The 57671-nt window shown below is 55.4% G+C and carries 51 protein-coding genes (2 of these 51 cut by a window edge); 23 read left to right on the top strand and 28 right to left on the bottom strand.

Annotated features, from left to right (window positions below):
• The 3 genes in view from CSC3H3_RS13430 to CSC3H3_RS13440 are tightly spaced (at most 17 nt apart) and all read left to right on the top strand, a layout consistent with a single transcriptional unit that may run on beyond the window.
• A protein-coding gene (locus CSC3H3_RS13430; protein ID WP_101285154.1) for a hotdog family protein crosses the window boundary here: on the top strand, positions 1-445 show its 3' portion. 158 nt of this gene lie to the left of the window's left edge; 445 of the gene's 603 nt are visible here — the last part of the coding sequence; its start codon lies off the left edge, out of view; it ends in the stop codon at positions 443-445.
• A 17-nt stretch (positions 446-462) separates the two neighbouring features.
• Entirely contained in the window at positions 463-1188 is a 726-nt protein-coding gene (fabG, locus tag CSC3H3_RS13435; RefSeq protein ID WP_101285155.1) for a 3-oxoacyl-ACP reductase FabG, read from the top strand.
• Complete coding sequence (locus CSC3H3_RS13440; RefSeq protein WP_101285156.1) at positions 1185-2438, top strand: beta-ketoacyl-ACP synthase; 1254 nt, start codon at positions 1185-1187, stop codon at positions 2436-2438. The genes fabG and CSC3H3_RS13440 overlap by 4 nt, the downstream gene beginning before the upstream one ends.
• A 70-nt stretch (positions 2439-2508) precedes the next feature.
• On the opposite strand, the gene CSC3H3_RS13445 is transcribed toward CSC3H3_RS13440, so the two are convergent.
• Together CSC3H3_RS13445 and CSC3H3_RS24845 are read right to left on the bottom strand one after the other, a co-directional pair.
• A complete protein-coding gene (locus CSC3H3_RS13445) occupies positions 2509-3432 on the bottom strand; it encodes a MipA/OmpV family protein (protein WP_101285157.1) in 924 nt (307 codons plus the stop codon).
• Positions 3433-3585: 153 nt separating this feature from the next.
• Complete coding sequence (locus tag CSC3H3_RS24845) at positions 3586-5328, bottom strand: helix-turn-helix domain-containing protein (protein ID WP_245881122.1); 1743 nt, start codon at positions 5326-5328, stop codon at positions 3586-3588.
• Between the two features lie 320 nt (positions 5329-5648).
• Here CSC3H3_RS24845 and CSC3H3_RS13455 point away from each other — a divergent pair, with 320 nt between their 5' ends.
• The 4 genes from CSC3H3_RS13455 to CSC3H3_RS13470 all read left to right on the top strand — a co-directional run bounded on the left by CSC3H3_RS13455 (position 5649) and on the right by CSC3H3_RS13470 (position 11804).
• Complete coding sequence (locus CSC3H3_RS13455) at positions 5649-6257, top strand: PadR family transcriptional regulator (RefSeq protein ID WP_101285158.1); 609 nt, start codon at positions 5649-5651, stop codon at positions 6255-6257.
• A gap of 74 nt (positions 6258-6331) precedes the next feature.
• Complete coding sequence (locus CSC3H3_RS13460; RefSeq protein ID WP_101285159.1) at positions 6332-7516, top strand: efflux RND transporter periplasmic adaptor subunit; 1185 nt, start codon at positions 6332-6334, stop codon at positions 7514-7516.
• A gap of 26 nt (positions 7517-7542) precedes the next feature.
• Positions 7543-10737 (top strand): efflux RND transporter permease subunit, encoded by a 3195-nt coding sequence (locus CSC3H3_RS13465; RefSeq protein ID WP_101285160.1) that lies wholly within the window; start codon positions 7543-7545, stop codon positions 10735-10737.
• Between the two features lie 170 nt (positions 10738-10907).
• Positions 10908-11804 (top strand): TIGR02285 family protein, encoded by an 897-nt coding sequence (locus tag CSC3H3_RS13470; protein WP_101285161.1) that lies wholly within the window; start codon positions 10908-10910, stop codon positions 11802-11804.
• Between the two features lie 204 nt (positions 11805-12008).
• On the opposite strand, the gene pssA is transcribed toward CSC3H3_RS13470, so the two are convergent.
• The 4 genes from pssA to CSC3H3_RS13500 all read right to left on the bottom strand — a co-directional run bounded on the left by pssA (position 12009) and on the right by CSC3H3_RS13500 (position 16476).
• Entirely contained in the window at positions 12009-12866 is an 858-nt protein-coding gene (gene pssA / locus CSC3H3_RS13475) for a CDP-diacylglycerol--serine O-phosphatidyltransferase (RefSeq protein WP_101268280.1), read from the bottom strand.
• Entirely contained in the window at positions 12866-13555 is a 690-nt protein-coding gene (locus CSC3H3_RS13480) for a phosphatidylserine decarboxylase (RefSeq protein WP_101268282.1), read from the bottom strand. The genes pssA and CSC3H3_RS13480 overlap by 1 nt, the downstream gene beginning before the upstream one ends.
• 404 nt (positions 13556-13959) lie before the next feature.
• Positions 13960-15123 carry an Ig-like domain-containing protein gene (locus CSC3H3_RS13490; RefSeq protein ID WP_101285164.1) on the bottom strand — a complete coding sequence of 388 codons (1164 nt, stop codon included), beginning with the start codon at positions 15121-15123 and terminating at the stop codon, positions 13960-13962.
• Positions 15124-15441: 318 nt separating this feature from the next.
• Positions 15442-16476, bottom strand: a complete 1035-nt coding sequence (locus CSC3H3_RS13500) for a hypothetical protein (RefSeq protein WP_101285166.1) — start codon at positions 16474-16476, stop codon at positions 15442-15444.
• 300 nt (positions 16477-16776) lie between these two features.
• Here CSC3H3_RS13500 and CSC3H3_RS13505 point away from each other — a divergent pair, with 300 nt between their 5' ends.
• Together CSC3H3_RS13505 and CSC3H3_RS13510 are read left to right on the top strand one after the other, a co-directional pair.
• Positions 16777-17361 (top strand): LOG family protein, encoded by a 585-nt coding sequence (locus CSC3H3_RS13505; protein ID WP_101268290.1) that lies wholly within the window; start codon positions 16777-16779, stop codon positions 17359-17361.
• A gap of 483 nt (positions 17362-17844) precedes the next feature.
• Complete coding sequence (locus CSC3H3_RS13510) at positions 17845-18927, top strand: cytochrome-c peroxidase (protein ID WP_101268292.1); 1083 nt, start codon at positions 17845-17847, stop codon at positions 18925-18927.
• Between the two features lie 96 nt (positions 18928-19023).
• Here CSC3H3_RS13510 and CSC3H3_RS13515 read toward each other — a convergent pair whose 3' ends face one another.
• From CSC3H3_RS13515 to CSC3H3_RS13535, 5 genes are all read right to left on the bottom strand, one after another.
• Positions 19024-19782, bottom strand: a complete 759-nt coding sequence (locus tag CSC3H3_RS13515; protein ID WP_101285167.1) for a molybdopterin-dependent oxidoreductase — start codon at positions 19780-19782, stop codon at positions 19024-19026.
• Complete coding sequence (locus tag CSC3H3_RS13520; protein WP_101268296.1) at positions 19775-20410, bottom strand: cytochrome b/b6 domain-containing protein; 636 nt, start codon at positions 20408-20410, stop codon at positions 19775-19777. The genes CSC3H3_RS13515 and CSC3H3_RS13520 overlap by 8 nt, the downstream gene beginning before the upstream one ends.
• A 95-nt stretch (positions 20411-20505) precedes the next feature.
• Positions 20506-21201, bottom strand: coding sequence for a hypothetical protein (locus tag CSC3H3_RS13525; protein ID WP_101268298.1), 696 nt, complete (start codon positions 21199-21201; stop codon positions 20506-20508).
• Positions 21202-21511: 310 nt separating this feature from the next.
• Positions 21512-22114, bottom strand: coding sequence for a TetR/AcrR family transcriptional regulator (locus tag CSC3H3_RS13530; RefSeq protein WP_101285168.1), 603 nt, complete (start codon positions 22112-22114; stop codon positions 21512-21514).
• A 296-nt stretch (positions 22115-22410) separates the two neighbouring features.
• On the bottom strand, positions 22411-23301 hold the full coding sequence (locus tag CSC3H3_RS13535; RefSeq protein WP_101285169.1) for a LysR substrate-binding domain-containing protein: 891 nt from the start codon (positions 23299-23301) through the stop codon (positions 22411-22413).
• Between the two features lie 109 nt (positions 23302-23410).
• Here CSC3H3_RS13535 and CSC3H3_RS13540 point away from each other — a divergent pair, with 109 nt between their 5' ends.
• Positions 23411-24358, top strand: coding sequence for an amidohydrolase family protein (locus tag CSC3H3_RS13540; protein WP_101285170.1), 948 nt, complete (start codon positions 23411-23413; stop codon positions 24356-24358).
• Positions 24359-24433: 75 nt separating this feature from the next.
• Here the strand turns inward: CSC3H3_RS13540 and CSC3H3_RS13545 are convergent, their stop codons facing one another.
• The gene (locus tag CSC3H3_RS13545; RefSeq protein ID WP_101285171.1) at positions 24434-25363 is read right to left on the bottom strand and encodes a LysR family transcriptional regulator; all 930 of its coding nucleotides are present in this window, start codon (positions 25361-25363) and stop codon (positions 24434-24436) included.
• Between the two features lie 233 nt (positions 25364-25596).
• Here CSC3H3_RS13545 and CSC3H3_RS13550 point away from each other — a divergent pair, with 233 nt between their 5' ends.
• The gene (locus tag CSC3H3_RS13550; RefSeq protein ID WP_101268308.1) at positions 25597-26583 is read left to right on the top strand and encodes an EamA family transporter; all 987 of its coding nucleotides are present in this window, start codon (positions 25597-25599) and stop codon (positions 26581-26583) included.
• Positions 26584-26918: 335 nt separating this feature from the next.
• Here CSC3H3_RS13550 and CSC3H3_RS13555 read toward each other — a convergent pair whose 3' ends face one another.
• Positions 26919-28874, bottom strand: coding sequence for a DHA2 family efflux MFS transporter permease subunit (locus CSC3H3_RS13555; protein WP_342751340.1), 1956 nt, complete (start codon positions 28872-28874; stop codon positions 26919-26921).
• Positions 28874-29977: an HlyD family secretion protein gene (locus tag CSC3H3_RS13560; protein WP_101268310.1), complete on the bottom strand. Its 1104-nt coding sequence runs from the start codon at positions 29975-29977 to the stop codon at positions 28874-28876. The genes CSC3H3_RS13555 and CSC3H3_RS13560 overlap by 1 nt, the downstream gene beginning before the upstream one ends.
• Positions 29978-30084: 107 nt before the next feature.
• Here CSC3H3_RS13560 and CSC3H3_RS13565 point away from each other — a divergent pair, with 107 nt between their 5' ends.
• Together CSC3H3_RS13565 and CSC3H3_RS13570 are read left to right on the top strand one after the other, a co-directional pair.
• Positions 30085-30762: a TetR/AcrR family transcriptional regulator gene (locus tag CSC3H3_RS13565; protein ID WP_101285172.1), complete on the top strand. Its 678-nt coding sequence runs from the start codon at positions 30085-30087 to the stop codon at positions 30760-30762.
• 314 nt (positions 30763-31076) lie between these two features.
• Positions 31077-32294 carry an NADP-dependent isocitrate dehydrogenase gene (locus tag CSC3H3_RS13570; protein ID WP_101268313.1) on the top strand — a complete coding sequence of 406 codons (1218 nt, stop codon included), beginning with the start codon at positions 31077-31079 and terminating at the stop codon, positions 32292-32294.
• A gap of 137 nt (positions 32295-32431) precedes the next feature.
• Here the strand turns inward: CSC3H3_RS13570 and CSC3H3_RS13575 are convergent, their stop codons facing one another.
• Entirely contained in the window at positions 32432-33172 is a 741-nt protein-coding gene (locus tag CSC3H3_RS13575) for an SDR family oxidoreductase (protein WP_101285173.1), read from the bottom strand.
• Positions 33173-33284: 112 nt separating this feature from the next.
• Here CSC3H3_RS13575 and CSC3H3_RS13580 point away from each other — a divergent pair, with 112 nt between their 5' ends.
• The gene (locus tag CSC3H3_RS13580; protein WP_215907504.1) at positions 33285-34265 is read left to right on the top strand and encodes an AraC family transcriptional regulator; all 981 of its coding nucleotides are present in this window, start codon (positions 33285-33287) and stop codon (positions 34263-34265) included.
• 174 nt (positions 34266-34439) lie between these two features.
• Here the strand turns inward: CSC3H3_RS13580 and CSC3H3_RS13585 are convergent, their stop codons facing one another.
• Complete coding sequence (locus CSC3H3_RS13585; protein WP_157831896.1) at positions 34440-35096, bottom strand: hypothetical protein; 657 nt, start codon at positions 35094-35096, stop codon at positions 34440-34442.
• A 151-nt stretch (positions 35097-35247) separates the two neighbouring features.
• Between CSC3H3_RS13585 and CSC3H3_RS13590 the strand changes: the two genes are divergently transcribed.
• Positions 35248-35784 (top strand): RNA polymerase sigma factor, encoded by a 537-nt coding sequence (locus CSC3H3_RS13590; RefSeq protein ID WP_101268319.1) that lies wholly within the window; start codon positions 35248-35250, stop codon positions 35782-35784.
• Entirely contained in the window at positions 35781-36863 is a 1083-nt protein-coding gene (locus CSC3H3_RS13595; RefSeq protein WP_101285175.1) for an anti-sigma factor, read from the top strand. Before CSC3H3_RS13590 ends, CSC3H3_RS13595 begins: the two co-directional genes overlap by 4 nt.
• Positions 36864-37022: 159 nt before the next feature.
• Here CSC3H3_RS13595 and CSC3H3_RS13600 read toward each other — a convergent pair whose 3' ends face one another.
• The 5 genes from CSC3H3_RS13600 to CSC3H3_RS13620 all read right to left on the bottom strand — a co-directional run bounded on the left by CSC3H3_RS13600 (position 37023) and on the right by CSC3H3_RS13620 (position 43460).
• Positions 37023-37889: a pirin family protein gene (locus CSC3H3_RS13600; RefSeq protein WP_101268322.1), complete on the bottom strand. Its 867-nt coding sequence runs from the start codon at positions 37887-37889 to the stop codon at positions 37023-37025.
• A gap of 138 nt (positions 37890-38027) precedes the next feature.
• Positions 38028-39245: a peptide antibiotic transporter SbmA gene (sbmA, locus tag CSC3H3_RS13605; RefSeq protein ID WP_101286238.1), complete on the bottom strand. Its 1218-nt coding sequence runs from the start codon at positions 39243-39245 to the stop codon at positions 38028-38030.
• Between the two features lie 215 nt (positions 39246-39460).
• Entirely contained in the window at positions 39461-40063 is a 603-nt protein-coding gene (gene wrbA, locus CSC3H3_RS13610; protein ID WP_101285176.1) for an NAD(P)H:quinone oxidoreductase, read from the bottom strand.
• Between the two features lie 256 nt (positions 40064-40319).
• Positions 40320-41549: a glycerophosphodiester phosphodiesterase gene (gene glpQ / locus CSC3H3_RS13615; RefSeq protein ID WP_245881123.1), complete on the bottom strand. Its 1230-nt coding sequence runs from the start codon at positions 41547-41549 to the stop codon at positions 40320-40322.
• A 237-nt stretch (positions 41550-41786) separates the two neighbouring features.
• The gene (locus CSC3H3_RS13620; protein WP_101285177.1) at positions 41787-43460 is read right to left on the bottom strand and encodes a M20/M25/M40 family metallo-hydrolase; all 1674 of its coding nucleotides are present in this window, start codon (positions 43458-43460) and stop codon (positions 41787-41789) included.
• Positions 43461-43607: 147 nt separating this feature from the next.
• Here CSC3H3_RS13620 and CSC3H3_RS13625 point away from each other — a divergent pair, with 147 nt between their 5' ends.
• Positions 43608-44024: an Lrp/AsnC family transcriptional regulator gene (locus CSC3H3_RS13625; RefSeq protein WP_101285178.1), complete on the top strand. Its 417-nt coding sequence runs from the start codon at positions 43608-43610 to the stop codon at positions 44022-44024.
• A gap of 20 nt (positions 44025-44044) precedes the next feature.
• Here the strand turns inward: CSC3H3_RS13625 and CSC3H3_RS13630 are convergent, their stop codons facing one another.
• The 4 genes from CSC3H3_RS13630 to CSC3H3_RS13645 form a co-directional block, all read right to left on the bottom strand.
• On the bottom strand, positions 44045-45001 hold the full coding sequence (locus CSC3H3_RS13630; RefSeq protein ID WP_172963426.1) for a bifunctional helix-turn-helix transcriptional regulator/GNAT family N-acetyltransferase: 957 nt from the start codon (positions 44999-45001) through the stop codon (positions 44045-44047).
• A gap of 165 nt (positions 45002-45166) precedes the next feature.
• Entirely contained in the window at positions 45167-46351 is a 1185-nt protein-coding gene (locus tag CSC3H3_RS13635; RefSeq protein ID WP_101285179.1) for a vWA domain-containing protein, read from the bottom strand.
• Positions 46352-46353: 2 nt separating this feature from the next.
• Complete coding sequence (locus CSC3H3_RS13640; RefSeq protein ID WP_101285180.1) at positions 46354-47199, bottom strand: AAA family ATPase; 846 nt, start codon at positions 47197-47199, stop codon at positions 46354-46356.
• Positions 47200-47320: 121 nt separating this feature from the next.
• Complete coding sequence (locus tag CSC3H3_RS13645) at positions 47321-48214, bottom strand: LysR family transcriptional regulator (protein ID WP_101268335.1); 894 nt, start codon at positions 48212-48214, stop codon at positions 47321-47323.
• A 120-nt stretch (positions 48215-48334) separates the two neighbouring features.
• Between CSC3H3_RS13645 and CSC3H3_RS13650 the strand changes: the two genes are divergently transcribed.
• Positions 48335-49069: an SDR family oxidoreductase gene (locus CSC3H3_RS13650; RefSeq protein ID WP_101286241.1), complete on the top strand. Its 735-nt coding sequence runs from the start codon at positions 48335-48337 to the stop codon at positions 49067-49069.
• 153 nt (positions 49070-49222) lie between these two features.
• The gene (locus CSC3H3_RS13655; protein WP_101285181.1) at positions 49223-50017 is read left to right on the top strand and encodes an SDR family NAD(P)-dependent oxidoreductase; all 795 of its coding nucleotides are present in this window, start codon (positions 49223-49225) and stop codon (positions 50015-50017) included.
• Positions 50018-50147: 130 nt separating this feature from the next.
• Here the strand turns inward: CSC3H3_RS13655 and CSC3H3_RS13660 are convergent, their stop codons facing one another.
• Positions 50148-51872, bottom strand: a complete 1725-nt coding sequence (locus tag CSC3H3_RS13660; RefSeq protein WP_101285182.1) for a Rieske (2Fe-2S) protein — start codon at positions 51870-51872, stop codon at positions 50148-50150.
• Positions 51873-51962: 90 nt separating this feature from the next.
• Here CSC3H3_RS13660 and CSC3H3_RS13665 point away from each other — a divergent pair, with 90 nt between their 5' ends.
• Positions 51963-52619 carry a helix-turn-helix transcriptional regulator gene (locus tag CSC3H3_RS13665; RefSeq protein WP_101268342.1) on the top strand — a complete coding sequence of 219 codons (657 nt, stop codon included), beginning with the start codon at positions 51963-51965 and terminating at the stop codon, positions 52617-52619.
• Positions 52620-52690: 71 nt separating this feature from the next.
• The gene (locus tag CSC3H3_RS13670) at positions 52691-53569 is read left to right on the top strand and encodes a tetratricopeptide repeat protein (protein WP_101285183.1); all 879 of its coding nucleotides are present in this window, start codon (positions 52691-52693) and stop codon (positions 53567-53569) included.
• Between the two features lie 135 nt (positions 53570-53704).
• Here CSC3H3_RS13670 and CSC3H3_RS13675 read toward each other — a convergent pair whose 3' ends face one another.
• Positions 53705-55114 (bottom strand): MFS transporter, encoded by a 1410-nt coding sequence (locus CSC3H3_RS13675; RefSeq protein WP_157831897.1) that lies wholly within the window; start codon positions 55112-55114, stop codon positions 53705-53707.
• Between the two features lie 76 nt (positions 55115-55190).
• Positions 55191-55895 carry a TetR/AcrR family transcriptional regulator gene (locus CSC3H3_RS13680; protein WP_157831898.1) on the bottom strand — a complete coding sequence of 235 codons (705 nt, stop codon included), beginning with the start codon at positions 55893-55895 and terminating at the stop codon, positions 55191-55193.
• Between the two features lie 232 nt (positions 55896-56127).
• Between CSC3H3_RS13680 and CSC3H3_RS13685 the strand changes: the two genes are divergently transcribed.
• Positions 56128-57051 carry an AraC family transcriptional regulator gene (locus CSC3H3_RS13685; protein ID WP_215907505.1) on the top strand — a complete coding sequence of 308 codons (924 nt, stop codon included), beginning with the start codon at positions 56128-56130 and terminating at the stop codon, positions 57049-57051.
• A 134-nt stretch (positions 57052-57185) separates the two neighbouring features.
• Positions 57186-57671, top strand: partial view of a DUF2254 domain-containing protein gene (locus CSC3H3_RS13690; protein ID WP_101285186.1) — the 5' end (the start) only. The gene runs 903 nt beyond the window's last position; 486 of the gene's 1389 nt are visible here — the first part of the coding sequence; it begins with the start codon at positions 57186-57188; the stop codon falls past the right edge of the window.

The raw sequence follows: 57671 nt of genomic DNA on the forward strand, positions 1-57671 counted from the left end.
TCCCCCCGTCGAAACGCTCGTCCCCCATGCCCGGCCCATGTTGCTGATTGACCGCATCATTGCCGCAGATGATTTGAGCATGCAGGCTGATGTCACCATTCATGGGCAAAGCCTGTTTTGCAGCGATGATTATGGTGTGCCTGCCTATGTCGGGATTGAATATATCGCCCAGACCGTTTCCGCCTATAGCGGCTGGCGTGCGCTTCAGGCCAGCAAAACCGGCAACAGCCAGCCCAGGATCGGCTATTTGCTGGGAACGCGCAAAATGACCATGGCGAAATCCGGTTTCAAACCGGGTGACCATTTGATCATTAGCGTGGAAAACATCTTTGAAGACGGGGAAATGGGCGTGTTTGAAGGAACCGTGCGCCGCAACCAAGAGGTGATTGTCAGCGCGCGCGTAAACGTGTATCAGCCAGAAATACAAAACACGCCAAAATCGTAACGTAAAATCATGGTCCGATGACAGACACCATTCTGGTAACAGGTGCCAGCAAAGGCATTGGCGCCGCAACGGCCCGCCGTCTGGCCCGCGATGGCTTTGACATTATCGTGCATTATCATTCCGACCAAGCCGGGGCCGATGCGGTTTGCGCCGATATTGCCGCCCTTGGCCGAAATGCCCGTACCCTCCAGTTCGACATTGCCCATCGCGACCAGACCCGCACCGCGATCGAAACCGACATTGCCGCACATGGCGCGCCCTATGGCGTGGTTTTAAATGCCGGACTAACCCGCGACGGTGCCTTTCCCGCATTGGAAGATGATGAATGGGATACGGTGATCAACACCAATCTGGGCGGGTTTTACAATGTGGTCAAACCGCTGGTGATGCCCATGGTTCAGCGCCGCAAACCGGGGCGTATTGTTGCCCTGACATCGATTGCCGGGATTGCCGGTAATCGCGGGCAGGTAAATTATGCGGCCTCCAAGGCCGGTATTATTGGCGCAGTCAAATCGCTGGCGCTGGAACTGGCGAAACGCAATATCACGGTTAATGCCGTGGCACCGGGCATTATCGAAACCCAAATGACGGCTGACCTGCCCGAAACCGAATTGCGCGCCATGATCCCGCTGCGCCGGTTTGGCAAAACCGACGAAATCGCCGCTACCATTGCCTTTTTATGCAGCACGGATGCTGCCTATATCACCCGTCAGGTCATTAGCGTAAATGGCGGCATGTTATGAGCCTGCATTACCCCCGCCGCGTGGTGGTTACCGGCATGTCGGGTGTTACCGCCCTTGGCAATGACTGGCACAGCATCCGCACCCGGATGGAAAACGGCGAAACCGGCATTTGCCGCATGGATGACTGGGACGGTAAATATGACCTTCGCACCCGCCTGGCAGCCCCGGTGCAGAATTTTTCGCTGGCGGGGAAGTTTGGCCGCAAACAGCTGCGCAGCATGGGCCGGGTTGCGCAAATGGCCCTTGCCGCCACCGAAAACGCCCTGATTGATGCGGGCCTGCGCGATGATACCGCCATTTTGCGGGGTGGTCGGCTGGGTATTTCCTATGGGTCGTCCTTTGGCAGCACGCCACCGGTTCTGGGTTTTACCCAGCTTTTTGAAACCGGGTCATCAAACGGCATTACCGCAACCAGCTATATCCAGATGATGAGCCATACTGCGGCGGTTAATATTGGTGTGCTGTATGGCATTTGCGGGCGGGTTATTCCCACATCAACGGCCTGCACATCGGGCAGCATGGGCATTGGTTATGCCTATGAAGCCATCAAATATGGCATGCAGGATGTGATGATTGCTGGCGGGGCCGAGGAACTGTGCCCGACCATGGTGGCGGTGTTTGACACCCTGTTTGCCACCAGCACCACGAATGACGATGCCAGCCACACCCCGCGCCCCTATGACGCACGGCGCGACGGGCTGGTGATTGGCGAAGGGGCTGGCACCCTGATTTTGGAAGAATATGAACATGCGCGCGCCCGCGGGGCGACGATTTATGCCGAAATCGCCGGTTTTGCTACCAATTCGGACGGGGCGCACGTTACCCAGCCCGCTGCCGACAAAATGCAAATCGCCCTGCAGGGTGCCCTTGATGATGCCGGGTTAAGGGCGGCCGATATCGACCTTGTCAATGGACATGGCACCGCAACCGACCATGGCGATCTGGCGGAAACCCTGGCGACACGGGCGGTTTTCAACCGCGATATACCGCTTCATACCCTAAAGGGGCATTTTGGCCATTCGCTGGGCGCGTGCGGTGCGATTGAGGCCTGGCTCGGCATTGAAATGATGCGTGAAAACCGCTTTGTCGCCACTGCCAACCTTGAACAGGTGGACCCGCAATGTGCGGAGCTTGACTATATCAGTGGGGATGCGCGGCACATTAATGCCACCCATTTCATGTCCAACAATTTTGCCTTTGGCGGCATCAATACATCGCTGATTTTCAGGAATGCCAACGCCATTGCCTGATGGCACGCTCATAAAAAAACGGGCAGCGCATTTTCATCCGCTGCCCGTTTTGCGTTTTATGAAACGCCGATCAGAACTGGTAAACCAGCCCCAGACCGACGCCATAAATCACATCATCCTCGATGATCGAGCTGTCCTTGTATTCATCGGGCAGGAAGGTTGCGCTGGCATTGGCGCGCACGATCATTTGCTGGGTCAGTTGATAGGCCACCGACGCATCAAGATGCGGCAAAAAGGCGCTGTCGGCTGAATAGGCCGCACGATCAGCACGGGCTTCGCCCGGTTCCACCCCGACATAATAATTGTTCAGGCCGGAATCACGCCACATCACACCGCCGCCAACATCATAGTGGAACCGCCCGGTCTGGAACGGGATTTTGTAGGTGGCATCGGCCTGCTGGCCTTCATGCTCACCACTGACATCGTGCAGATATTCGATATGCGCCTCGCCGGGGCCGATTTCCCGGTCATAGGCCACACCGGTTTCAAAGGCCCAGTCACGATCATGCAAACCGCGAAGATACGGGCTGTCATCATCGTCAAACGGCTTCATGCGCACATTACCCAGGATGGAAACGCTGCCCCAGTTGCCCTGAACAATTTTCGCCTTGATACCATCAATGCCGACATGCAGGCGTTCGCTGTCAAAGGCGATCCATGGCAGGCCGCCAAGGTCATAATTATCCGCGCCGCGATAGGGCGAAGATTCCACATTGCCAACGGCCCCCAGCTGAAAGCGGCCTTTCAGCCACTGGTCACGATAGGAAGCATTGCTGGCCGTGCCGCTGTTATCTGCCGACATGCCCATGTCATTGCTGTTGCCCGCCGTGCCATTCTGGTGCGACATGGTGTTGGTCGCGTCATTATGGTCAACCGAAACAGGATCGGGGCCGGGCTGGTAAACAGGCGCATCGTCTGCCTGTGCAACAGCAGGCAGGGTCACCGTTGCCAGGCAAACGGGCAACAGGCAATAACGTAAATGATGCAGTCTCATGTCCTAACGAAATCTCCGTCATTGGTTTGAAATGATCGGCCTTAAAAGGTGTTCTTTTTGTTAGTGCCTCAATCATCAAACCAATTTGCCTGTTTTATGGCAGTCTGGCGTCCTTCGGGGCAAGTTCGGACGACCAAAACGTCCTATTGCGCATTAGGACGTCCCATTTTCCTTTCGTCTCAGACTGCTAGGCGTTTCTCCGGTGATTTTTTTAAATGCCAGATTGAATGTCGATTTCGAATTGAAACCAACCTCCAGCGCCACATCAAGGATGGGCCGGTCCGGTTCGCGCAGCAAAAGCCGCCGTGCTTCGGCCACGCGCGCACTGTTTACGAAATCAAAAAAGTTCTGCCCGACATGGTGGTTCAACACATAGGAAAGCTGGTTGGGCGATATGCCCACCGCACGCGCCAGCTTGGGCAATGATATCATCGGGTCATGGAGCAATTCGCCCTGACTGTGAATAACCTGCAAACGGCGGGTGGCACGTTCAACATCATCATCATCGAGCAATGGCCGGGGCAACGCATCGCCCGCCATGCTGGCAACACCCGGTGCGCCGGGGCCTTTGACAGCCGCCATCATGGCGGCATCGGATGATGAACCAGACGCAGTACCGGTAACACCAGCAGTCACAGCACCTGCCCCAACAGGCGTACCAACACCATTGGCACCCGGTCCCGCCCCCAGAGGTAAAACCTGCTCAGCACCCGGTCGGCCCAAAACGCCCGGTGCGCCAGATGCGCCCAAAGCACCCGAAACAGACGGTGCCATTGGCCCCTGCCCGGTGTTCGCGGCATTCACCGAAGCATTGCCGGTGCCCGACATAGTAGCCGAACCCGTCGGTTGCCCGTGCAGACCATTTGCAGGCGACGCCGATGACCCAGACACATCATGCCCCCCCCCGGCCCGTGCCGCCGAACTGCCATCATTGGCAGGAAAAGCCGAGTCGTTTTTGTCCAGAAAGTGACGAATCGGGGGTGCTACACCCCGCGGATTTCCGCCATTTGAATTTTCACCCGCACCTTTATCATATAAACGGACATTTTGGGACATCCCCCTATCCGCGCCAATTGGCGGGGCGGGTGGCATGTCGGCATCGTTCAAATCATCATCGCCAGCCGTGTCATCCCAGTCCGGCAGGACAAACACCACCTGGTGGGTGGCAAGGGTGTAGCTTAGCCAGAAAAACACCAGCAGGAAGGCAACATTCAAAAACTGGAAGGACCACAGTTGGCCATCGTGGCGCAAATCGCCCATCAATTCCTGGGCGACAAACACCAGAAAGATGAACAAAACACTGCCCAGCACATTGCGCATCCAGCGCACCATATCGTCCCGCTGGGCACCAAGCTGCATTTGCACCTGCCGGAAGTAACGCCGTGCCACCCGCCACAACAGTACAACATATATAACGGCCTGCACGTATAGCCCGAAATGGACGATATTGATCAAGACTGCCATCAGCGGGCTGGCGGTGATGCTCATGGCAAGCTCGTAGGACAGATCGCCATTTTCCGGCACTTTGCCAATACCAATCACCAGCCAGAAAGCGAGATTGGCCATGATCGGCACGATGGCAAAATGGCGCGCACGGTTGATTTTGACACCACCCGAGACTTCGCAAAAATACAGATAGATCGCCGGGGTGATGACAAAATTGAAGGGCAGGAAAACCACCTCGCCATAGAAATTAAGCGAGGTCGACCCCAGAACATCGACCACGTCCTCAATCAGATTGGCGCTGACCGCGGCAATAAACAGAATCATCCAGCGATTGGCACGATAGGCAAGCCGCCCTTCGGACAGCAGGACAACGCAAAAGAAGCCCGCCTGTAACAGCCCGAGCACCGAGATGAACAGTTCGACGCCTTCATAGAAATTAACTGTATTCAAAATAATGCCATCCTGCACATCCGGCATACCCGTTTGCCCGTCCTGACAGGCACCAAGGGTAAATCATGCTGATTAGATTGTATTGCTTCTATATGTCCGAATAGATTTTCGCGCGTCCGATCCTGCATAAACGGACGCTTATCGCGCATTTTTCGGTCAGTTTCCCGGTGATCATAAAATCGGAAAACCCTGCGCACAACCTCCGCGGAAATTTCCGACGCGTTTAAAAACCCAAGTTGACTATATCGGACCGATATACTACAAGCCAACCTATATCGAACTGATATACTAAATTTGTTATAAAGGCAGCAGTAACCCCGATGGATATCCGATCCCTTTGTCTGGGCGCGCTTATGGCCGGCGATGCCAGCGGTTATGAAATCCGCAAAATGTTTGAAGAAGGCGTTTTCAGCTTTTTTCAAATGGCATCCCTTGGGTCGATCTACCCGGCGCTGACAAAGCTTAGCCAGGAAGGGCTGGTCACCTTTACCGAACAGGAACAGGAAAACCGCCCTGATAAAAAGGTTTACCGCCTGACGCCCGAGGGCCGGCGCACCTTTTTGCGCACCCTGTTTCAAACCCGCCCCGGCGAGGATCGCTATCGGTCCGATATCCTGTTTCTGTTATCTTTTGCCCATGAACTGCCGGTTGAACTTTGCGAAGCACTGATTGACGAATATGCTGCCCGGCAGGAAGTCATGCTGGACCGCATTACCGAGGCTGACGGGCAGTTCAACAAAGATACCGATACGAATACCGACACCGACACCAAAACCGATCCCGATACGTCCAAATCCGCCTGCCAGGCAGGCTGCGATTTTATTGGTGGATTGGGGGAAGCCGTATGCCGCGCGACCCTTGATTTCATCAGCAAAAACAAAAAGCCGTTTTTGGCTGAATTACGCAAGCGCCGTTCGCGCCAGCCCTGATTACGGGCAACAGGCGCGCCCTTAACACCGGCGAAAATAAAATTAGGCACAGGTCTTTTAGGAACGCGAAACCAATGAATGCTTCACGTTTGATCGCAATCGCGCTGATTGTTGGCGCTGTATTATGGATTGGTTCAAGCATGCTTCCGGGTGCTGAACCGGCCCCGGCAGAAGAAACATCCGAAACAACCGCCAATGGCGCTGATACTGGCAGCTCACAGGCGCAGGAACCCATGCCATCGGTTCGGGCAATGGCATCCCGTGCGGAAGACCATGTTGAACAACTGATCCAGACCGGCAGCACCGAAGCCGCCGTCAAATCCGACATTCGCGCGCAGACATCATCGCGCATTGTTGAAATTGCCGTTGAAAAAGGCGCCCGGGTTAAAAAAGGCGATGTTCTGGTGCGCCTTGCCGCGGATGACCGCCCCGCCCGCCTGGAAAAGGCGCGTGCCCTGGTTGACCAGCGCGATCTGGAATATGACGCGGCCAAAAGCCTGGCCAAAAAAGATTACCGGTCAAAAACCGGTGTGGCGGAATCCAAGGCCGCCCTTGAAGAAGCCCGTGCCGATTTAAAGGCCATCGAAGTTGAACTGGCCCACACCACCATTCGCGCACCTTTTGATGGTGTCGTCGAAACCCGCCCGGTTGAAATGGGCGATCTGGTTTCGATTGGCGATGCCATTGCCACCGTCATCCAGCCGGACCCGATGCTGGTGGTTGCCCATGTACCGGAACATTCGATTGGCCTGTTGCATGTTGGGCAGATGGCGCATGTGCGCCTGTTTGACGGCCGCATTCGCCAGGGTGTTGTGCGCTATACCGCCATTGCCAGCAACAACGAAACCCGCACCTACCGGGTTGAAGTTGAACTCGACAATGCCGACTTTTCCATCCCCGATGGCATGACGGCCGAACTGGTTATTCCGGTTGGCACGCAAAAGGCCCACAAGATTTCGTCATCTTCGCTGACGCTGAATGACGATGGCGAACTGGGTGTGCGCGGGGTCGAGGGTGAGACGGTGGTATTTTACCCCGTCACCCTGCAGGGCGGTGATCGCGACAATGTCTGGATCACGGGCCTGCCAGACCAGGCCGATCTGATTGTTGTGGGGCAGGATTGGGTCAAGGAAGGCACAAAGGTCACGATTGATCGCATTGATCATGTACCGACCAGTGCGAAATCCGCCAATGCCGATACAGCCGCCCAAGCGCAGGCACCCGAAGGTGCCACAAGCCAGCAAAATGCCGGCAACTGATTTGCCCGCGCAAAGGAAATCAAACCATGTCTCTTATTGATCTTGCGCTGAACCGATCGCGCACCGTCATAATGACACTGATCCTGTTGCTGGTTGCGGGCTGGGTTGGCTATAACGCCATCCCCAAAGAAGCCGACCCGGACATTCAGATCCCGATCCTTTATGTTTTGATGCATCACGAGGGGATTTCCCCCGAAGATGCCGAACGCCTGTTGCTGCGCCCGATGGAACAGCAGTTGCGCACCATTGAAGGTGTGAAGGAAATGCGTTCGCAGGCCTATCAGGGTGGTGCATCGGTAACGCTGGAATTTTACAGCGACATCAATATCGATGATGCCTTGGCCGATGTGCGCGAACGTGTTGATATTGCCAAATCCGACCTGCCCGATGATACCGACGACCCCGAAGTTCACGAGGTTAACCTGTCGCTGTTTCCGGTGTTGGTTGTGACCCTGTCGGGCGAGGTGCCTGAACGCACTTTGCTGCGTCTTGCGCGTAACCTGAAAGACGATATCGAAGGCATCCCGGCCGTTCTCGAAGCCAAACTGGCGGGCGACCGCGAAGAACTGGTGGAATTTGTCATCGATCCGATGAAGATCGAAAGCTACCGGTTAAAGGGTGTTGATATCGTATCGCTGGTGCGCAATTCAAACTCGCTTGTGGCGGCAGGTGCCCTTGATACCGGTGCGGGGCGTTTTAACATCAAGGTTCCCGGCCTGTTTGAGGATGTTGAAGACATTTTGAACATGCCACTGATCGTTGATGGTGATTCCGTCATCCGTTTCCGCGACATTGGCGAAGTGCATCGTACCTTCAAGGATGCCACCAGCTTTGCCCGCCTGAATGGCCGCCCGGCCATTGCGATTGAAGTTTCCAAACGTGTTGGCGAAAACATCATTGATGTGATCGATGCGGTTAAAGCCGTAACTGCCGAGGCAGCAGCAGCCTACCCCGATACGGTGAAGGTTACCTATTCGCAGGACAAGTCATCAGACATCCGCACCATGCTGACCGACCTTCAAAACAGCGTCATTCTGGCAATTCTGCTGGTGATGGTGGTTGTAATCTGGTCGCTGGGCTGGCGGTCGGGCCTGCTGGTAGGGCTTGCCATTCCCGGTTCGTTCCTGACTGCGATCCTGATTTTGTGGGCGCTGGGCATGACGGTGAATATCGTTGTGCTGTTCTCGCTGATCCTGGCGGTCGGGATGCTGGTGGATGGTGCCATCGTTGTTACCGAATATGCGGATCGCAAGATGCTTGATGGGCTGCATCGCAAGCAGGCCTATCCGCTGGCGGCAAAACGCATGGCGATGCCCATCATTGCTTCGACGGCAACCACACTGGCAGCCTTTTTGCCCCTGGCATTCTGGCCTGACGTGGTTGGCGATTTCATGAAATTCCTGCCCATCACGGTGCTGTTTACCCTGACGGCATCGCTGGCAATGGCACTTATTTTCGTGCCAACGGTGGGTGCATGGTTTGGCAAACCCGGTGTTGCTGCCAATGATGCCCTTGATGCCGTGGCCGCCGGTGAAACCGACAAACTTGAAAAACTGACGGGCGGAACGGGTTTTTACATCCGGGTTTTGCGTGGTTCGCTTCGGATTTACTGGCTGATCATTCCGCTTGCCTTTGTAATCCTGATTGCGGTCTGGATGGCATTTGGCATGTTTGGCAAGGGGTTTGAATTTTTCCCGTCTGTCGAACCGGAAAATGCCGCAGTACAGATCCGTGCACGTGGCAATATGTCCTATTACGAACAGGACGCGCTGGTGCACGAAGTGGAAAACCGCATTCTTACCCTTGATGACCAGTCCGAAACCGGCCATCACTGGTTTGATACGGTTTATAGCCGCAGCGGTGATGCCGGACAGGGCAGCGATGACACGCCTGAAGACGTTATCGGTGTGATCCAGCTTGAATATGCCGACTGGCAGGTACGCCCGAAGGCCAAGGAAATTGAACATAAAATCCTTGATGCCACGCGTGATCTTGCCGGTATCCAGGTTGAAATCCGTGCAGCCGAAGCAGGCCCGCCCCAGGGCAAGGATGTGCAAATCCAGTTGCGGTCCCATTACCCGGAACTGCTGGATAAAACATCAGCCCAAATCATGGATGGCCTGCATAAAATCGGTGGTCTTTACAATTTTGAAGACGGCAAATCCCCCCCGGGCATTGACTGGGAATACAAGGTGGACCGTGCCCAGGCACTTAAATTCGGGGCTGATATTGCAACGATTGGCAATACGGTAAAGCTGGTCACAAACGGCATTCTGTTTTCGACCTATCGCCCCGATGATTCGACCGAGGAAATCGACATTGTGGGACGTTTCCCGCAAGATCGCCGCACCCTTGAAGAATTGCAGCGCCTTAATATTGTGACCGACAAGGGGCTGGTGCCGGTTTCCAACTTCATCACGCGCACTGCCGAACCCAAAACCGGCACCCTGCACCGTGTTGACAGCCGTCGTGCCCTGACCGTCAAGGCCGACGTCACCGAAGGCATCCTGGTTGATACCAAGGTGCAGGAGGTCAAACAGTGGTTAAAAACCCTTGATATCGACCCGCGTGTGAATGTCGAGTTCAAGGGCCAGGACGAAGAACAGCAGAAATCGGCAGACTTCCTTAAAAATGCCTTCTCGGTTGCGCTGTTTATCATGTTCATCATTCTGGTGACGCAGTTTAACTCGATCACCAGTTCGCTTCTGATCATGGTTGCGATCATTATGTCGACAGCCGGGGTTCTGGGCGGGTTGCTGTTAACGGGGCAGGCCTTTTCCATCGTCATGAACGGGATTGGCATTGTCGCGCTGGCCGGGATCGTGGTGAACAACAATATCGTTCTGATCGATACCTATGACCGGCTGAAATTAACGGCGGACAATATTGAAGATGCCATCCTGCAAACCTGTGCGCAGCGCCTGCGCCCAGTGATGCTGACAACCGTGACCACCATTCTTGGTCTGGTGCCGATGGTCTTTCAGATCAATATCGACTTTGTCACCCGTGAATTTTCCATCGGTGCACCGTCAACCCAGTGGTGGGTACAATTGGCAACCTCGATTGCCTTTGGCCTGACCTTTGCGACGGTTCTGACGCTGGTCTTTACGCCCTGCGCCCTCCTGATGGTGGCCCGAATGGGCAAAGCCTGGCGGCGCTGGCGCGGCAAGGATGAAAAGCCAGCCGAAACCAGCGGGAATGCGCCAGTCAGCATTGATTAACCTGGCCCCACCCACTGCTACGTAAAAACCACAAAGTGAAAGCTGCCCTACCTTGGGGCAGCTTTTTTTACTATCACTAGGTGGTGGGATTGGCTATACTAAGGAATAGATCACTCAAGGATAATAGGACCAGATTTAACACTGGCGCGGTCGACAAGGAACTTCGACATATGCGGATACGGCGCTTTGCCATAGCAGCCTGCCACATTGCCTTACTGGCCGGATTTTCCGGCAAAGCAGCCGCGCAACAGGAGCTGACCTGGGCGATTCCGCCCTTTCCCCCCGCCTATATCGAAGAACATGGCGAAATAACCGGCTATGCCGCACAGACCCAGCAATGGCTGATGGACCGTTTGCCGCAATATCACCATGTTGCCAAACGCGTACCACTGGCGCGCCTGCTTGCGGAAATGCGCAGCGATGAATTGCGCTGTTCGCTGACACTGATCCCGACGGAAGAACGCAAGGAATATATCTATTTCGCCAAGCCGATCATGATCAGCCTGGCACCGTCAGTCATTGTACTTAAACGTCAGCTTCCGGCGTTTCGCCCTTACCTGAATGCACGCAACGAGGTCGAACTGGACCGCCTGCTGGACGATATTTCCATGAATGTTGCCCTGCGCCATGGCCGATCCTATGGCGAGTTCATCGACAAAATTGTCGCGCGCCATCGCAGCCAGACCAACATCATCACCGTTGGCAGCGACGAAAAATTCATTCAGCTTCTGGAAATGGGCCGCCTGGACTGGGCAATGTATTTACCAACCGAAGCCGAATATCACCACCGCAAGGCCAACACCCCGGGTGAAATCCTTTCCCTGCCCATTGCGAACGCCAAGCCTTATATCGAGGCGACAATGGGATGTTCGAAAACCAGGGCAGGCAAGCAAGCGATCGAGGATGTCAATGCCATACTCGATGCCTATCCACAGCGCCCGTGGCTACGTTTTTACCAGGCTTGGGTTCCCCCCGGCGACCGCGTGCGCTATCGCCAGATGCTTGAAACCGTTACCACCACCCGCCTGACCCAGGCCGACCCGGCGGAAGAACCTGCATCACAATAAAGCGCTTTGCTTTTAATCAGGTTCATTTTGCTGCCGCCCCGTACAAACGACATGGCAAAGCCTGCCGGAAAACTATTTTGAGGTGGTGGGGAAACAGGCAGCGGACACAATCAGTTTCCACGAAAAAACAAAGGCCAGCCACATAACCGGGCTGGCCTTTGACATTTACAATTTTCATTCAACCCGACCGGGCTAAGTTCGAACCTAGTTCTGGTGAACGCGGTTCAGGCCATCTTCGGGGTCATCGTCAGACTGGCCAAGGTCTTCTTCTTCGTCGGGTTGATCTTCAAGCTGCTGCTGTTCAACGCCCATGCGGCGATAGGAACGGTAGCTGAAAAAGAAGGTCGCGAAATAGACACCGGCAATCACCGACAGGGTCAGCCAGGGCGAGGACACCAGGAACGCAACCGACGCGCCAAAAGCCAGCATCAGCGGCAGGACCCATGCCCGGGGAATTTTGACCTTTTTGAAGCTGAAGGTCGGCATGCGCGACACCATCAGCACCGCGATCAGAACGATATAGGGTGCCGTGATGAAGGGGGTATCGAAAATGCCTTCGCCAAACTGGAAGCTAAGCACAATCGGCCACATTGAAAGGGCGGCTGCCGCCGGGGCCGGAACCCCGGTAAAAAAGCGATAGGCCCAGGTTGGCATTTCGGGTTCACCCAGCATCTGGGTATTGAAGCGTGCCAGTCGCAGGGACATGCACACAGCAAAAAGCAGACAAAGCGCCCAGCCGATCGGCCCCAATTGATGAAGCGACCAGAAATACATCAGCAATGCCGGTGCAACACCAAAACAGACAAAGTCGGAAAGCGAATCAAGTTCGGCCCCGAACCGGCTGGAGGCATTGAGCATGCGGGCAAGGCGGCCATCAAGGCCGTCAATGATCCCGGCAATCAGGATAGCGGTAACCGCGGCTTCCCAATGGTCCTGCATGGCAAACCGGATCGAGGTCAAACCCGCGCACATCCCCATAAGGGTTGCGACATTTGGGGCCAGACGGGACAGGGACAAAGCCTTGAACCGCCGCGGCCGGTTGCTATTGGGACCATAGGGCATTAACGGATCTCCCCGGTTGCGGGCGCAGCGGCTGATTCGGACACATCGGCCAGAACCGTTTCGCCTGCGATGGTAAGCTGACCCACGCAAACCTTTGGTTCAACACCGGCGGGCAGATACACATCCACGCGCGAGCCAAAACGGATCAGGCCGAAACGTTCACCGGCCTTGAGGATCGAACCACGGCCAACATCACACAGGATGCGGCGTGCCACCAGACCGGCAATCTGGACAACACCAAATTCCCGACCCGCGCTGTCGCGGACCAGCAGGATCTGGCGTTCGTTATGTTCGGATGCCTTGTCAAGTTCGGCGTTGACGAACTTGCCCGGAACATAGGCCTCACCAACGATTTCACCATTGATCGGCGAGCGATTGACGTGAACGTTAAACACATTCATGAAAATCGAAATACGGGTGCGCGGCGACTGGTCCTGCAGTTCCAGTTCCTTGGGCAGCGGGGCCTGCGAAATCATGCAGATGCGGCCATCGGCCGGTGCGATCACCAGGTTTTCATCAACCGGGGTAACACGGTCGGGATCGCGGAAGAAATAGGCGCACCACAACGTCAGGATCACGCCAATCCAGCCCAGCGGCTGGGCGATCAGAAACAGGATCACGGTCACGGCGGCGAAAATCGCAATAAATTTCCAGCCTTCGGAATTGATCGGCACAAGAACGGATTTCAAAGTTGTATTCCCTGGTTGCAATGCGACGCGCCGGTCAGTGGCACGCCTGGCATGTTCTTATCACTGGCAATCCGTCCCCTTCAACAAGGGGGATCACCCAGCGGCGCTTTTTTCGGTCCAGATCGTTTCAACATCATTCACTTTGCCATGTTTTCAGGGATTTGCCGGTAGGCTGTGCAAATTCACCGCATCAGCCTGCCTGCGTGCCTTCCCGTCAAACCCGGCATTTTTACCAGAATGGCAAAGCCCTGTCGAACGCATCGGGCAAAATCGCCCACCAGCCTGTGGACCGGGGCACAATTGCCCCGGACATGCGCATGGATATAGGGCCGAAAATCGCAAAGTCGATGGCATATAAAAACAGCAATAGCGCGCAAGGCCCTATTGCTGCTTTTTAGACGTAATCAGTTAGACGAACCCTGTTCGGGCAGAGAGAAAATCTGGCCCGGATAGATCAGGTCGGGATCGCGGATCTGGTCTTCGTTGCGATGGTAAATCACCCAGTACTGGATACCATCACCATAAGCGCGACGGGCGATACGCCACAGGCTGTTGCCCGGCTGCACGACATAGCGTTTGCCCGGTTCCATCGCCTTTTTGGCATCGGCCCGCTCAAAGGGCAGTTCAACACGGGCAACGACCTTGCCGTTTTTATCAACTTCGTCCGCGCGCAGTTTGTACTGGCCCGGGTCGATATCGGATTCAAGGGTTACAGCCCAGTCACCCTTGTTATTGGACAGGGCATCACCGACAAATTTGTTATCCAGATACACCCGGATATTATGATCAGGGTCCGCATCGCCGGACATGGCAACCTGGCCCTTTTCATTATAATCAACCACACCAACACTCAGACGCGGCATGGAAGATGCAATTTCAGGCTGGCCGGCTTCGCGGGCGGCTTCGTTTGCGGCCTTGGCGATTTCCTTGTTTTCAGGAACGGCACCAGGGCCTTGCAAAACGGTGGCCGGGCCTTCGCCTTCGGATGGGACACGCAATGCAATGATCGGCTGTTTGCTATCGTCGGTTTTGGCAGCGCCTTCGTCGCTTTTCTGGGCGACCATCGGGGCTGTGGTTTCCTTGGCCGGGCTATCGGGGATCAGCACCACGACATCCTCGTTACCGGACTGAACCTTGCCATCCTTGTCTTCGCTTTCAACCGAAAGCTCACGATCGCCAGGTTCCAGCGGTTTTTCCGGCAGGATCACCCATTCCCCACGGTCATCGGCGGTTGCTTCACCAATCACATCCTCGCCTTCGCGAACACGGACCTTGCTGTTAGGTTCGGCACGACCGGCAATAACGGAATTGCCATCCGGGCTGACACGTACAACGTCAAAGCTGGGATCGGAAACTTCCGGTGCCTTGTTTTCGTCGGAAGAAGCGGCTTCGTCGGTTTTCGGCGCTGCACTATTTGCAGCACTGTCATTGCTGTCCTGCTGCGCCGGTTCCGTGGTTGAAACCGCATCGACATCATCGTCGACAGACCCCGTAAGCGTATAATTCAGCACGATGGCGGCAATGATCAGCAAAACGCCGATAATGACGAGGATATAAGGTCGTTTCACCGGAAAATATCCTTGAACGATGGTTATCTTTTATTCGCCGAAGGTCCGAATGGCAGTGATGCGCGGCATTGCAGCATCAAACGCCCAATTCTGTCCCCACCCCCGACACGGTTATTGCAAACTTGTACTACTTTCATCGCACAGTTTCCATACCGTAACAAAGCCGGAATTGCATCAAGCCGTTGCAAATGTGCAAATTTGCCCGCCGAAATTGCCATTTTTGCACCTGAAAGCGGTTTTTTGCCGATTTCCAGGCATATCCGGGCCATTTCGCACGGCCCGGCCTGCTTTTGCCGGGCACGGAACCAACAGGATTGATCAATAAGGCAGGGACGATCCGATAAAGGCAACCAGAGCCGCCATAATCACCGGCAGGGCCAGTGCCAAAACCCGGACAATGGCCGCACCGGCCCAGGCAATACCCGCCCCGGCACCATTGGCATCACCTTGGGAAAAACGCTCAAGTCGCAGGGCCTTTTGCAACATGGTGGTGCCGGTTCCGGCAAACATCACCAATACAAGCACCGCATGGGCAACCAGGCTGGCCGGGGCGCGCAAAATGGCCGTTGCCCCCGCCACCATAATGGCCCCAACCATCGCCAGCCACACCGCCGCACGGTATTGCGGTGCTGCCTTTTCCGAGATCAGGGCAATCAGCAATGCCACCGCCATCGCCCCATGCAGAATTTTAAGATCCCGCAGGCCAAACTGAACCGCGATAATCCCCATGCCCAGCACCAGGGCAAAAAACACCGAAAGCGCACCCGGCCCGCGATCAGCCATATTGCCAGCATCGGTCACGGTTTTGTTTTTACGTGTTGTCGTTACCTTGGCAGTTTTGGTTTTGGCCTTACCTTTGCCCGCAGGCGCCTTTTCATCTTCGCCATCGGCTGAAAAATCCGGCAGGGTGACAAAGGCAAGAACAAGGGCAATCACCAGATAGGCCGCCCATGCCAGCACGGAAACCGAATGCGCCGTTTGCGGCCCGGTAAAACGCGACAGCAAAGCCGCCGTCCCACCGGTTTCATCCCCCAGCACCAGCCAGCCGCCCCCGACAATGATGACACAGGCCAGCACCGATGCGATACGCGCGGAAAAACGCGCCACATCGATCATGATCCCGGCAAGGCCGCCAATCAGGATAACCGCCAGCACCGCCCCGGCCCCGCCGCGCATGCCTTCCGGCAGGCCAACAGCAGCCGGCACGGCCACCAGAATGGCCGGAATAATGGCAGACAGTACCATGCGCCGGGCAACGGCGCGGTCCAGGCCCAGCCACAACGCCAGCATCAGAACGGCGGCAATCACACCGGAAACAAGAATGGCAAACCAGAAGGGACTGTCGACAAACACGCTTATTTAACCTGCCTTAAGTGCTTTGAATTTTCAGGGCGATGCATGTACCGGCTGGCACCACGCACTGCGGGACCGACACAATACGATATATTACGGCACAAATCGGGCTGCGCTTTTGCACAGGGGAATTGCGCACTGCAATACCGTACTGCAAAAACCTGCCCGGAAATCGGGTTTTGACATCAAGATATCATTGACGGCGCAGGCATATCATACGCTAAGCTGGGCATGAAAGAGACATTGAGAAAGCTCAAGGGTTTCTTTCCTGCAACAAGATAACAAGAAAGGCAGGCCGCCATGACGAAAATAAACTCGATTTGTGTGTTTTGCGGTGCATCGAATGGTGTAAATCCCCAACACAAGGAAAACGCCATCGCCTTTGGCAAAATGATGGCTGAACGCGGCATTACCCTGATTTACGGCGGCGGGCGCATCGGCCTTATGGGCGCGGTTGCTGACGCGGTAATGGAAAATGGCGGCAATGTTGTCGGCATTATTCCGGCCCATCTTGACGATATCGAAGTCGGCCATGCGGGCCTTTCGGAACTGATCGTTTGTAAATCCATGTATGAGCGCAAGGTGGAAATGTTCCGCCGGTCCGATGCTTTTGTAACCCTGGCAGGCGGGCTGGGCAGCCTTGATGAAGCCTTCGAGGCCCTGACCCTGCGCCAGCTTGGCATTCACGACAAGCCGCTGGTGTTTTTCAACGCCCTTGGTTACTGGGACAAATGCCTTGATATGATCGAAGGCATTATCGAGGAAGGCTTTGCCCGCCCCAGCAACCGCCAGCTGTATTCGGTGACCGACAGCCTTGAAGGCGTGTTTGAAAAACTTTCGGCTGAACCGGGACCGAAATTCGACCCGAAGGAAAAGCTGCTGTAAGGCGGATATGCCCAGCTGGGCACCAAGACATCACCGTCACCATCACCATCCCACGGCCCTGCCCTTTGCGGCGGGGCCGTTTTGTTTGGCGTGCATCGTCATTGGCAAAATGACGTGCCTGATCGGCAAAAGCAGAGTGAATCCGCATGATCGCATAGCCGATAGCAGCCAAAACGCGCCGGGCAATGGTGGATCATCCGAACGCAGCAATTTAGCGCATCAATCAGGAAAGTCGTAATCCCCCCCAACGCTACCCGTAAAGATTGCAGAAAACGCCGCAAAACCACGATTTATGCGCGATTTGTGATCTGGGACACATGTATTTTCAGGTGAGTCGGAAAGATGCAGTGTCTGCCTGTTCCGGGCCTGAGGCAACCTTATTTATATTAAATATATTTAAATTAGAATTTTGACATAAATCATGGTTATCAGTGACTTACGGTGATGAGGTGGCATTTCCCGTACAAGAGAGAGGGGAATATCATGAACACCGCCCGCACCTTTATCCGGCTGCTGGGGGCATCTGCCCTGTGTGTCGGATTTATCACCAGCGCCCTTGCCGCAGGACAGGGGGACGATGCTGCCCTGCGCAAGGCCGCCAACGACTATTTCGAGGTTGTTCCTTCTGCCGTTCCTGCGGTTAAAGGCAACCCTGTTACCCATGAAAAAGTCGAACTGGGCAAAATGCTGTTTTTCGAAACCCGCATTTCATCCAGCGCGCTTATTTCGTGCAATACCTGCCACAATCTGGGCATGGGGGGTGACGACAACCTTGAAACATCCATCGGGCATGGCTGGCAGAAAGGCCCGCGTAATGCCCCGACGGTCTTAAACGCTGTCTTTAACATCGCCCAGTTCTGGGATGGCCGCGCAGCCGATTTGAAGGCACAGGCCAAAGGCCCGGTTCAGGCCGGTGTCGAAATGGCCAGCACGCCGGACCGCGTGGTAACCACCCTTAAATCCATGCCGGAATATGTCGATCGCTTTACCAAGGCATTCCCCGGTGAAAAAGACCCCGTCACATTCGATAACATGGCCAAAGCCATCGAAGCCTTTGAAGCAACCCTGATCACGCCGGCATCGCGGTTTGACCAGTTCCTTGAAGGCAATGACGCCATCCTGACCGCCCAGGAAAAAGAAGGCCTGGCACTGTTTATGGATAGCGGTTGTGCATCGTGCCACAACGGCGTGAATGTGGGGGGTAATGGATATTACCCGTTTGGCGTGGTTGAAAAGCCGGGTTCCGACATTCTGCCTGCCAATGACAAGGGCCGATTTGCCGTTACCCATACCGCCGATGATGACTATGTCTTCCGCGCTGGCCCGCTGCGCAATATCGAGCTGACAGCCCCCTATTTCCATACCGGCAAGGTCTGGAACCTGGAACAGGCTGTGGGCATCATGGCCACCAGCCAGCTTGGTACCGAGCTTGACGACAAATCCATTGCCGCCATCGCCGCCTTCCTGCGCACGCTTACCGGTGAAGAACCCCAGATCGTTTATCCGATCCTGCCGGTCAGCACCGAAAGCACCCCGCGCCCCAAGGAAATGATCGCCAATAAATAAGGCATCTTTCCAAGGCTACAGGCCCGCCCGGTTTGCCGGGCGGGCCTTGTTTATGGGCGTTTGGTGCCAATGGAACTTGGGGCAGCAACAGGATGGTCAGACGCCGGCAAACCAGTCATATCCCTGGTCTTCCCAATAACCGCCGGAATAGTCATTGCTGACCTCGATCACGCGGATATGTTTAGCGCTTTTGAAACCCAGTTTGGTGGGAATACGCAACCGTACCGGCGCGCCCCATTCCGGGGTCAACGGTTTTTCAAGGAAATCGAGCGCCAGAATGGTTTGCGGGTGCAGCGCGCTCGCCATATCGATGCTGGTGGTATAATCATCAAAACAGATGAATTTAACGTACCGTGCGCGCAAATCCGCCCCGATCGTTCTTAGGAAAAAATGCAGCGGCACGCCGCTCCATTGGCCGATCTGGCTCCAGCCTTCAATGCAGATATGACGTGTGATCTGGCTTTCCTGCGGCATGTTGCGCAAGGCATCGATGGTCCAGGATGATTTATTGGCAACATCACCCGCGACTTCCAGTTTCCAGTCATCAGGCACCGGGCGCACCTGCCAGTCAGGATAATAGGCGTTAAAGCGAAACGGGTCGGTAATTGCACTGGCAGGATAGGTTTGGGCCAGTCTTTCGGGGTCAAACAGCATCGACTGAATTTTGTCGTCAAATTTCAGCATCGATTTCAGGGCGGCATCGGCACCGCTATCGGTGGACAGATTGCACCCCGTTAACATGGCCAGCCCGCCCAGCGATAATGACCCGCGCAAAAAGGCCCGCCGTCCCAGTTTTTCGACATCGCGGCGGATGTCGTCTTCGGTAATGACCGGTTTTTGCCGAAACTTAATCATTGGCGGCCTCCTGCCGGTCGACCGGCACGGTTTTAAACATGGAAACAAGGGTTTTCGGAACGATGGCAACCAGCACCAGATGCACCACGATAAAACCGACAATCAGCAGCATCATCGCCAGATGAATATTTCGAGCCAGCGGGAAACCGCCAAACAGCGATACCAGCGCATCAAGCTGCACGGGTTTCCAGATGGAAAGGCCGGTTAAAACCTCGACCACGAGGATGCAAATCACACCGACATAAAACAGGCGCTGCACAGCATTGTAATGCCCGATGCGATGACCCAGACGAAACCGAAGGGCCGCCCCCATATCACGCAGAATGGCGCGCGGTGACGGCACCGCCAGATCGCGGCGGAAATGCCCGGTATAGATGCCATATAAAAGATAGGCAGCACCGTTAAAAACCAGCAGCCACATCGCGCTTAGATGCCAGGCCAGCGCCCCACCCAGCCAGCCGCCCAGTGTTGCCCATTGCGGAAAGGTAAAAGGCAGATCGGGCGAGGCATTGTAAATTTCCCAACCGCTGAAAAGCATGCAGCTGACGGCGTAAACATTGATCCAGTGCATGATGCGTATCGGCAGGGGATGTGCGGCCCGCACCCGGGTTCGCGCAGGATTTTTCATCACATTCATCCGTTTGACATTCGGGAGACAGGGTGTTGCGAGAAGCGGGGTGAAGGGTGGCCAAGCGCCCCTTCACCCCAGGCAATGAAGGCGTCTTACATCGGGGGGACGACGCCGTCTTTGCCAACTGCAACCTGTTTGGCGATGGCTTTGTCGCCATCAACAATCGCGACAACAAACACACCGGCACCTTTTTCCACGTCATCCTTGGTGCCCGGGGCAATGGCAACAACCGGTGCCGTCGGCGGGACAAGAACGGTCTGCTCGCCGCCCTTATAGGTGACCTTCAGGGTGGTCACACCGCCCTTGGAGGTACTGGTCGCGACATTGCCATTGGTCATCGCACTTTTGACTTCGGTTTCGCTGGCCTTGGTCACGGTGGAAACATTGCCATTGGTCATGGCGCTGCTGGTGGCGGTGCCATTGGCAAGGGTGGTGTCAGAAATTTTGTCCCACGGATAATGACCTTCGCCCAGGCCGCGCATTTCCGGCGGGAACACGGTAATTTCAAGTGCAATCAGGCGCGAACCGGTTTCCTTGGTTGCCGTGCCGATATAACTGCCTTCGGCAACGTTATCGAGGCTGGATTTAACAACGGCGGCATAGTGGGTTTGATCATCAAGGGTGATGGTCAGATCACGGTTATCGCGGGTGTGAATGACCAGCGACTGGGCACTGATATCGGTAACGGTGCCACGCAGGCGTTCGGGCATCGGCTGCGCCTTAAGCGGGGCGATGGATGCAATTGACAAACCCACAGCAGTCAAAGCAGCAAAAACAAACGGTTTCATTTTGAAAATTCCTGTGTTGGGGGACTTAGGACCGCCTTGCTGCGGCCCGAATGGCCGTAAATTGGCAAGGCAGGGGCGTTTTCCCGTCAATGCATGGGGGCATTGGTGGGAATTTCGGACACAGGGAACAACCCCACCCGTGGCGCGGGCATGGTTGGCCTGTCAGATTTCGGGAAAAAGGCACGGCACCGGGCAAAAGCCCCGGCAGATATCCTTTGATATCTATGTCTGAAGTTACGGTTTTCGGGCCTGGCAGGCCATTTTAGCCCTGCCAGAAGGTTTTAGAACAGATCAGCATCCCAAACCCGGATCAGTGTCGCGTGACCGGCGCCTTTACCAGCAGGCGTTCAAGGGCTGGCATAACGATTTCGCCGTAAAGGTCCGGGTTGCGGGCCGCACGGGCGGAAATCAATGCACCATGTACCACCGTCATCAAAATCCGGGCTTCTTGCAGCGGGGTTGCCTGAAGGGCCAGCAAACCGGCATTGTCACCGCGGGTTACAACCTCTGTCAGCCAGGATGAAAGGTCATCGAAATGGCCCTGTACTTCATCGGCGACATGATCGGGCAGTAACGCCATTTCAGATGCCAGCATCACACAGATGCAAAAGGGCAAAGGCCCTTCGCGCAGGCAACGCTGCCAGTGATCGACAAACATGCGCAGCAGCGCCACCGGGTCGTCATTTTCGGCCAGCACCCTTGCCAGCGTTTCGCGCCCGTTTTCGCGATATTGCAAAACCACCGCCTTTACCAGATCGGCCTTTGCCGAAAAATGGTAATGGATGCTGGCATTGGTGACACCCAGGGTCTTGGAAATATCGGCATAGCTAAAGCCGTTATATCCGCCATTGGCGATCAGCAATCTTGCAAGATCCATGATCTCGAGTGCTTTGGATGATGTTTTCTGGTTCATGTGAAAAACTTACTTACTAGTTAGTAAGATGACAACCATCAAAATGAACAACGTTCTGCCAATCCGCGCATACTGGCCCGTCCACAATGGCAAACCCGTTAAATTTCCATTTTAAAATCAGCATCTTACCTAAAAACAACATTCCAAAATGCCGTCAAACACCATTCCGTGAGCACGACGTGAACTTCCAGTTTAGCCACTTCGCCTGGCAAAAACAGATAGAATCAGCCCCAAAACCATGTCGCACGGCGGCGGCATTACCAACGCCTGCAAAACTGCCATCAGCCCGCACCCGCTTATTTCACCCCTTTGGCCTGAGCAGCGATATCAAGATAGCGTCGGACAATAGGCGACACCTGATGACGTGCCGATAAAATTGCCGCCTGCGAGGTTTGCCGGGCATCGGCCAGCGGCACATAACACATTCCGGCGATTCTGATTTCCGAAAGGGTTTCGGGCACAACGGCAATACCCAGGCCCGCCGATGCCATTGTCAAAACGGTCAGGGTATTGGCAACATGGGTAATATGTTGCGGCATATATCCCAAAATCGCGGCGATATGATGCAAATGATCGCCGTCATCCTCGCCCAGGGCATAAATGACAAAGCGTTCATCGCGCAGCGCATCGGCACGGATTGCTGGTTGGCTGGCAAGGGCATGGTCGGGCGACAGTGCCACGACAAAGGGCCAGGCGCCGGTGGGCTGGCATAAAATATCGGGGTGCCGGGGTGTGTTGAAATCGGGGACATAGCCGATATCAAGGGTGCGATGCATGATCTGGTCGGCCTGTTTGCGGGCGGGCAATTCGCATAATTCAATGCTGACATCCGGGCAGGCCGCACGAAACTGGCGTAAATCCTGCGATAAAAGACCACTGAAAAACGCATTGCCGACAAAGCCGATGCGAATACTGCCCAATTCGCCCTTTGCTGCCCGCCTTGCGGCATCACGGGCCTGATTGGCCTGATCCATGATCTTTTGTGCTTCGGGCAGAAATATCTGCCCCATGGGGGAAAGGGCCACCTGCCGGCTGGTCCGGTCAAACAGGGCACCGCCCAGTTCTTCCTCCAGCGCCTTGATCTGAATGCTAAGGGCGGGTTGGGCAATATTCAGCCGTGCAGCAGCACGGCCAAAATGCATTTCGCTGGCAACCGCAAGAAAATACCGGACATGCCGCAATTCCATGACGCGCAATCCATAAATTTTAGATATCAATAATTATATAAACGGCATTGGAAAATATCAATTAACCGGCAGAGCATGGGCCCATCACCCCAACAGGAAAGTGCACCCCATGCCAAGTTTTGACCGTATTGATGTTCACCAGCATATTATTCCGCCGCATTGGGCCGATGCCCTGCAAAAACATGGCGGCGACCCATCGGGCTGGCATATGCCGGAATGGTCGCCCGCAAAGGCGATTGAATTTATGGATCGCCTGCAAATCAAAACCGGTATTTTATCGCTTACCGCGCCGGGCATTGCCGGATGGCAAGGCGATGCCCGTTGCGATATGGCCCGTGCGGTAAATGATTATAGTGCCGATCTGGTCAGCCGTGACCCGCAGCGGTTTGGCAATTTCATTACCCTGCCCCTGCCCGACATTGAAAATGCCCTGCGCGAGATTGACCGTGGCTTTGACGAGCTGAATGCCGATGGCGTTGTATTGCTTAGCAATTATGACGGGCTTTATCCCGGTGATGCCGCCTTTGAACCGGTTTGGGCGGCGTTGAATGCGCGCAAGGCCGTTGTTTTCATCCATCCGACCAAGCCCTTTGGCCTTGATGTGATTAGGGGCATGCCTGCGCCGACACTCGATTACCCGTTTGATACCACCCGCCTTGCCGTGCAACTGGTATTTAACGGTGTCACCCGGCGCTATCCTGATGTGAAAATCATTCTGTCCCATGCCGGTGGCTTCCTGCCTTATGCAGCGCAACGCTTTGCCGAACTTGCAACCGCGATCTGCGAAGACATTACCGATGCCAATGCCGTGCTGGAAGAATTTCGCCGCTATTATTTCGACACTGCCCTGTCATCGAGCCAGTTTGCCCTGCCCAGCCTGCTAGCCTTTGCCAAACCGGGGCATATCCTGTTTGGCAGCGATTTTCCCTATGCCCCGGCGCGCATTGGTAAATCCTTTGCCGATCAGCTTGATGCGTCACCCCTGATCAGCGCGCCGGAAAAAGCCGCCATTAATCGCCAAAGCGCACTGGCCCTGTTTCCGCGCCTGGCAGGCTAATTTCCCCCCACCAGTAACCACATAAAAAGGGCGGCATTCCCCAACGGATGCCGCCCTTGTGTGTGCAAACCGCCTTTAACCCAGATTGCACTGGTGGCTGGCATGGCCCGCCGCACCGGTTAGTTTTAATTGCCGGGCCTTGAAGCGTTCGGCAACCCAGTCACTGGCCAGCAATATCCCCTCGGCCTTGCGCAAATCACGATGCACAATCAGCCAGATATCGGAATTCAGCGCTGAAATCGGTTGGGACACCCGCACAAGCGCCGGGTCATCATCGCCCAAAAAGCACGGTAAAATGCCCGCACCAATGCCACTGCGCATGGCATGTTGCAACATTGGTGTGGTGCCCGCACGAAAAACCGGTTTGGCATCGCCCAGATGGCCCAATATCCAGCGCTGGCTTTCATAAAGGTCGAATTCTTCGGCAAAGCACGCCCAGGGCGCATCGATAAAAATGCGATCCCGCGTCATGGCCAGCATGCTTGCCGCCAGCGAGGGCGCGGCATAAACCGCACAGGCAATGGAACCCAACCGCCGTGTAACAAAATCGCCGGTCAAAGGCAGGCCGTGGCGAACGGCAAAATCAGCCTCGCGCTTGGTTAAAAGCTGCGTGTCATCGGACTGACGAATTTCCAGAAACAGGCCTTCGGGCCGAGCGCCAATTTCGCCCGATAAAAACAGGGCCGACCACGGGCTGGCGGTCAGGCGTACCTGCCGGTCGCGCACACCGGAAATCGCATCACCCTGGCGGTGAAAGGCAAGGGCTGCGGTTTCCATCGCTTCGGCACGCGGCATCAGATCGCGCCCGGCATCGGTCAGGCGCAATCCTTCGGGCAAGCGGTCAAACAGGGTTACAGCCAGGCTTTCTTCCAATGCCGAAAGATGCCGCCCCACCGTGGGCTGGCTGATCCCCATTTCCATTGATGCGGCGCGCAGGCTACCGGCACGGGCAATGCCCAGAAACATGCGAATATGATCCCAATCCGGTGTCTTAGCGCTTAGCATTTCGTCCTGCCCTGATACTTGAAACAAACATTATCGCCCCCGCCCGCCAATCGCCAATCGCATTGCCATAACAACCGGGCAACAGCCCCGGTATGGCTGGCATTTCGCATCGTAATTTCATCGGCCCAAATGGGTGATACAAAAATGAATAACCACACCCAAAAACAAAGCATAGATATTCATTTCTGAAACAGCAACACTGGGCATGTTCATACAAATTCGAGAATTTTCATATGCCTGTTTTGCTGCTGCTTGTTTTAACCACTGTCACATGGGCCACATTGCTGGTGGCAAACCGTGTTGCCCTGCTGCAATTCCATGCCGATGCCTATGCCATGACCTGCTGGCAACTGGCATTTGGCGGGCTGGCATTGATCATTCTTTCACCGGGCCGGGCGATTCCCTGGCGGCAGTTTTCCATGCCGCTTAACTGGTTTTATGGTTTTCTGCGCGTTTTGACCGGTGTGACCTGGACGGCGGCTTTGATTTATATTTCATCGCCGCAAAGTGGCATTTTGTCGCAAACCGGGATGCCGATGGCCGCCCTTGCCGCGACTTTTATTCTGGGGCGCCCACCGCATAAAAGCGAATGGATGGGCCATATCGTATTGCTGATCGGTGCGGGCTGGATGGCCTGGCACCTGCCCGGCGGTTTTTCCAACCCGGCAGTATGGCTGATGCTGGCAAGCGAGGTTACGGCGATTTCATCCTCGGTCGTGGCGGAAAAACACCCGCATAACCAGGTGACCGATAGCTGGGCGCATTTGCGCTTTACCGGGGTGCTGTTGCTGATCACATCGGTCATGTTCCTGATTTTCCCGCCGCTGATCGGGCTGGTCGCGCCAATTGATCTGCCGTCGCTGTCGCTGGAAAACTTCTTTGGCCTGCCAACACTTTTATCAGGGCTGGTGATTGGCGCGCTGTTGCGCGGCCCGGCAATGGTGCTGACGTTACGGTCCATCAAGCTGGCCGGAATTGAAACATACATCCTTGCCACCAGCTTCCTGCCCTTTGTCCTGTTGGGGATAGAGGCCATTGCCGCGCGCTTCACAACAACGCCCAGCCCCAAACCCGATAGCGTTTTCTGGATCTGTGCGGGGCTGGTCACCACCGGCATTATCATGATCACCCTTAGCAAACGGCAGGGTGCCAAAAACAAAACCGCCCGCCTTGCAACACGGGCAGCCACCCCGGCCACCGCCGCAGCCCAGCAACAATAAACACCCCTCCCCCGCCCCACGGGACAGACGGCGCCAGACGATCGGCGTCGTCTGTTTTTTTATGGGCACAGGATGGGGTGATGAATAATGCCAGCAGGCTTAAAACCACCAACAGCCCGACGGCTACAGCCTCAATGCACGTGTCAGTCCGCCCCGAATCACCCCACCCCCACTGGCTTGAAAATCCCCCCAAAAAACCAAAACCCCCGAACTGCAACAGCAATTCAGGGGTTCGGCAAACCGCGCAGGCGGGGTCGGGGGGGGGGAAGAACATGCGCGGTTTATAAGGGGGCCGATCAAACAAAACAGGGTTGATCGGCCAATGTCGTTATCCGTTAGTGGGCCGGGGCAGATGCCCCCTGTGTTTGCGGTTTCTTTGCCAATGGCAGCAGGATCAATGCGACCACAAAGGCCGCCGCCATGACCAGATGCACATCGTTAAAGGCAATCATGGTGGATTCACGGGTCAGAATATTGCCAATCGATTTCATCGCGGCCGATGCCGGTTCGGCAATGCCAAGGGCATCGTAACGGGCGGTCAATGTATTCAGGTATTTCTGATACATCGGGTTCGCCGGATTGATATATTCTGCCATATGCGTCCAGTGCAGGTCGGACCGGTTATCAAGCAGGGTGTTGATACAGGCCAGACCAATGGCACCACCAAGGTTACGCGTCAGGTTAAACAGGCCCGATGCGTTTTTGATTTTGTCGTGCGGCAGGGTCCCCAATGCCAGATTGGTAATGGGCAACATGCAAAACATCAGGGCAAAACCACGGATCGCCTGGGGAACCAGCAGTTCATCAAAGCCAAGCTGGCTGTTTTGAAACCCGTTCAGCCCCACACCAAGTGCAAACAGCGCCAATCCAAACCCCAGCAAAACCCGGGGTGGCAAAACCTTCATCAGGCGGCCGGCAATCGGGGCGGACAGAAACTGGCAAATGCCGGTTACCGCCATGATGGTGCCGATTTGCAAGCTGTCAAATCCACGCACACGGGCCAGTTCAAGCGGCAGGATATAAACACTGCCATAAAGCCCGATACCCAGCGTGAAACTGAAGATACAGCCCATGGAAAAGTTTCGATCCGCAAAGGAACTGAGATCAACGATCGGCTTTTCATAGGTGAACATGCGCCACAGGAAATATAGCCCTGACAACGTACAGATCACCGCACCATAGGTAATGGCCTGATCATCAAACCAGTCATTTCGCGGGCCTTCATCGAGCACATATTCCAGACTGCCCAGAAACGCCGCCATCGCCAGCAGGCCTTCAAAATCAAAGCCCTTGAGAAGCGAACGGTCGCCCTTGTCGATGCGCAGGGTCATGGCAACCACGGCACCAACCAGAATACCGGGCACAACGTTAATCAGGAACAGCCAGTGCCAGGAAAGCGACTGCGTCAGATAGCCCCCCAGCGTCGGCCCGACGGTAGGTGCCATCGTCGCGATCAGGCCGATCAGGACACTGGCCCCGTTCTGCCGGGATTTGGGGAAAATGATATAGGTGGTGGCGAACACCGTCGGGATCATCGCGCCGCCAAGGAAACCCTGAAGTGCGCGAAACAGGATCATGCTGTTGATCGACCAGGCCATAGCGCTAAAGACGCTCATGATCGTAAAGCCTGCCGCCGACAGCACAAACAGCCAACGGGTGGAAATCAGCCGTGACAAAAAGCCAGAGAGCGGAATCATCACCACTTCTGCGATCAGATAGGATGTCTGAACCCAGCCAATTTCATCGGGGCTGGCGGACAAACCTGCCTGAATATCTTCAAGCGAGCTGGCAACGATCTGAATATCAAGGATCGCCATGAACATGCCGATGACCATTGCGATCCAGCCGATGAAATGCATGGGATCAACATGGTCCGGCCCCTGCGGAGCACCGCCGCCCGGCTTGCCGCCGCCAGCGCCATTACCCGCACCTGCCCCGCCACCATGACCGGCATTTGCCGGTACGCTGGTCGTATCACCCTGTGCATCGGCGGTTTTGCCGGTTACCGGCACCGATGTATGGGGTTTGTGTGCCGGCAGGCTGGCATTCGGGCTGCCGGTTGGGCGGGCTGTTACCGTTGCAGCCGGTTCGGCCTGCGCGGTTGTAACATGACTGGTGACACCGCGATCGGCCGGGTCGGCACGAAGGCTGCCAGTTTGGTCAGGCGCAGACAGGGCCGCGTCATCTGCCGGGCTTTGTGCGCCGGAAGCATCGCTGGCCATATCCTGGTCCTGTTTCATTTCCCGGTCCTGTTTCATTTCCCGTTCCTGATCCCGGTTGTCATCAACCATTATTGCCGCTCCGATACTTCGCGGATCTGGGCCTGATCCGGGGCAAGGCCCGTGCCCGCGGCATGCATTTCGCCCGAGGCATCACGCACATCAACATTCACCACCACCGAAAGGCCGGGACGCAGGGCGTTGGCAACGGGGCTGGGGTCAAGTTTGATGCGGACCGGGACGCGCTGGGTAATTTTGGTAAAGTTGCCCGTTGCGTTTTCCGGCGGCAGCAGGCTGAACTGTGCGCCTGTGCCCGGTGCGAAGCTTTCGATGACGCCGGTAATTTCGGCATCCGGGAAGGCATCAACCTCGATATTGACCTTCTGGCCCGGGGCCATATGGCCGATCTGGGTTTCCTTGAAATTGGCAACCGCATAAACGCCGGGCAGCGGCACCAGAACAGCAAGCTGCTGACCGGGCTGCACCAGGGCACCAAGCTGCACCGAACGATTGCCAATGACGCCATCAAACGGCGCAAAAAGGCGGGTATCGTCAAGCGACTGCTGGGCAAGGTCAAGATCAGCCTGGGCTTCGGAAACGGCCCGTTCAGACTCGACCTTTTGTGCCTTGAGCACTTCAAGCTGGCCCTGCTGAACAGCAAGGGTTGCCTTCGACGCCGTGACCTGTGCAATCGCCTTGTTACGATCGGCCACTGCGTAATCATATTTCTGGCGGCTGGCCGCACCCTTTTTGACCAGGTCTTTATACCGGTCAAAATCTTCGGCGGTTTTATTCAGGTCAACCTGGGCGATGGCGACATTGGCCTGTGCCTGATCGATGGATGCCTGTTGCAGGGCAATCTGTTTGTCCATCGTATCAAGGGCGGCAATGTGCGATTCCAGCGCAGCTTTCGCCTGGTCATATTTCGCCTGATAGTCGGCATCGTTGATCACCATCAGAAGGTCACCCTTCTTGACGGTCTGGTTATTTTCAACCAGCAGCCGGTCGATATAGCCCGAAACCTTCGGCGATACGGCCACCTGGTCGGCATGAAGATAGGCGTTGTCGGTTTCTTCGTGGTAGCGACCTTCCGTCGCCCAGTAGAAGCCGTAATACGCACCGCCACCAATTGCAGCTAGGGCAATAATCGGCAGCAGGATTTTTTTGACGCTCATTTTGTCTCTTTGTTCCTTTTGGTATTGATCAGTACCATTTCGTGCAATATGGTACCCACCAGTACCTTTGGTCAAGTTTTAAATTGACCCAAAAATGGAATGGCACCTTGTCCGAAACGAAAAAAATTGATCCACGCACGGAAAAACGGCGGGAAGCGATCATCGAAGCGGCCCGCGAACTATTCTGTGAACATGGGCTGTCTGGAACGACCCTGGAAATGATCATCGCCGAAGCTGGCGGATCACGACGCACCATCTATGAATTGTTTGGCAACAAGGATGGTGTGTTTGAGGCCGTGATTCGAAATTGCACGGGCCGCGTGACCAAAATCATGCGCGACCTGCCCATTTCGGAAAAACCGCTGCGCGAAACGCTGATCGACTTTGGCGAAAACCTGATGACGGTTCTGACCCAGTCCGACACATTGCGCTATATGCGCATGTTTCTGGGCGAGGTTCCGCGTTTTCCGCATCTGGGCCGTGTCTTTTATGAAAGCGGGCTTATGACCGGGCGTCGCCTGCTCAAGGAATATTTTGAACAGCAGATCAAGCTGGGCCGTTTCCCCAATCATGACCCGGAACAGGCAGCACGCTTTCTGGTCAGTCTGATCAAATCCGATTACGACATTCGCCAGCTTTCATTCGTGGGCTGGGAACCGCGCACGGGTGATTTGAACGAACATGTCACCCTGGCTGTGGACATGTTTCTGGCCGGATACGGGCTGGGCAAGCCAATTACCGACCAGAAAGAAACCCAAAGCCCACAACTGCGCCAGGCGGAATAACCGGCAAAGGCCGCACACCCGGCAATGCTACGCGTAAGACACCCCTTTATATAAAGGCAGTTCCGATGGTGGGGCTTTGCCTGTTTTTTCGTGTCTGAAACCTGCCCAAACGGGCGGTTTTCCGCGCAGATCGTTTTTTGTTAAATTATCTTGCGCAGGAAGTTGTGCGAGCCTATTTGATTTTGCGCGCGCATCCTGTATGTTGCGATCTCCCGACGCGGCCAGGGCGCTCCCTCGCGCGCCGGATAGTTTGACCCACCTTGTCAAATGGCAGCCGCGCTGATACCTGGCAGCGGCCAGAAAGGGAGTATTTTATGAGCAAGATTCAAGTGAAGAACCCGGTCGTCGAACTCGACGGCGACGAAATGACCCGCATCATCTGGGACTTCATCAAAAACAAACTGATCCTGCCGTATCTCGACATTGACCTGAAATATTACGATCTTTCGGTCCAGAAACGTGACGAAACCAACGACCAGATCACCATTGATGCTGCAAATGCCATCAAGGAACATCGCGTTGGCGTCAAATGCGCAACCATCACCCCTGATGAGCAGCGCGTTGAAGAATTTGATCTGAAGAAAATGTGGAAATCGCCGAACGGCACCATCCGCAACATCATTGGCGGTACTGTTTTCCGTCAGCCGATCATTTGCTCGAACGTGCCGCGCCTGGTTCCGGGCTGGACCCAGCCGATCGTTATCGGCCGTCACGCTTTCGGTGACCAGTACCGTGCGACCGACTTCAAGGTTCCCGGTGCAGGCAAGCTGACGATTAAGTTCCAGCCGGCAGACGGCGGCGAGCCGATCGAACATGAAGTGTTCGATTTCCCGTCTTCGGGTGTTGCAATGTCGATGTACAACCTTGATGACAGCATCAAGGGCTTTGCACGCGCTTGCATGAACTATGGCCTGTCGCTGGGCTGGCCGGTTTACCTGTCGACCAAAAACACCATCATGAAAGCTTATGATGGCCGTTTCAAAGACCTGTTCCAGGAAGTTTTCGACGAAGAATTCGCCGACAAGTTCAAAGAAGCCGGTATCACCTATGAACACCGCCTGATCGACGACATGGTTGCATGTGCGATGAAGTGGAATGGTGGTTTCGTTTGGGCCTGTAAGAACTATGACGGCGACGTTCAGTCTGACACCGTTGCGCAGGGCTTTGGCTCGCTGGGTTTGATGACCTCGGTTCTGATGACGCCGGACGGGCAGACCGTTGAAGCAGAAGCAGCACACGGCACCGTTACCCGCCACTACCGTCAGCACCAGCAGGGCAAAGAAACCTCGACCAACCCGATTGCATCGATCTTTGCCTGGACCCAGGGTCTGAAATACCGTGGCGAATTCGACGATACCCCGGAAGTTGTCAAATTTGCTGAAACCCTTGAAAAAGTCTGCGTTGACACCGTCGAAGCTGGCTTCATGACCAAGGACCTGGCACTGCTGATCGGCCCGAACCAGAAATGGCTGACCACCAACCAGTTCCTCGACAAACTGGACGAAGGCCTGAAAACCGCAATGGGCATGTAATTGCCCGGCAGGTTTGCCTTTGAAAATACGAACCCCGCCAGATTTTGTTCTGGCGGGGTTTTGTTTTGGCGGCCTGGCAAATGATAGTGCAAGGCCGCTGGCTGCTATGAACACCGGCCTTCACCTATCCCTGCCCATCAGGGCTGGGCGGTTGGACGGACAATGATTTCGCCCACATCAACATCGTCGGGTTGTTCGATGGCAAAGGCCATGGCACGTGCTAGCGCATCGGGCGAAATGGCAATATCGGTGCCTGCTTTTTCAAGGCGTTCGCGCATTGCGGGGTCGGTGATGTGGCTGGCAAAGGCAGTTTGTGTCATGCCCGGCGATATCACGGTCACACGAAAATCCCTGCCCGCTTCCTGGCGCAGCCCTTCGCAAAAGGCGCGCACGGCAAATTTCGTTGCCGAATAAACCGATTGCCCGGCAACGGTTTTATGCGCCGCCGTTGATGCCGTGGTGATGATATGGCCGCTTTTTTGCGCACGGAAAATCGGCAAAACCGCCGCAACACCGTACAGCACGCCTTTCAGGTTGATATCGACCATGGCATCCCATTCCGCCACCCTTAACTGGTCCAGCATCGAAATCGGCATCACACCGGCATTGTTGATCAAAACATCAACCTGCCCATAGGCCGACAGGGCCGCTGCCACCAGGGCGGAAACCGACGCTGCATCGCTGACATCCACAATCTGGCTTTGACAGATCCCCCCTGCGGCGGTGATTTCGTTTTGAATGTGCGAAAGCCGTTCCTGGCCACGCGCGCCAATCATGAGCCGCGCACCTTTGGCCGCCAGCAAGCGTGCCGTGGCCGCGCCAATACCGCTGCTGGCCCCGGTCAGGACAATAACTTTTCCGTCGATACCTGCTGTCATGGTTAATCCTTTTCATTGTCATGGCATGAACCATCAAAACAGCAGATATTGCGCAATTGGATTGGATGATCTATGCATAGATATCCATATTCATCCACTGAACGTCCAAATCATGGATCCATTTTCCCAGATATTTTCCCTGCTTGCGGTTAAATCCGCCGCCACGGCACGCTTTGAAGCGGGCGGGAAATGGGCATTGCGGTTTCCGGCAAAGCCCTATCTGAAATTCAACGCGGTGCTGGAAGGTGAAAGCTGGATCACCCTGCCCGGCAGCGCGCCCTGCAAGCTGGAACGTGGCGATACATTTTTAATGGCGGACGCGCCTGAATTTATTATTTCAAGCGCCCCTGACATTCCGGCACAGGAAGCCGCGACGGTACTGGATCATCTGCCGCCCAATATTTTGCATTTTGGCGGGAAGGAAACCGTCATGATCGGGGGTGGCTTTGTTTTTGAAGAAAATGACGCCCGCTTTTTGCTGGGCATGCTGCCGAAATTTGTGCTGATCCCCGCCCACCAGGCCGAGGCCGAAGCCCTGCGCACCACCCTTTCATTGTTAAATGCAGAACTAACCAGCCAGCAAGGTGCTATGGGATCGTCGCTTGTGACTCGCAGGCTTGCCGATATTTTGCTGGTACAGGGTATGCGTGCCTATGGCATGCAAAAACAGGGCAGTGACACGCAAGGCTGGATTCGTGCATTGGCAGACCCGCAGATCGGCCGGGTATTAACCCATATTCATCGCGATTTGGGTGCCACATATAGCGTGCAGGAACTTGCAACAATGGCGGGCATGTCACGGTCAGGCTTTGCCCTTCGATTTCGCAATCTGGTGGGATATGCCCCGCTGGAATATATTTGCCACTGGCGCATGCAAATTGCGCGAAATGACCTGCGTGATCCCAATCTTTCGATTGCCGATCTTGCCGCACGCCTTGGTTACGGGTCGGAAAGCGCATTTGGCAATGCTTTCAAACGGGTATTTGGCACATCACCGCGTGCCTATTGGCAAAATAGTGACATGAACGCGCACGACACGCCGCGATCCCCCTTTACCAGCCAGACCGAAACGGCATTTTTCCCGGCACGGTAAAGACATCAGCCATCGGCAAATCAAACATGGACCGGCGAATTAACCGGGCAACGACACGACAGACCACAACAGACAAAAAAGAACCCCGCCAGTAAAGACTGGCGGGGTATTAGTTTGCACGTGTCCCAACGAGCGGCAGGGCTCAGAAACGACAGAATCAAACGTTTCGAGCCATCAGGTGCCGCTGGTCCCGGTCGTGCTTCCCGTGACACCTTGTGCGCCTTTCGGCGCGGCAGCAGCGGGGCATGCCCCGTCACCGCATAATTTCGTTGCTGGCTCGTTCGCCACCAGGTCTTTGTTTTGCCCGGCTTTTTGTGGCGATGGTTGCCAGCCATCCCTGATAAACTTACGTTCCTGTTCGGGTCCAATGTCCGACCCGGCCGGTGCGCCAAACACGTGCCAAATGACATGGGGCAAATCCCCCGCCATACCTGGAATGTCCCGGATGCCAGGCGGCAAATCGCCAGATGCGACTGCGCCCGCGCCCCGAAATACTGTTCCGGTATGCCCTTTCGCCACCGTGTCATTTTGCGGCAATGAACCATTATCTGGCGCACCAACCGTGTCGTCCCCATTGGGAGACGGGCCAGATACGGGCGACCCCGCACCTGACCAACCATTTGCACCATCACCAAATGCAGCCCCCGCTGCCGGTACTGGTACACAATTCGTAAAATCCTCTGCCGGTTCGTCCGTCGACGTGGAAAAAGGCCAAAAGCCACCACGCGCCGTATGGGCCGACAAAGGCGTTACTGCCAGAATGATCATCGCCAGCCCGCCAAAGGCGCCTCGCAATAACCATTTAAGCAGCGCCATCTGTCCCTGGGACATCCGCGTTCTCCCGATGCGAAACCCCGATTTTGTCTGCTTTCAGGGGAACAACGTTCACGTTGCCCTATTTCTTCCAAAAACTTTTTAAAAAATATTCGGAATAAAAATTCGCCCCCGTGCGTTGTCCCTTCAAACGACTTATCTGGATGCCATGCAGACACATAGGTTCGACCCGGCCCTACGCGACGAAATGTCCCGTTTGTTGCCACGCATACTACGTTTTGCCCGGTCCCTGACCCGCGATGCCGCGGCAGCAGAAGACCTGGTTCAGAACGCCTATATGAAGGCTGTTGAAAGCCTTGCACAATTTACGCCCGGCACGCGCCTGGATAGCTGGATGTTCAAAATTGTGCAAAACACCTGGATCGACGAAAAGCGACGCGCCCAGCGCAGCGGCAATGTTATTTCGCTGCAGGATGCCCGCGACGCCGGAATGCCGGTTCAGGGCCATGGTGGCAATGACCGCGTATTTTTACGCGCTGCCCTGGCAACTTTGCCCGCGGACCAGCGATCAGCGCTGACACTGGTTCTGATTGAAGGTTACAGCTACCGCGAAGCTGCCGAAATATTGAAGGTGCCCGATGGCACAGTGATGAGCCGCGTTGCCCGCGCCCGCCGTGCGCTGGTTGATTTGCACGACGCCGATCTTGCTGTACCACCGCGCGATATTAAACGGGGGATTCCATGACTGCGATCATTACACCCAATGATGATTTGCTGATATCGGCCTATCTGGATGACGAACTGGACGCGCATACCCGCGAAAAGCTTGAAACCCGGCTGGAGCATGACGCTGCCCTGCGCGAACGCCTTGAGATTATGGCCCTGCAGGCCGACGAACTGGAAGCTGGCCCCAGCGACGAGGTTGTACCGGCCCAGTTGCAAAACCGGATCAACGCGATTCTTGATGCCGGATTTGGTGTTAACAGCACCAGCGATGCTGGGCCGAATGATGCCTTCATCACCGGCGAAAAGTTTGTTTTCCCCAAATCCACGCCGATGGATGGTGAAAAATCCTATCAGCAGCGCCACGAACTGGCCCTGCGCAATTACCTGAATAACCGGGAACAGGCGCAAAAAGCGGCAACCGATACCACCAACAACGACATGGTGGCCGATAACGCGGCTGAAAATACTGCGCCTGTATCGGCAAGCACGGCATCCGGCCCTTCGTCTTCGCGTGCGCTGGTGCGCCAGGGTGAAACCGGCCTTCGCCCGATTAACGATATAACCGGCGAAGATGATGGCAAACAGGCGATCAGCACCGTAAAGGGCTGCAATGATGGTGCAGGCCATTATCGCAACCCGTCGCCCGTGCTGGCGCGCTGGTGGGCGGGTGCCGGGGTGGCAGCAGCCCTTGCCCTGGCATTTTGTGCCGGTGGCTGGTACGAGCATAACAATCTGCAAATCGAACCGGTGATTGCGGCCAATGGCACGGATACCAAGGTGGATAATGCCGGGCTGGATATGCTGATCAACGAAACACTGGAAACCACGCAAAGCGGCCAGATCAAACATGCCGCCCTTGCCACCAATTCGGAAAAGATCGGCAAAACATCGATCGAACCGTTGCGCACCTTTCAGTTACAGGGCCGGTTCTGCCGCGAATATCGCGCCGATATTGACCTGGGGCAGGATAAACCCATCACCTTTTTTGGCCGCGCCTGCCGCGACCCCAAGGAAGGCTGGCAAACCGTTTATCGCCTCTTCCCGGGATCAGCCATCGACCTTGGCCCCGAACCGCTGGCAGCACACCAGAACCTGTAAGCGGAACATATTTGGTCACGCGCGACTTACAGCGTAACGTGGCAATGCCGGCCTGAAGGCACATAAAGAAAAACGGGCGAAGGATGCATGATCCTTCGCCCGTTTTTTATTCGGCTAACGCCGCCCTGCTATAAGCAGGGAAAAATGCACAGTTTAGCCTCAGCCCACAGCCTTTTCCCGCACGAAGCGGCCACGCTGATAATCCTCGAAAGCCTGCATCAGTTCCTCGCGGGTATTCATCACGAACGGGCCGTGCCGGGCGATGGGTTCGTCGATTGGCGTTGCCGCAACCAGCAACAGACGCCCGCCTTCCTTGCCGCCTTTCAGCAAAACCGAATTCCCGTCCTTTAATACGGCAAGGTGATGGGTCGGCACATTGCGCCCCGCAACCTCGGCATCACCGATAAAGACATAGGTAAAGGCAGCGTGCCCTTCGGGAACCGGCAGGGTGACTTCGGCACCGGCTGCAAGTTTGACATCCATGAAAACCGGATTGGTCACAATGCCCGAAACCGGGCCGGTTTTACCAAAGGCCGAACCGGCGACCAGGCGAATATCAACGCCATCTGCCGGGCTGATTTCAACCACGCTGTCAGCTTCAAGGTTCTGATAGCGCGGGCGACGCATTTTGTCTTTGGCGGGCAGGTTGATCCAAAGCTGAAAGCCCTGTAGCAGGCCATCTTCCTGTTCCGGGGTTTCAGAATGGATAATGCCGCTTCCCGCAGTCATCCATTGCACGCCGCCGGAGCGCAAAATACCCTCGGAGCCAATGCTGTCATTATGGCGCATCGCCCCTTCGACCATGTAGGTCACGGTTTCAAAGCCACGATGCGGATGTTCGGGAAAGCCTGCGATATAATCGTCGGCATTATCACTTGATATGGAATCAAGCATCAGGAACGGGTCAAGCATCGGCAATGCTGGCGACCCGACAGAGCGTTTAAGCCGCACCCCTGCCCCGTCCGAGGTATCAAGCGCACGAATGACGCGTGCCACTTTGCGCAGGTTCAAGTCTTCATTTTCCATCGGGATGGCTCCCTTCGATCTGGTTTGCCACCGCCATCCGGCGGTGAATACTTACCCCGAATGTGGCACAAAACCACGCCTGAACAACCGTTTTTCAGGCATCTTATTGTTTCCACAAACAGGGCAATCGCCGGTTTTTCAGCCCTGCTGTAGCGATACCGATGCCTCGAAAGCCCGCAGGCGTTTGTAGATGGATAGAAGTTCGATAATCGTTGTCCAGGCATTAACCAGATACTGGAACGATCCCGACACCTGACCAAAGGCATTTAACACCTGCTGCAATACGCCAAAGGTAAAACCGATTGTTGAGCCAGCCGCAATGGTGGGAATTAAAATGGCCATGGCAAACACATTATCGGCCTGCAGATAAAGCCCGCGAAAAACATTGAAATAGGTGTAGTGCCAGTAAAGCCGGAAATAGTTTTGCCGAACAAAACCAAACAGTTCACGCATGGTTACCGGATCGGCACGTTCGGCATGGTCTTCGCCGTAAACCAGTTCCTTACGATAGGCCGCCTCGACCCGCTGGTTATGAAATTCAAGCCCGGGTAGCTTGATACCGACAAGTGCCAGCAACAATGTCCCCAGCACCGACCAGACAATGGCGGCAGTGACCAGGGGTGCGGGAATTTCCCCCACCAGTGGCAGGCTGGTAACATATTTTGATAGGCCCCAAAGCAGCGGCAAAAACGCCACCAGCGTCATGACGGAACCAACCAGTGAAATGCCAAGCCCTTCCATCACGCTGGCAAAGCGCATGGTGTCTTCCTGCACACGCTGGGCCGCGCCCTCGGTCTTGCGGAGTTTTTGCCAGTGCGCCATGTAAAAATCGTTCATGGCCGTGCGCCAGCGAAAAATCCAGTGGCTGACCAGAAAGCGCGTTACAACAAACAGGAACATCGCACACAGGGCAATTTCGGCAAATTGCCAGATCAGCCGGTACAGATCGACGGCCTGAACCACCGCCTTACCCGACAGGGCATTTTGCACATCATCGAAAAACGGGCGGCGCCAGTTATTGATGGCAACCGAAACCTCGACATCGAAAAAGGTGGTAAAAATGATAAAGGCAGAGCCAAAAACCGACCATAGCTGCCATGGACTGGATGAAAAAAGCCGCCAGGCACCCCCAAAAAGGCCAACGGCAATAAAATAATAAATGCAAAACCACAGGAAGGTCGGAGTCAGGAAATAGTCGATGCCAACCACATCACCATCGGCCGGTGTAGCCACCCCAAGGCCCAAATAGTGCCCCCAATGATCGCCGCCGCCATACCATATTGTCGCAGCAAGGGCCGTCCAGATTAGGGCGCTGGTGAAAAACAGCCGGGGCTTGGGAAAAAAGGACTGAAACACGTGCATGCTCCGTTTTTCAAGCTGATATTGAAAATCCAGATGCGCCCGAACCAAGGCATTTCCGCGACGTGATTATGGTAATTGCGCCAAAAATCGCCCTAATTTCAAAATAATTCCAAATTCCCGAAAAACCCTGCAAATTCAGGCCCTAAAACGCGAAATGCCGCACCGGATATGTAACCGGCGCGGCATGACACATGTATATTTTAACGTATTCAGCTTGCCAGTTTGGCGGCAAGTTCGGCAACGTGTTTGCCCTGGAAACGGGCGATATCAAGTTCATTTGCCGAAGGCTGGCGCGAACCATCAGCCCCAGCCAGCGTCGTTGCGCCGTAAGGCGAGCCGCCGGTAATTTCGTCCATATTGGTCAGGCCAGTGCAGCTATAGGGCACACCGGCAATGACCATGCCATGATGCAGAAGGGTGGTGTGGGTGGAGGTAATGGTGGTTTCCTGCCCGCCATGCTGGGTGCCGGTAGACGCAAAAACAGACCCGACCTTGCCGATCAGCTTGCCCTGCGCCCAAAGACCGCCGGTCTGGTCAAGGAAGGCGCGCATCTGGCTGCACATATTGCCAAAACGGGTCGGCACACCAAAAATGATCGCGTCATAATCGGCAAGGTCATTCACCGTTGCTACCGGGGCATCCTGGTCCAGCTTGGCGCCAGCACCTTTTGCCACGTCTTCGGGCATTGTTTCAGGCACACGTTTAATATCGACCGTGGTACCGGCAACACCGCGCGCGCCTTCGGCAACGGCATTTGCCATCGTTTCGATATGACCATACATCGAATAATAAAGTACCAGTACTTTCGCCATTCCATGCCTCCTGTTTAATGGGTTTGCTGGCCGCATTCCGGCCAAAGCACAAACATGATGGCGCGTTTGCCCGCCCGCGAAAAGACCGCGATTGGAAACAGTCTATTTCGCCTCAAAATGGCACCCGCAACGCAAAAAGGCCGGAACATTTACTGCTCCGGCCCCGATGTGACACATGGTCATATGTTTATGTTGCAGGCTTGGGCAGCGCCCTGAAATCACATGGCGCGCCTTAGGGGACGTCCTGGCTGACAGGTCATTCCGGCGTTGCGGCCAGATAATCCACCACCTGATCGGGGAAGTCGGTAAAGACGCCATCAATGCCGGCATCATCAAACACCGCCGTCATGACAATGCGGAAATCCCCGGCCCATTTGGGCAATTGATCCGCCCGCAGGGTATAGACATGAACCGGCAGGTGGCGGCGTTGTGCGGCAACCAAAGTCGGCGACATAACAGCATGTCCATCCTGGCTAAGGCCTTCAATCACCTGGTCAAGCGACGGGCCGATGGCATCCACCACCTTGGCCATTTCGCCCACACCCTCGTCGGTTTTCAGGAAGTCAAAATCAACATCGGGGGCGATTTTCCAGCTGTTTTCACCCAGAAGCTGAACCATGCGGCCCTGATATTTCAGCTCGTTACGGATGCGTTTGGTTTCGTTCCAGTCAAAACACTGGATGTAACCGTTGGATTCCCGGGTGCCATAGCCCCACTTTTCCATCACCTTGATCACGGCCTTGGAAATATCCTGGCCCTGGGCGCGGTGCCAGGCGGGGTCCTTGATTTCGGCATAAACGCCAATATCGCGATCGGTGGATTTATTAAGGCCCTGGATCAGCTTGATTTCTTCTTCAAAGGTCGGGATTTTGAAAATGCTGTATTCCAGCGGGAAACGGTCGGTAAAAACCTGTTTGCCGGTTTTGGCATTGACCCGTTCATGGACATTCAGGCTTTTCAGTTCTGCCAGGGTAAAGTCGATGGCGTAATAACGACCATCCTTGCGGTGCCGTTTGGGGAATTTCTGCGCAACATCGGTGGTCGTATCAAGGTGGATATCGTGCATCACCACCGGCACGCCATCCTTGGACATTACGACATCCTGCTCGATAAAATCGGGGTCCATACCATAGGCAAGGGCCACCGCGGGCAGGGTATGTTCGGGCAGGTAACCCGATGCGCCGCGATGGGCAATCACCACATGATCATCGGTAACGGCTTGTGCCATTGCGCCCGATGCCGGTGCCAGCACGGCACAAAACAAACCCGCTGCCATCAGGGCCATGCGCGCACCGCGTGACCGCCCAACTTTACCGGCACGATCCCGGCCCGGCGGACAGCAGTTATGATTAAGAAGGTTCAGGCCATCGTGCCCCTTGCCCGCATATGATGGTGCACGCAGATCGTGCAGGGAACGCAATTTTCTGAATTTCCCAGTCATAACTGTTGCCATTGCGGCCATATTCGCCAGCCCTGACGCTAACATCTGCAACTCCTTAATCCCGAAACGAATTTTCGCGATACTGACGCGCACAAGAGGCAGGATCAAGGCAGTCGCATCATATATTTGCCTGTTTGTTGCTAAAACAGCGCGAATTTCGCCAAAAATTCATTTGTTTCGGCGGATTTCAAACGCTGGAAGCCGCAAAATCAGCCGGGGGCAATGCAGTGAAGGAAAAATGGCACCCGGCCCCCGCTTTTGACAGGGGCCGGGTTTGAACAATCAGCCCAGAAGCTTTTGGGCGATTTCAGCCAGGAAGTCCGGCAGGACGCGATAGCAATAAGGCGCATGCAGGCGTTCAAGGCGCTGGTGATATTCCCGGCCCCAGGGGCCGATATTAACCACCGGATATTCCAGTGCATCCGCCACCGGATGATCAACCAGTTCGCCAACCGGGGTGTTTTCAGCGATCAGTTTCGATTCGTCACTTTCTGGACATTTTCCGAAAAACGACATGTCCGAAATGCCACCAAAATAGCCACGATCAATGATTTTGGTATCATGACGCGCTTCGATCACCCGGCGCGCCGCATGGATGGCATCGATAAAATCGCGATCAAGTTTCCGGTCGGTATCAAGGTGAACGGCCGGGTAATGCAGGCTGGCATTACCGGTGATAATCGCCGGGGCCTGCAGGCGGGCCTCGGCCATGGCGGCAAGAACCAGCATGCGCGAGCGCAAAAGCGGATTATTGCTGTGGCGATATTCGTCCTCGACCGCGTTAATGCGGGCAATAGCGGCATCACCGCCCACCTTGCGGGCCATCTCAACCAGCCTTGCATAAGGAATAACATCAAGCGGGCGATAGGCCATTGGTGCGGGTTCGCCATTGGCGCTGGCATGACGGGTTGCACGATCAAACAAACGTTCCAGTGCCCGGTTTGCCGCCGTTTTAACGATTTCGGCAAATTCGGTCAGGGCATCGCTGGCTGATTTGCCCTGGATCAACCAGTTAAACGCCATCCAGACGTTTTCAGGCGTGGTGACTTCGTAATTTTCGCGCAGATCACGGCATTCCAGGCACACCGGCGGCGGCGCGCTGACACTGCGGGCATGATCCGACAGGTCGGTATTGCCTTCAATCGCCTGCATGATTTCGGCACTCATGACATGGGCGCTGATGCCATCAAACGGATAACCAACATGGGTGGGCTGGCCAACCACCATGGCGAAGGGCATGATTTTGCCAATCGACCCATGGAAAATCGCCCGGCCGATTTCGCCATTTTCATAATCGCTGCTGGCATCAAGGTTAACACCGCCAACAATATCAATATCCCAGCGGCGTACCAGTTCGGGCAGAGCATTGCGCAGGCTGCGCATACCACAGCTATTGCGTTCTTCATCGGGGGTCAGAAACAGGACCACATTGCCGCTGCGGTCCACCTGCTGCGAAAAATGTTCGAGAAACGCGATGCCCGCGGCATCACCACTTTTCATATCCAAAAGGCCACGGCCGGGAATGAAATCGCCACTTTGCAAATCGCGCAGGGCCAGTTCCTCCTTGGCCGTCAGATCCGACCGGCTGGAAAGATCCACGATCAGGGCGTCGCACAGTTCAGCCGGGGAGAAAGCCAGATGTTGCAGGTCGTGGTAATTTTCAATCGAGACCACATCAAAATGCCCGGCCATTGCCATGGTTTTGCGGCCCGTGCCCCGCACCAGTGCCACCACATTTTTGGCCATTGCCGTGCCATTGGCAACCAGGTGGCTGTCAATCACGGCGATATCATCGGGATTTTCCTGAAAATAGGGAATTTCGCGCAGCAGACCAACCAGACGATCGGCGAAATCGGCCTCGTCTTTGGTGCCGGTCACACTGGGCCAGCGCGTCAAACGTTCGGCAATGTCGCGGGTGCGGGCTTCGGGGGCCCATCGGTTTGATGCTGCGGTCATGGTTGTTTTCCTGCCCTGACTTGTTTTGATCGATGCGCCAAATTATCGCGATACACCTTCAATGAAAACGCAAGTTCAATGAAATTACGTGGTATATTCTGCCGAAATCGGCAGTTAAAATGCCGAAAACAGCAATGGATTTTGCCGATGGATGACCTTGACCGCCAATTGATTGCCGAATTGCGCATCAATGCCCGTGCATCCGTACCCAAACTGGCCGACCTGCTGGGCGTTGCCCCCGGCACGGTAAAAGCCCGCATGACACGGCTGGAGGAAACAGGGGCGATTGCCGGTTACACCGTTCGCCTGCGCGATGATGCCAGCGACGGCACCATTCGCGGCGTTATGATGATGGAGCTTTCGGGCCGCAATGTGAAGGCATTGGTGGCAACATTGCGCAAAACCCTTGGCTTTCGCACCCTTCACACCACCAATGGCGAATGGGACCTGATTGCCGAGGTCGAGGTTGGCAGCCTTCCCGAATTCAACCGCATCCTCACCCATATTCGCAGCATGGAAGGCATCGCCAAAACCGAAACCTACCTGTTTTTGGGGCCAGCGTAATTCAAGGCTGCGATATCACCTTAAACAGGGCGTTTACGAATAAATTTCTGTTCCATCACTTCGCTGCCCCATTGTGCACCCGGCCATTCGTCTTCCAGCATAAAGCCATGGGCTTCATATAGCCTGCGCGCTGCATCCAAGCCCCTGAAGGTCCAAAGGCGGGTTTGCGCAAATCCCCGGTCATCACAAAATTGCAGGGCCTTTTGCAGCAATTGCCGCCCTGCCCCTTTGCCCCGCAGGGCATCATCCATGATAAACCAGCGCAAATGGGCGGTATTTTCACCAAGGTCTTCGCCATCAATGGCGATGGAACCGGCAATGCGGCCCCCTTCCATTGCCGCCCAAATCTGATTACAGGGTGCCGCCAGCCTGCCTGAAAATTCCGCCAGCCCTGCTGCCACCCGTGCTTCAAAAAAGGCACCAAACCCTTCAGTGCGGGCATAAAAACGCCCATGCATTTCTACGACCCGGCCTATCAGCCCCGGTTGATAACCGGCAATAATCGCCACATCTTCCGCTGCGGGTGTTGGGGCATTTTCGCGCGCAGCGGCAAGCGCACCGGCATAGGCCAACAGGCCCTCGCGCACCGTGACATGGGCATTTTCGGGTAAATGCGACAGGGCCGCATGAACCTGCCGACGGGCATAATCATCAATCCGTGATAATGTCTGGCGGCCCTGATCGGTCAGGGACAAAACCTTTGCCCGGCGATCCTTCTCATCCGCCGTTTCGCGCAACATGCCCGTGCGCACCAGCTTGCCGACCAGGCGGCTGACGCTGGATTTTTCAAGCCCCAGCAAATCGCATAGATCCGACGCCTGCAACGTGCCCGAGCGACCAATTTCAATCAGGCTGTGAACGGCGGATGGCGACATATCGGTTTCCGCCAATGTCGGCCGCATGAACCCCAATTCACGCACCATCCGGCGCGACGCATCGCGGATCGGGTCAATTGTCGCATCAGAAACCATTGTCATACGGCCACCCATATAGTTGTATATTGCAACTATATGGGTGAAACCAAGCGATGGCAAAGGAAATTACGAGGCACATTTGATTTGGTTGCCCAATAGCCACGTAACCGCGCGAATGATCAGGCAGTTGACCCACCAACAAAACTTAGCCAAGGCACGCAAACGGGCTTAGCGGTTCAGCTCACCCGTCATCCTGTCCAGCCCTTCAAGGGTTAACGGATACATGCGTCCTTCCATCAGCTTGTGCAAAAGCTGGATCGAGGGGGTGTAGTGCCACCATTTTTCGGGTTGGGGATTGATCCAGGCGGCATGGCGGAAATGATCTGTCAGGCGCTGCATCCAGACCTGCCCGGCCTCGGCATTCCAGTGTTCGACAGAACCACCGGGATAGGTGATTTCATAGGGGCTCATGGTGGCGTCGCCGACGAAAACCAGTTTGTAATCGCTGGAATAGGTATTGATGACATCAAGCGTTGAAACCTGCTGGCTTCGACGCCGGGCGTTGTCCTTCCACAATCCTTCATAGGGGCAGTTGTGGAAGTAATAATATTCCAGATGCTTGAATTCGGTTTTGACGGCGGAAAACAGTTCCTCGCACACACGGACATGGTCATCCATTGACCCGCCAATATCAAACAGCATCAGAACCTTTACCGCATTGTGCCGTTCGGGCCGCATTTGCACATCCAGCCAGCCCTGACGTGCGGTTGAGCGGATGGTGCCCGCCAAATCCAGCTCATCAGCCGCCCCTGTACGCGCCCATTTGCGCAGCTTTCGCAAGGCAACCTTGATGTTGCGAGTACCAATTTCAACGCTGTCATCCAGGTTTTTAAATTCGCGCTTGTCCCATACCTTGACCGCGCGACGATGGCGGGATTTATCCTGGCCGATGCGAACACCTTCGGGGTTATAGCCATAGGCCCCAAAGGGCGATGTACCGGCAGTGCCGATCCATTTATTGCCGCCCTGATGGCGTTTTTTCTGTTCTTCCAGGCGCTGGCGCAACGTTTCCATCAGCTTGTCCCAATCGCCAAGGGACTGGACTTGCGCTTTTTCCTCGTCAGTCAGATATTTCTCGGCCAGCTTGCGCAACCATTCTTCGGGGATGTCGGCGGCTATTTCCTCGCCCGCTTCGGCCAGTGTTGACAGCCCCTTGAAATGCGCGCCAAACACCTGATCGAATTTATCAAGGTTGCGTTCATCCTTCACAAGCGACGCCCGAGAAAGATAATAGAAATCCTCAACTGAATAACCGGCAACGCCCTTTTCCACAGCCTCGATCAGCGTTAAATATTCGCGCAGGGAAACGGGAATTCGGGCTTCTTTCAGCTTGAAGAAAAAGCCGATAAACATGATCAGCGCCCTTCGCGCCGCGCCATAAAGGCCAGGCGTTCAAACAGATGCACATCCTGTTCGTTTTTCAAAAGTGCGCCATGCAGCGGCGGAACGGATGATTTGGCATCTTTGGCGCGCAGGGCTTCGGGGGGCAGGTCTTCGGCCATCAGAAGTTTCAACCAGTCCAGCAGTTCGGAGGTTGAAGGTTTTTTCTTAAGCCCGGCGACGTCGCGCATGTCGTAAAACAGGTTCAGCGCCTCGCTGACCAGGCGTTTTTGAATGTCGGGAAAATGCACATCAACGATTTGTGCCATGGTTTCGGCATCAGGAAAGCGGATGTAATGAAAGAAACAGCGCCGCAAGAAGGCATCGGGCAGTTCTTTTTCATTGTTTGATGTGATGATGACGATGGGCCGTTTGGTGGCGCGCACCATTTGCTGGGTTTCATAAACATAGAATTCCATCCGATCGAGTTCCTGCAACAAATCGTTGGGGAATTCAATATCGGCCTTGTCAATTTCATCGATCAGCAGAACCGGGGCGTCATCGGCATCAAATGCTTCCCACAATTTGCCTTTGACGATGTAATTGGCAATGTCATGGACCTTTTCATCGCCCAACTGGCTGTCGCGCAGGCGTGATACCGCATCATATTCATAGAGGCCCTGCTGGGCGCGGGTGGTGGATTTGATCGACCAGGTGATCAGCTTTTTGCCCAGCGATTTGGCGATTTCTTCGGCCAGCACGGTTTTGCCTGTGCCAGGTTCGCCTTTGACCAGAAGCGGACGCTGCAACGTGATCGCGGCATTGACCGCAACCATCAGATCATCGGTTGCGACGTAGTTTTCCGTACCCTGAAATTTCATTTTTGCCCTGCAACATAAGTTGACGTTTACGTTAACCTACGCTGCAAAGCGGCAATCGGCAAGCCCCGCCCCGATAAAACCCGGCAAAGGGCCATAACCCTGATTTACAGCACTAGGATTATCACGGCGTAAAGGTCATTTGTTCGCGCAGGCGCTGGGCGATGAAATCCACACAAAGTCTGACCTTGGCCGCCACATGGCGGCGATGGGGAAAAACCGCATGAATGGGCGATGCTGGCAGGGCCATATCAGGCAGGACAATTTCAAGATTGCCCGCCTCGATATCCTCGGCCACATCCCAGATGGATTTGATAACCAGCCCCGCCCCGCGCAATGCCCATTCATGGGCGATTTCACCGTCATTGCAGGAAAGGCTACTGGCAACGCGCACGCCCTGCCCATCGGCAAAATACCAGTGATCATCAAGGGCGGAACCAAACAGGATGGCGTCATGCCCGGCCAGATCGGCAATTGTCGCCGGGCGGCCCCGTTTTTCAAGATAGGCCGGTGCCGCCACGATCACCCGGTAATTTGGTGCGATCTGACGGGCAATCAGGGATGAATCCTGCAAGGTGCCAACACGAATGGCAAGGTCATAGCCCGCATCGACAAGATTGGCGATAACATCGCTGGCATCCAGATGCACCTGCACATCGGGATATTGCTGCTGAAATTCATACAGGATCGGTGCCAGCCTTTTGCGGCCAAAGGCAACTGTTGCCGTAACGCGCAACCGGCCCCGTACCGCCTGGCTGCCATGTGATGCTTCCAGTTCGGCATCGGCCAGATCGGCCAGGATTTGCCCGCAGCGACGATAAAAACGGTCGCCTTCATCGGTTAAGGCAAGCGAGCGAGTGGTACGGTTTAACAGGCGCACACCCAACCTGTCCTCCAGCCGGGAAAGACGGCGGCTGACCACGGAAAGCGATGCATTAAGCTGGCGCGCAGCAGCCGAAAGACTGCCGGCATCCACCACACGGACAAATACCGTCATATCGTGAAGATCGTCTGCCACCTGTTATTCTTTCATAATTCGCAAGAAACCCTGCGCAATTTTAGGCATTCTTTCACGCAGCAGGCAAACATAGACTGGCACCATTCCATGCAACCCCATCACCATTGCAAAGGTGCTGATATGCAAAATCTTGAAAATCAGAATGTTCTGGTTGTCGGCGGCAGTTCGGGCATTGGCCTTGCCAGTGCGAAAACCGCCCTTGCCGCGGGTGCCAATGTCACCATCGCGTCGCGCAGCAAAGCAAAACTGGAAGCAGCCCTTGCCGAGCTGCAAAATGATGCCACCCCGGACCAGCGCGTTGCTATCGCCGTGCTTGATACCGGCGATAACGATGCCGTAAACGCCTTTTTTGCAGGTAATGATGCCTGGGACCATATTGTGGTTTCGGCAGCGCAAACGCCCACCGGCCCGGTGCGCGGCCTGTCGCTTGCCGATGCAAGGCAGGCGATGGAAAGCAAATTCTGGGGGGCGTACCATATCGCGCGTGCCGCCAAGCTGACGGATAATGCCAGCCTGACGCTGGTTACAGGATTTCTTGCCGAACGGCCATCGACCAAATCGGTGATGCAGGGCGCAATCAATGCCGCCCTTGACGGGCTGACACGCGGCCTTGCCCTGGAACTGGCCCCTGTGCGCGTCAATGCGGTTTCGCCGGGATTGATTGTAACACCCCTTTGGGACCGGGTTGGCACCCGCGAAGAACTGGACAAATTATTTGCCAGCGCAGCCGAAAGCCTGCCGGTGAAACGGGTGGGCCAGCCGCAGGATATTGCCAATGCCATCCATTATTTAATGATCACGCCCTTTGCGACCGGCACGACCGTGCGTGTTGATGGGGGCGGTGTTATCGCCTGATATCGCCGGGTTATTAAAAGTTCGGGCAAGGGAAAATGCGGCACCCCGATTGAACCGTGGCCTTTGCGGCCGCCCCCAATGCCGTGCTTACCCTTGCCTGATGCCATTTAAAAATTATGTGGATGCAATGCGTTATCCACAAAGGATTGTAAAATGAAGATTGATCTGTCTGGAAAGAAGGCCCTTGTTACCGGTTCCACCGAAGGGATTGGCTATGCCATTGCGCAGGGCCTTGCCGGTGCAGGCGCAGAAGTAATTGTCAATGGCCGCAAGGAAGACAAAACCACAAAGGCCGTTGAAAAACTAAACGCACAGTTCCCCGATGCAACCATCCACGGTGTTGCCGCCGATCTTGGCACGGCAGAGGGGTGCGAAAAGGTGATCAAGGCCGTGCCGCATGTGGATGTGCTGGTGAATAATGTGGGTATTTTCGGCCCGCAGGACTTTTTTGAAACGCCCGACAGCGACTGGCAGAAATTTATGGATGTCAATGTGATGTCGGGTGTGCGCCTGTCGCGCGCCTATTTGCCGGGCATGGAAAAACAGGGTTGGGGCCGGGTTTTGTTCCTGTCATCGGAATCAGCGCTGAATATTCCATCGGACATGATCCATTATGGTGTGACCAAAACAGCGTATCTGTCGCTGTCGCGCGGGCTGGCAAAACGCATGGCAGGCACGGGTGTTACGGTAAATGCCATTCTGCCCGGGCCGACCCTGTCTGAAGGGGGGGAAGCCATGCTGGCCGATGAAGTCAAGAAAACCGGCAAAAAGGTTGAGGACGTCGCCAGCGACTTTGTCATGGCAGCGCGCCCGTCATCCATTATTCAGCGTGCCGCAACGGTGGAAGAAGTCGCCAATATGGTGGTTTATGTGGCATCCCCGCTGGCATCGGCGACAACGGGGGCGGCACTGCGCGTTGATGGCGGTGTTGTTGATACCATCGCCTAAATCGGGCGCAAGCTTTCCCAAACCTGTGATGTGCAAAAATTTCCCCGTTCCGGCTTGGCTCCGGAACGGGGTTTTGTCAGTCAGGATGCGGGGGGGGGAAGAACGACCGGGCAGAAACGCCCGATCCGGTCTAGTCCTGACCGACAAAAGTTGTGGATTGAAAGGCCGTTCGCACCGCACGGCGACGTGGAAAGTCGCTTCTGACATAACGATGAACAGCCACCAGCATATCCTTACGCCAGGGGGCATCGGGGAATTGGGCCAGTTCTGATCGCACCATCGAGATGGTTTTAAGGCGATGGACAGGTTCGATATAATCGGTGCAGCCGTGGTAAAGCACGTGACTGCGCATCAGATTGCCCAGAATGGTTTCGCTATCGCCATCCCAGTCAATACCGGCATTGGCGGCGTAATTGCCCGGATCACCATCCTTATGAACGTATTTGGCGTTGCGACCAATGAAACAGCCAATCTGCAACAGGCCATCGGCCCACAGCTCCGGCATTTCGGTTGCCAGTTCGCGTACGGCCTGGGCCGTGGTCATGGCATGGGTGACATCAAGCCAGTTAACATTGGTGCCAATCGGCATGTTGGTGCGATACATCACCGTTTCATCGAAATGGCGCACCTGCCAGACGGCGGCTTCCATCAGCGCGTGATAACATGCCAGCGGGTCACCGGCCGATCGGCGCACCCGCGAAAGCACCCGTGCCACCGCACGCCCCAGAAAATCATCACGCGTTGCCGGTTCCTGGCCAACATGTTCATCCCAATCCTTGCGCACGACATGAAAAGCGCGAAATTCGGGGATCAGGTCTTCGCGGGTGACCGTGCATAAATGCCGGGTTAACGGCAAAATCAGGCTTTCAAGCGCGTCCTCGCCCAACGCAGCCAACAAGGGGCTGACCTTGGATACATAAATGACCGAATGGCCAAAACCGGCATAATGGCGCATGGCACAGCGGGCAAAGGCCGGACGCAAATCATCCCATGTCATACCTGCATCAAGTGCGCCGCGTACCAATGCCACGGCGATATCTTCATCTTCGGCTTCGACAGCATTGGAAAAATCACCGGCCGACCATGGGATGACGCTTGGGGTAAACGGATAAACCGGGTGATATGTGCTGTCCCAGGCGATATGGCCCAAAACCTCTGACAGGCAGGCAAGGCGTTCGTAGGGATCGGTCAATTCCTGCATATAGGCCAGCCAGTCCGCAGCGCCGGGCATGGCGTGGGTAGTGCCAAATTCAAACCGGTCCATGCGCAGGGCAAAGGCCTTTTTCACCGCTTCAAGCGGATTAACGCCAATCTGATCCAGGCGGGCCAGCTCGCGGCTGAGGCGGTCATAATCATTTTTATGAAGGGCTTCATCCAGATTGGACAATATCTCGTCGCGCTGCTGATGTTGCGGCGGTTCGGTCATATCAAGCTCAACAACACCATCACCGGTGATGCGCGCCGGATAGCGCCGCAATTTGTCCCCGCCAACCAGGGTATCGCCGCTATCAAGGTCAAATTTCCAGTTATGCCAGTTGCAGGTCAAAACGCAGTCCTGGCTAAGGGTGCCTTCCATCAAGGGGAAGCCTTCATGCGGGCAGCGGTTATTGCAGGCATAAATGCCATTGTCGGTTTTAAAAACCGCAATCTGCCGCCCGTTCATGCGCACCAGTTTGCGCCCGGTTTCACCAAGTTCGGCCAGCGTGGTGGCAGCCTGCCAGTTACCGGCACCAGCCACAGTCCCCGCCTTCTCCTTGGCAGCGCCCGAAATATCACCTGATGCCATGCTGGCCTGCGGGGATGACGGTGAATGATCGGTTGTCGGCGTTTCCAGCCCGGAATGTGCGTTTGTCATGGCGGCCTCTATTTTTTAAAGATTATTCTTTAAAAAATAAGCTACGCCGTTCTTCTTGCCTTTTCAATAGAATTTTCTTTATAAAAGGGCATGACAAAACGAAATCCCAAAGCCGCCGATGGTGAAACCCGCCGGGCCATTCTTGATTTGCTGAAATCAGGCGGGCCTGCGCGCGCCGATAATATGGCCGAAATTTTGGGTGTATCGGCAATGGCGGTGCGCCAGCATTTAAAGACGCTGGCCGATCAGGGCATGGTTAGCGAACAACAGATCGCATCGCCCAAGGGCCGGCCAGCCAAGCTTTGGGCACTAACCGCACAATCCAACAGCGCCTTTCCCGACGGGCACCAGGAACTGGCGGTATCGCTGATAGACTGCATGCGCGATGCCTTTGGCGAAGAAGGGCTGGCCCGCATCATTGCCGCGCGCGCCGAACAGCAGAAAATGATTTACGAAACCCGCCTGCAAAATGCCGCCAGCGACCTTGAATCCCGGGTCGCGGCTCTGGCCGCTGCGCGCGAAGCCGAAGGATACATGGCCGCAACCCAGCGCGATGATGACGGCAACCTGTTGCTGGTGGAAAACCACTGCCCGATCTGTTCGGCGGCAACGGCGTGCCGGTCGCTATGCGCACGGGAACTTGAGGTGTTTCAAACCGTTCTGGGACCAGAAGTAACGGTTGAACGCACCGACCACATCCTTGCCGGGGCAAGGCGGTGCGCCTATCGCATTACCAGCCGGCAATAAGACCCTTACCTGCCAAGGCCCCCTTCCCGGCTTTGGCACCACAAAGATAAACGCATCACAGGAACACATGCATGACCACGGCTGAATTTACCAGAATGGGGCTGGAATCCCTGTCGCACGGGCATTATGACGCCGCAATCAACATGTTGCGCCAGGCATTGGGCAATGACCAGAACGACCAGCCTGCCCGTTTTGGGCTGGCCCAGGCCCTGCATCGCCGTGGCAACCTGACCGAAGCAATTTACGAATACCAAACCGTTTTACGGACCGAGCCAGACCACCAGATGGCGCTGCGCCAGTTGGCCGAAGTTTACCTGCTGTCAGGCAAACCGCGCCAGGCGCTGAACAATCTGGATATTGCCTTGCGCGCCAAACCCGGCGACCCGGACCTGTTAACCGCACATGGTATGGCGCAGCTTGAACTGGGCCATCACCGCACCGCTCTAGCCGATTTTCACAGTGCCTCGCGCCTGCGACCGGGCGACAGCATGATCCACCATATGATTGCGCTGTGCTACCGGGCGGAAAAAGATATCGAAGGCGAACGCCGCGCGCTCGACCAGCTTTTGCGCATTACACCCCATTCGCTGGCCTGCCTTAATGATATTGGCCGCCTTGAAATGCTTGAGGGTAATTATGGTTCCGCACTTGATTATTTCGACCGTGCCCTTCTGACCATGCCCACATCCCCCACCGCACTGACCAACCGGGCCATTGCCCTGACGGTGCTGGGCGATGAAACCGCCCGTGATGCCTGGGATACCGCCATTAAGGCCGATGCCAACGCGCCTGAAGATGGCCTGCGTAATGCTGCGATTGCCCAGCTTCACGAACTGGCCGGGGATTTATTGACAGATGGGAATACAGGTGATGGCGATGTAAATGCCGATAGCGCCGGGCAGCGGCATTATCTGGCAAGTGGCGCACTGGCCATGTCCACCATTGTCTAGGCAACAGCGAACGCGCCGAACAAACCCAGCCCGAAAACGAATAAAGCTGGTTTATTCGTGTTCCCGCTACGGCCGTAATGCCACCAGATAAAAAGCAGCGGGCGGCCCACCAGGACCACCCGTATTTTTTTGCCTTTAATGAGCTGCACCCGTTGACCCGGCCCTTTTGCCAAGGTCGGGCATGGCGCGTTTCCACGCCATGATGCCAGCAACGCAAATCATGGCGGCGACAAAGCCCATGAAAAACGGTGATTGCGGCGATTGCCCGGATAACAGCCCACCGACCAGCACGGCGACTGCCTCGGCCATCACATGGACGGACCGGTAAATGCCCAATGCCTGCCCCTGTTCATGCGCACCTGCTGCATCGGAAATAAACAGGCTGGTGGTGACTTCGCACCAGGCAATGCCAAAGGCCGCAAGGCACATGGGTACAAATATCCAGACCAGGCCATCGGGCAGCAGAAACGTGATAATGCCCACGCCCAAAAACAGATGGGCAACCGTGCTAACACCGGCCAGACCAATGCGTTTGCGCACCGGCTCCACCAGCAGGCCCGCCGCAATCAGCGGAATGGAAATAATGGCCGAACACATGCCAAGGAACGAACTGCTGACATCGTGGTTTTGCACCAGATAAACGCCGAAAAAGGCGAAAAAGATGTAAACCGCGACATAGCTGAAAAACGAAATGACAAAGCCCGGCAGCAGGGTTTTATCCCGCACCGTCTGCCAGACGGTACGTACAGGCAAATCGTGCGTATCCTCTGGTGCAGTTTCGGCTGTCGCCGAAAGCTCGACCGCCCGTGCGGCCTCGCCCAGTGTAACTTCGTCCAGTGTAACTTCATCCAGTGCAACCTGGCCCGACGCGGTTTCCCGCGCGTCATTACCCGGTGATGATGCCGCTGCCTTGCCCCGCCGGCTGGCATAGCCCGGAATACGCAGGGTGAAAAACACCACCAGCAGGTTAAAGCCAAACATGCCTGCGGCAAAAAAGAACGGCCATGAAACGTTAAACCCGTCATAAATGGCGGGGTCGGACAGGAAACCGCCCAAAAGCGGGCCGATGATCCAGCCAATATTGATGGCAACCGTGATCAGGCCGAAATTGCGCACCTTGGTTTCGGGCGTGCTGATATCCGATGTGATGGATTGCGCAATCGCCATATTGCCTTCGCACAGACCCGATACAAACCGCCCTGCCAGCAACAGGGGCAGGCTGGCAATGGCAACCCCCAGTGCCGTTACCAGATAGCCCCCCGCCGCCCCGGCAAGCGAGCCCAGCAAAACCGGGCGCCGCCCGATACGGTCAGACCAGCGGCCCAGCCAGGGCGCACCAATAAACTGCCCAACCGGATAAAGGGCAATGGCAATGCCTAACAGAAACGGCCGGTATTCCGCCGGAATTGAAGGGTCCAGAAAGCCAAGTTCGGGTTTAAGGAACATGGGGCCAAAAACCGGATAAGGCAGGCTGAAACCGGCAAAGCCGAAAAGCACGGTCATAAAAACCGCGATCATTAATTTGCGTTCCTGGGGCATGGGCATGTGGGTGTCCTGCAAGGTCAACTGATGCGAGGTGGCGCGATCAGTGGGTAATTTCGATATCGGTTCAGATTTGGCGTTATGCCGATGTGCCAAAATGGGCGGGCACATATTGCGCACCCAATGCATGCACGCGTTTGCGGGCGTCATCGGCCGTCCAGCCCGCACCGGTTAAAATGGCGGTCAGGCCATCGCAAAAGGTTTCAAAGGCATTTTCACGCAGCAGGCTGCCATAATGGGCATCGGTAATTTCCGAAAGGGCCAGCGCGTTCATGCCAAATGATAATGCCCAACTGCCAAGATTAAGGGTGCGGCCCTGATCACGGGCATAATCCGCACCCAGCATGGGGGCGGCATCATCAAGAAAACCCTGAAACATGCGGGTGGCATCGCCGACCTTGCGCAAAAGTTCCTGATGGCGGCCCACCGTGGCCCGACGCCAGATAGAGGGCGACATTGCCAGATATTCCATTTCAAACAGTTCGGGTTTTTCAATGGAAAACAGAATATCCAACAAGCTTGCGACAATGAATTTATCAAGCGGCGTACCGTCATGATCACAGGCCGTTGCCAAAAATTCGGTCCGGATGGCCCCGGCGCGCACCGCCAGCCCCAGCAACAAGTCTTCCTTGCTGGCGAAATGGACATAAAGGGTACCGACCGAAATTTCGGCAGCGCGCGCCAGATCGGACATCTTCAAATCAAAGAAGCCATATTCGCTGATCAATTCCTGTGCGCGGTCCAGAATGACCTTTTCACGCTGCTGCCGTTTTTCCTGTTTCACGCCGCTTTTCCGTAAATGATTTAAAATCGAATTTGGTTCATTTTTACGAAAACAGCAATGAAATTTTTTGCAGGGCAGCTTTGCCGAAGTAAAAACCATTATTTTTCAGATGCATGAAGCTGGCCAACCAGTCATGCACCAACCAGACAGACAAAACGGAAAAACCGCAATAACGGACAGGTATTACAATGCGCGGCATGGCAATATGGCAGGCTAACAACAGGGAATGATAATGCCGCAAGACGAAAGCCCCGATTCCAGCGTGACCCGGCACCAGCAACGGTTTGACCGGGTGATCGCCCATATTGACGCCAACCTGTCATCAGAGCTGGATGGCGCGGCATTGGCCGATATTGCCGCCTATTCCCGGTTTCATTTTCACCGGCAATTTGCAGCACTGTTTGGGCTGGGGGTGGCAAAATACATCCAATTGGCGCGCTTTCATCGCGCGACACAACAACTGGCCTTTCGCCAGCAGGAAAGTATTTTAGATATCGCCCTTGATTGCGGGTTTGAAAGCCCCGAAGCATTCAGCCGGGCCTTTAAACGGTTACATGGGCAAAGCCCCAGCGCCTTTCGTAAAAGCCCGCAATGGGACGAAACCCAAACCCTTTACCAGCCCCTTTTCCAGGCGCGGAGCAAAACGATGCCCAAAGCCGCAATAGTGCCCGATATTGAAATTGTCGATTTTCCACAAACGCGTGTGGCGACATTGCGCCATCTTGGCAACCCTGCCCGCCTTGGCGATAGCATCCGAAGTTTTATTGCCTGGCGCAAACGCCATTCATTGCCGCCACAAAAATGTGCCACCTATAACATCGTCTGTTCCAACCCGGATGACACACCGCCCGAAGACTTCAAATTTGATTTATGCGTGGCGACCCACATTGCCATTGCGCAAAACCCCGAAGGCATTTTTGAACAAACCATTCCCGCCCTGCGCTGCGCACGGGTGCGCCATACCGGGCCGGACCACACCCTGAACGATACCATCATGCCGGTTTTTGCCCATTGGATGCCTAAAACCGGCGAAACTGCGGGTGATTACCCGATCATTTTTCATCGCCTGTCACTGTTTCCCGATATCCCCGAACAGCAGGCCGTGACCGATATTTACATTCCCCTGGCCCAAAGCGGCAAAACCCGCGACCTGTAACCACCCGCGTCAGCCGCAATGGCGGGAACCGCAAGCATTTCAATGCGTTTGCAACATATCGGTTTGGTTGCGACGGCCCCATCATCATGTGCCGCCCGGCATACCGTTTTGGTTGGTTGCACCGGGAATAGCATATGTTTGAACGCCTGATCCGCATTTGGGAACGCCTGCGCCACAGTTTGTGGATATTGCCGCTGCTTTTCGGGCTGGTGGGTTCGCTTCTGGCTGCCTGCATCATGGTGCTGCCGGATTTGCCGTTTAAACAGATATTTTCGCCGATCTGGCCGATTTTTTCCGACATCAGCGATGTGCGCAACATGATCGGCATGTTGCTGCCTGCCCTTGTCACCATGTTTACGCTGGCCCTTTCCATTACCATGGTCGTGCTAACCCTGGCCGCGCAAAACCTTGGTCCCCGCCTGATCCGCAATTTTCTGGGGGACCATGCAACCCAAAGCGTGATTGGCATTTTTGTTGCCAATATCACCTTTCTTGTCACCGCCCTTTTGATGATGGGCGGGCTTGAAGCCCATAACGATGTGGCACAGGTTGCGGGGCTGGTGGGCGCACTGATTTTCGTGATCAGCCTGTTTTCGCTGATTGTATTTGTGCACCATCTG

The organism is Thalassospira marina, from assembly GCF_002844375.1.
GTDB classification, from domain to species: domain Bacteria; phylum Pseudomonadota; class Alphaproteobacteria; order Rhodospirillales; family Thalassospiraceae; genus Thalassospira; species Thalassospira marina.

Coding starts and splice junctions, on each gene's coding strand:
- fabG (WP_101285155.1), top strand. CDS start 463: ATGACAGACACCATTCTGGTAACAGGTGCCAGCAAAGGCATTGGCGCC.
- CSC3H3_RS13440 (WP_101285156.1), top strand. CDS start 1,185: ATGAGCCTGCATTACCCCCGCCGCGTGGTGGTTACCGGCATGTCGGGT.
- CSC3H3_RS13445 (WP_101285157.1), bottom strand. CDS start 3,432: ATGAGACTGCATCATTTACGTTATTGCCTGTTGCCCGTTTGCCTGGCA.
- CSC3H3_RS13455 (WP_101285158.1), top strand. CDS start 5,649: ATGGATATCCGATCCCTTTGTCTGGGCGCGCTTATGGCCGGCGATGCC.
- CSC3H3_RS13460 (WP_101285159.1), top strand. CDS start 6,332: ATGAATGCTTCACGTTTGATCGCAATCGCGCTGATTGTTGGCGCTGTA.
- CSC3H3_RS13465 (WP_101285160.1), top strand. CDS start 7,543: ATGTCTCTTATTGATCTTGCGCTGAACCGATCGCGCACCGTCATAATG.
- CSC3H3_RS13470 (WP_101285161.1), top strand. CDS start 10,908: ATGCGGATACGGCGCTTTGCCATAGCAGCCTGCCACATTGCCTTACTG.
- pssA (WP_101268280.1), bottom strand. CDS start 12,866: ATGCCCTATGGTCCCAATAGCAACCGGCCGCGGCGGTTCAAGGCTTTG.
- CSC3H3_RS13505 (WP_101268290.1), top strand. CDS start 16,777: ATGACGAAAATAAACTCGATTTGTGTGTTTTGCGGTGCATCGAATGGT.
- CSC3H3_RS13510 (WP_101268292.1), top strand. CDS start 17,845: ATGAACACCGCCCGCACCTTTATCCGGCTGCTGGGGGCATCTGCCCTG.
- CSC3H3_RS13515 (WP_101285167.1), bottom strand. CDS start 19,782: ATGATTAAGTTTCGGCAAAAACCGGTCATTACCGAAGACGACATCCGC.
- CSC3H3_RS13520 (WP_101268296.1), bottom strand. CDS start 20,410: ATGAAAAATCCTGCGCGAACCCGGGTGCGGGCCGCACATCCCCTGCCG.
- CSC3H3_RS13525 (WP_101268298.1), bottom strand. CDS start 21,201: ATGAAACCGTTTGTTTTTGCTGCTTTGACTGCTGTGGGTTTGTCAATT.
- CSC3H3_RS13530 (WP_101285168.1), bottom strand. CDS start 22,114: ATGAACCAGAAAACATCATCCAAAGCACTCGAGATCATGGATCTTGCA.
- CSC3H3_RS13535 (WP_101285169.1), bottom strand. CDS start 23,301: ATGGAATTGCGGCATGTCCGGTATTTTCTTGCGGTTGCCAGCGAAATG.
- CSC3H3_RS13540 (WP_101285170.1), top strand. CDS start 23,411: ATGCCAAGTTTTGACCGTATTGATGTTCACCAGCATATTATTCCGCCG.
- CSC3H3_RS13545 (WP_101285171.1), bottom strand. CDS start 25,363: ATGCTAAGCGCTAAGACACCGGATTGGGATCATATTCGCATGTTTCTG.
- CSC3H3_RS13550 (WP_101268308.1), top strand. CDS start 25,597: ATGCCTGTTTTGCTGCTGCTTGTTTTAACCACTGTCACATGGGCCACA.
- CSC3H3_RS13555 (WP_342751340.1), bottom strand. CDS start 28,874: ATGGTTGATGACAACCGGGATCAGGAACGGGAAATGAAACAGGACCGG.
- CSC3H3_RS13560 (WP_101268310.1), bottom strand. CDS start 29,977: ATGAGCGTCAAAAAAATCCTGCTGCCGATTATTGCCCTAGCTGCAATT.
- CSC3H3_RS13570 (WP_101268313.1), top strand. CDS start 31,077: ATGAGCAAGATTCAAGTGAAGAACCCGGTCGTCGAACTCGACGGCGAC.
- CSC3H3_RS13575 (WP_101285173.1), bottom strand. CDS start 33,172: ATGACAGCAGGTATCGACGGAAAAGTTATTGTCCTGACCGGGGCCAGC.
- CSC3H3_RS13580 (WP_215907504.1), top strand. CDS start 33,285: ATGGATCCATTTTCCCAGATATTTTCCCTGCTTGCGGTTAAATCCGCC.
- CSC3H3_RS13585 (WP_157831896.1), bottom strand. CDS start 35,096: ATGTCCCAGGGACAGATGGCGCTGCTTAAATGGTTATTGCGAGGCGCC.
- CSC3H3_RS13590 (WP_101268319.1), top strand. CDS start 35,248: ATGCAGACACATAGGTTCGACCCGGCCCTACGCGACGAAATGTCCCGT.
- CSC3H3_RS13595 (WP_101285175.1), top strand. CDS start 35,781: ATGACTGCGATCATTACACCCAATGATGATTTGCTGATATCGGCCTAT.
- CSC3H3_RS13600 (WP_101268322.1), bottom strand. CDS start 37,889: ATGGAAAATGAAGACTTGAACCTGCGCAAAGTGGCACGCGTCATTCGT.
- wrbA (WP_101285176.1), bottom strand. CDS start 40,063: ATGGCGAAAGTACTGGTACTTTATTATTCGATGTATGGTCATATCGAA.
- glpQ (WP_245881123.1), bottom strand. CDS start 41,549: ATGTTAGCGTCAGGGCTGGCGAATATGGCCGCAATGGCAACAGTTATG.
- CSC3H3_RS13620 (WP_101285177.1), bottom strand. CDS start 43,460: ATGACCGCAGCATCAAACCGATGGGCCCCCGAAGCCCGCACCCGCGAC.
- CSC3H3_RS13625 (WP_101285178.1), top strand. CDS start 43,608: ATGGATGACCTTGACCGCCAATTGATTGCCGAATTGCGCATCAATGCC.
- CSC3H3_RS13630 (WP_172963426.1), bottom strand. CDS start 45,001: ATGACAATGGTTTCTGATGCGACAATTGACCCGATCCGCGATGCGTCG.
- CSC3H3_RS13635 (WP_101285179.1), bottom strand. CDS start 46,351: ATGTTTATCGGCTTTTTCTTCAAGCTGAAAGAAGCCCGAATTCCCGTT.
- CSC3H3_RS13640 (WP_101285180.1), bottom strand. CDS start 47,199: ATGAAATTTCAGGGTACGGAAAACTACGTCGCAACCGATGATCTGATG.
- CSC3H3_RS13650 (WP_101286241.1), top strand. CDS start 48,335: ATGCAAAATCTTGAAAATCAGAATGTTCTGGTTGTCGGCGGCAGTTCG.
- CSC3H3_RS13655 (WP_101285181.1), top strand. CDS start 49,223: ATGAAGATTGATCTGTCTGGAAAGAAGGCCCTTGTTACCGGTTCCACC.
- CSC3H3_RS13660 (WP_101285182.1), bottom strand. CDS start 51,872: ATGACAAACGCACATTCCGGGCTGGAAACGCCGACAACCGATCATTCA.
- CSC3H3_RS13665 (WP_101268342.1), top strand. CDS start 51,963: ATGACAAAACGAAATCCCAAAGCCGCCGATGGTGAAACCCGCCGGGCC.
- CSC3H3_RS13670 (WP_101285183.1), top strand. CDS start 52,691: ATGACCACGGCTGAATTTACCAGAATGGGGCTGGAATCCCTGTCGCAC.
- CSC3H3_RS13675 (WP_157831897.1), bottom strand. CDS start 55,114: ATGCCCATGCCCCAGGAACGCAAATTAATGATCGCGGTTTTTATGACC.
- CSC3H3_RS13685 (WP_215907505.1), top strand. CDS start 56,128: ATGCCGCAAGACGAAAGCCCCGATTCCAGCGTGACCCGGCACCAGCAA.